General features: G+C 69.2%; 48 protein-coding genes. 29 read left to right on the top strand and 19 right to left on the bottom strand.

The genetic code is table 11. The annotated features are described in order from the left end of the window. Window positions 1–194 precede the first annotated feature (194 nt). Entirely contained in the window at window positions 195–2,066 is a 1,872-nt protein-coding gene (locus ACXJKB_RS12540) for an ABC-F family ATP-binding cassette domain-containing protein (RefSeq protein WP_457188792.1), read from the top strand. Window positions 2,067–2,077: 11 nt separating this feature from the next. Here ACXJKB_RS12540 and ACXJKB_RS12535 read toward each other — a convergent pair whose 3' ends face one another. Beyond that, complete coding sequence (locus ACXJKB_RS12535) at window positions 2,078–2,563, bottom strand: MarR family winged helix-turn-helix transcriptional regulator (RefSeq protein WP_457188790.1); 486 nt, start codon at window positions 2,561–2,563, stop codon at window positions 2,078–2,080. Between the two features lie 202 nt (window positions 2,564–2,765). Here ACXJKB_RS12535 and ACXJKB_RS12530 point away from each other — a divergent pair, with 202 nt between their 5' ends. The 3 genes from ACXJKB_RS12530 to ACXJKB_RS12520 all read left to right on the top strand — a co-directional run bounded on the left by ACXJKB_RS12530 (window position 2,766) and on the right by ACXJKB_RS12520 (window position 4,561). Next, a complete protein-coding gene (locus ACXJKB_RS12530) occupies window positions 2,766–3,569 on the top strand; it encodes a trans-aconitate 2-methyltransferase (protein ID WP_457188788.1) in 804 nt (267 codons plus the stop codon). Window positions 3,570–3,580: 11 nt separating this feature from the next. Then, window positions 3,581–3,943, top strand: coding sequence for a VOC family protein (locus ACXJKB_RS12525; protein ID WP_457188786.1), 363 nt, complete (start codon window positions 3,581–3,583; stop codon window positions 3,941–3,943). A 120-nt stretch (window positions 3,944–4,063) separates the two neighbouring features. Then, window positions 4,064–4,561, top strand: a complete 498-nt coding sequence (locus tag ACXJKB_RS12520) for a hotdog fold domain-containing protein (protein ID WP_457188784.1) — start codon at window positions 4,064–4,066, stop codon at window positions 4,559–4,561. Between the two features lie 52 nt (window positions 4,562–4,613). On the opposite strand, the gene ACXJKB_RS12515 is transcribed toward ACXJKB_RS12520, so the two are convergent. The 5 genes from ACXJKB_RS12515 to ACXJKB_RS12495 all read right to left on the bottom strand — a co-directional run bounded on the left by ACXJKB_RS12515 (window position 4,614) and on the right by ACXJKB_RS12495 (window position 8,550). Beyond that, window positions 4,614–5,474, bottom strand: coding sequence for an amino acid ABC transporter permease (locus tag ACXJKB_RS12515; RefSeq protein ID WP_457188782.1), 861 nt, complete (start codon window positions 5,472–5,474; stop codon window positions 4,614–4,616). Next, window positions 5,471–6,160, bottom strand: coding sequence for an amino acid ABC transporter permease (locus tag ACXJKB_RS12510; RefSeq protein WP_457188780.1), 690 nt, complete (start codon window positions 6,158–6,160; stop codon window positions 5,471–5,473). Before ACXJKB_RS12510 ends, ACXJKB_RS12515 begins: the two co-directional genes overlap by 4 nt. Window positions 6,161–6,274: 114 nt before the next feature. Beyond that, window positions 6,275–7,165 carry a glutamate ABC transporter substrate-binding protein gene (locus ACXJKB_RS12505; RefSeq protein ID WP_457188778.1) on the bottom strand — a complete coding sequence of 297 codons (891 nt, stop codon included), beginning with the start codon at window positions 7,163–7,165 and terminating at the stop codon, window positions 6,275–6,277. 51 nt (window positions 7,166–7,216) lie between these two features. Beyond that, on the bottom strand, window positions 7,217–7,993 hold the full coding sequence (locus tag ACXJKB_RS12500) for an amino acid ABC transporter ATP-binding protein (protein ID WP_457188776.1): 777 nt from the start codon (window positions 7,991–7,993) through the stop codon (window positions 7,217–7,219). 59 nt (window positions 7,994–8,052) lie between these two features. After that, a complete protein-coding gene (locus tag ACXJKB_RS12495; protein WP_457188774.1) occupies window positions 8,053–8,550 on the bottom strand; it encodes a 2'-5' RNA ligase family protein in 498 nt (165 codons plus the stop codon). Between the two features lie 68 nt (window positions 8,551–8,618). Here ACXJKB_RS12495 and miaB point away from each other — a divergent pair, with 68 nt between their 5' ends. After that, entirely contained in the window at window positions 8,619–10,124 is a 1,506-nt protein-coding gene (miaB, locus tag ACXJKB_RS12490) for a tRNA (N6-isopentenyl adenosine(37)-C2)-methylthiotransferase MiaB (protein ID WP_457188772.1), read from the top strand. Between the two features lie 51 nt (window positions 10,125–10,175). Here the strand turns inward: miaB and ACXJKB_RS12485 are convergent, their stop codons facing one another. From ACXJKB_RS12485 to ACXJKB_RS12475, 3 genes are read right to left on the bottom strand one after another with little or no spacing between them, the layout of a single operon-like run. Then, window positions 10,176–10,484 (bottom strand): hypothetical protein, encoded by a 309-nt coding sequence (locus ACXJKB_RS12485; protein ID WP_457188770.1) that lies wholly within the window; start codon window positions 10,482–10,484, stop codon window positions 10,176–10,178. Next, on the bottom strand, window positions 10,481–11,008 hold the full coding sequence (locus ACXJKB_RS12480) for an NUDIX domain-containing protein (protein WP_457188768.1): 528 nt from the start codon (window positions 11,006–11,008) through the stop codon (window positions 10,481–10,483). The genes ACXJKB_RS12485 and ACXJKB_RS12480 overlap by 4 nt, the downstream gene beginning before the upstream one ends. 20 nt (window positions 11,009–11,028) lie before the next feature. Further along, on the bottom strand, window positions 11,029–11,247 hold the full coding sequence (locus ACXJKB_RS12475; protein WP_300046964.1) for an antitoxin: 219 nt from the start codon (window positions 11,245–11,247) through the stop codon (window positions 11,029–11,031). An 85-nt stretch (window positions 11,248–11,332) separates the two neighbouring features. Here ACXJKB_RS12475 and miaA point away from each other — a divergent pair, with 85 nt between their 5' ends. Next, entirely contained in the window at window positions 11,333–12,247 is a 915-nt protein-coding gene (miaA, locus tag ACXJKB_RS12470) for a tRNA (adenosine(37)-N6)-dimethylallyltransferase MiaA (protein ID WP_457188766.1), read from the top strand. A 1-nt stretch (window position 12,248) separates the two neighbouring features. Here the strand turns inward: miaA and ACXJKB_RS12465 are convergent, their stop codons facing one another. Further along, window positions 12,249–12,878: an NAD(P)H-dependent oxidoreductase gene (locus ACXJKB_RS12465; RefSeq protein WP_457188764.1), complete on the bottom strand. Its 630-nt coding sequence runs from the start codon at window positions 12,876–12,878 to the stop codon at window positions 12,249–12,251. 66 nt (window positions 12,879–12,944) lie between these two features. Between ACXJKB_RS12465 and ACXJKB_RS12460 the strand changes: the two genes are divergently transcribed. The 7 genes from ACXJKB_RS12460 to hflX all read left to right on the top strand — a co-directional run bounded on the left by ACXJKB_RS12460 (window position 12,945) and on the right by hflX (window position 20,238). After that, window positions 12,945–13,520 (top strand): TetR/AcrR family transcriptional regulator, encoded by a 576-nt coding sequence (locus ACXJKB_RS12460; RefSeq protein WP_457188762.1) that lies wholly within the window; start codon window positions 12,945–12,947, stop codon window positions 13,518–13,520. A gap of 48 nt (window positions 13,521–13,568) precedes the next feature. After that, window positions 13,569–14,087 carry a dihydrofolate reductase family protein gene (locus ACXJKB_RS12455; protein ID WP_457188760.1) on the top strand — a complete coding sequence of 173 codons (519 nt, stop codon included), beginning with the start codon at window positions 13,569–13,571 and terminating at the stop codon, window positions 14,085–14,087. Window positions 14,088–14,165: 78 nt separating this feature from the next. Continuing rightward, the gene (gene ggt, locus ACXJKB_RS12450; protein WP_457188758.1) at window positions 14,166–16,034 is read left to right on the top strand and encodes a gamma-glutamyltransferase; all 1,869 of its coding nucleotides are present in this window, start codon (window positions 14,166–14,168) and stop codon (window positions 16,032–16,034) included. A 29-nt stretch (window positions 16,035–16,063) separates the two neighbouring features. After that, window positions 16,064–16,849 carry a diaminopimelate epimerase gene (gene dapF, locus ACXJKB_RS12445; RefSeq protein WP_457188756.1) on the top strand — a complete coding sequence of 262 codons (786 nt, stop codon included), beginning with the start codon at window positions 16,064–16,066 and terminating at the stop codon, window positions 16,847–16,849. 163 nt (window positions 16,850–17,012) lie between these two features. After that, window positions 17,013–17,789, top strand: a complete 777-nt coding sequence (locus ACXJKB_RS12440) for an SDR family oxidoreductase (RefSeq protein WP_191193199.1) — start codon at window positions 17,013–17,015, stop codon at window positions 17,787–17,789. A gap of 136 nt (window positions 17,790–17,925) precedes the next feature. Then, a complete protein-coding gene (locus ACXJKB_RS12435) occupies window positions 17,926–18,630 on the top strand; it encodes an NYN domain-containing protein (protein WP_457188754.1) in 705 nt (234 codons plus the stop codon). A 72-nt stretch (window positions 18,631–18,702) separates the two neighbouring features. Beyond that, window positions 18,703–20,238, top strand: coding sequence for a GTPase HflX (gene hflX / locus ACXJKB_RS12430; RefSeq protein ID WP_457188752.1), 1,536 nt, complete (start codon window positions 18,703–18,705; stop codon window positions 20,236–20,238). Between the two features lie 114 nt (window positions 20,239–20,352). On the opposite strand, the gene ACXJKB_RS12425 is transcribed toward hflX, so the two are convergent. Next, window positions 20,353–22,494, bottom strand: coding sequence for a M14 family zinc carboxypeptidase (locus tag ACXJKB_RS12425; protein WP_457188750.1), 2,142 nt, complete (start codon window positions 22,492–22,494; stop codon window positions 20,353–20,355). Window positions 22,495–22,704: 210 nt separating this feature from the next. Here ACXJKB_RS12425 and secD point away from each other — a divergent pair, with 210 nt between their 5' ends. The 3 genes from secD to ACXJKB_RS12410 all read left to right on the top strand — a co-directional run bounded on the left by secD (window position 22,705) and on the right by ACXJKB_RS12410 (window position 27,315). Further along, window positions 22,705–24,990: a protein translocase subunit SecD gene (gene secD, locus ACXJKB_RS12420; protein ID WP_457188749.1), complete on the top strand. Its 2,286-nt coding sequence runs from the start codon at window positions 22,705–22,707 to the stop codon at window positions 24,988–24,990. Between the two features lie 134 nt (window positions 24,991–25,124). Beyond that, the gene (locus ACXJKB_RS12415; protein ID WP_263575278.1) at window positions 25,125–25,256 is read left to right on the top strand and encodes a hypothetical protein; all 132 of its coding nucleotides are present in this window, start codon (window positions 25,125–25,127) and stop codon (window positions 25,254–25,256) included. Between the two features lie 64 nt (window positions 25,257–25,320). Further along, window positions 25,321–27,315: an ATP-dependent DNA helicase gene (locus tag ACXJKB_RS12410; RefSeq protein ID WP_457188876.1), complete on the top strand. Its 1,995-nt coding sequence runs from the start codon at window positions 25,321–25,323 to the stop codon at window positions 27,313–27,315. Between the two features lie 9 nt (window positions 27,316–27,324). On the opposite strand, the gene ACXJKB_RS12405 is transcribed toward ACXJKB_RS12410, so the two are convergent. Genes ACXJKB_RS12405 through lexA form a run of 3 tightly spaced genes read right to left on the bottom strand, consistent with a single transcriptional unit; the run spans window position 27,325 to window position 30,077 of the window. Next, window positions 27,325–28,056, bottom strand: a complete 732-nt coding sequence (locus tag ACXJKB_RS12405; protein WP_457188746.1) for a sulfotransferase family 2 domain-containing protein — start codon at window positions 28,054–28,056, stop codon at window positions 27,325–27,327. Window positions 28,057–28,089: 33 nt separating this feature from the next. After that, window positions 28,090–29,307 carry an NAD(P)/FAD-dependent oxidoreductase gene (locus tag ACXJKB_RS12400; protein ID WP_457188745.1) on the bottom strand — a complete coding sequence of 406 codons (1,218 nt, stop codon included), beginning with the start codon at window positions 29,305–29,307 and terminating at the stop codon, window positions 28,090–28,092. 47 nt (window positions 29,308–29,354) lie between these two features. Beyond that, entirely contained in the window at window positions 29,355–30,077 is a 723-nt protein-coding gene (gene lexA / locus ACXJKB_RS12395) for a transcriptional repressor LexA (RefSeq protein ID WP_457188743.1), read from the bottom strand. A 128-nt stretch (window positions 30,078–30,205) separates the two neighbouring features. On the opposite strand from lexA, the gene ACXJKB_RS12390 reads away from it, so the two are divergent. The 4 genes from ACXJKB_RS12390 (at window position 30,206) to ACXJKB_RS12375 (ending at window position 33,282) form a co-directional block, all read left to right on the top strand. Next, a complete protein-coding gene (locus tag ACXJKB_RS12390) occupies window positions 30,206–31,012 on the top strand; it encodes an SDR family NAD(P)-dependent oxidoreductase (RefSeq protein ID WP_457188741.1) in 807 nt (268 codons plus the stop codon). 188 nt (window positions 31,013–31,200) lie between these two features. Next, window positions 31,201–31,551, top strand: coding sequence for a LysM peptidoglycan-binding domain-containing protein (locus ACXJKB_RS12385; RefSeq protein WP_191193191.1), 351 nt, complete (start codon window positions 31,201–31,203; stop codon window positions 31,549–31,551). 442 nt (window positions 31,552–31,993) lie between these two features. Continuing rightward, window positions 31,994–32,506, top strand: coding sequence for a hypothetical protein (locus tag ACXJKB_RS12380; protein ID WP_457188738.1), 513 nt, complete (start codon window positions 31,994–31,996; stop codon window positions 32,504–32,506). Further along, on the top strand, window positions 32,506–33,282 hold the full coding sequence (locus ACXJKB_RS12375) for a hypothetical protein (protein ID WP_457188737.1): 777 nt from the start codon (window positions 32,506–32,508) through the stop codon (window positions 33,280–33,282). The genes ACXJKB_RS12380 and ACXJKB_RS12375 overlap by 1 nt, the downstream gene beginning before the upstream one ends. A 54-nt stretch (window positions 33,283–33,336) precedes the next feature. Here the strand turns inward: ACXJKB_RS12375 and ACXJKB_RS12370 are convergent, their stop codons facing one another. Then, entirely contained in the window at window positions 33,337–33,672 is a 336-nt protein-coding gene (locus tag ACXJKB_RS12370) for a hypothetical protein (RefSeq protein WP_457188735.1), read from the bottom strand. A gap of 336 nt (window positions 33,673–34,008) precedes the next feature. On the opposite strand from ACXJKB_RS12370, the gene nrdR reads away from it, so the two are divergent. Continuing rightward, window positions 34,009–34,485 (top strand): transcriptional regulator NrdR, encoded by a 477-nt coding sequence (gene nrdR, locus ACXJKB_RS12365; protein ID WP_457188733.1) that lies wholly within the window; start codon window positions 34,009–34,011, stop codon window positions 34,483–34,485. Window positions 34,486–34,589: 104 nt separating this feature from the next. Continuing rightward, entirely contained in the window at window positions 34,590–37,484 is a 2,895-nt protein-coding gene (locus tag ACXJKB_RS12360) for a vitamin B12-dependent ribonucleotide reductase (RefSeq protein ID WP_457188731.1), read from the top strand. A 348-nt stretch (window positions 37,485–37,832) separates the two neighbouring features. Here the strand turns inward: ACXJKB_RS12360 and ACXJKB_RS12355 are convergent, their stop codons facing one another. Together ACXJKB_RS12355 and ACXJKB_RS12350 are read right to left on the bottom strand one after the other, a co-directional pair. Then, the gene (locus tag ACXJKB_RS12355) at window positions 37,833–38,282 is read right to left on the bottom strand and encodes a very short patch repair endonuclease (RefSeq protein WP_457188729.1); all 450 of its coding nucleotides are present in this window, start codon (window positions 38,280–38,282) and stop codon (window positions 37,833–37,835) included. Window positions 38,283–38,429: 147 nt separating this feature from the next. After that, a complete protein-coding gene (locus tag ACXJKB_RS12350) occupies window positions 38,430–39,554 on the bottom strand; it encodes a DNA cytosine methyltransferase (RefSeq protein WP_457188727.1) in 1,125 nt (374 codons plus the stop codon). Between the two features lie 200 nt (window positions 39,555–39,754). Between ACXJKB_RS12350 and ACXJKB_RS12345 the strand changes: the two genes are divergently transcribed. The 4 genes from ACXJKB_RS12345 to ACXJKB_RS12330 all read left to right on the top strand — a co-directional run bounded on the left by ACXJKB_RS12345 (window position 39,755) and on the right by ACXJKB_RS12330 (window position 49,277). Next, the gene (locus tag ACXJKB_RS12345; protein ID WP_457188725.1) at window positions 39,755–41,506 is read left to right on the top strand and encodes a hypothetical protein; all 1,752 of its coding nucleotides are present in this window, start codon (window positions 39,755–39,757) and stop codon (window positions 41,504–41,506) included. Then, on the top strand, window positions 41,506–42,855 hold the full coding sequence (locus tag ACXJKB_RS12340; RefSeq protein ID WP_457188724.1) for a hypothetical protein: 1,350 nt from the start codon (window positions 41,506–41,508) through the stop codon (window positions 42,853–42,855). Before ACXJKB_RS12345 ends, ACXJKB_RS12340 begins: the two co-directional genes overlap by 1 nt. Further along, window positions 42,852–47,840 carry an FtsK/SpoIIIE domain-containing protein gene (locus ACXJKB_RS12335; protein ID WP_457188723.1) on the top strand — a complete coding sequence of 1,663 codons (4,989 nt, stop codon included), beginning with the start codon at window positions 42,852–42,854 and terminating at the stop codon, window positions 47,838–47,840. The genes ACXJKB_RS12340 and ACXJKB_RS12335 overlap by 4 nt, the downstream gene beginning before the upstream one ends. Before the next feature lie 603 nt (window positions 47,841–48,443). Next, window positions 48,444–49,277: a DUF3883 domain-containing protein gene (locus ACXJKB_RS12330; protein ID WP_457188721.1), complete on the top strand. Its 834-nt coding sequence runs from the start codon at window positions 48,444–48,446 to the stop codon at window positions 49,275–49,277. Window positions 49,278–49,457: 180 nt separating this feature from the next. On the opposite strand, the gene ACXJKB_RS12325 is transcribed toward ACXJKB_RS12330, so the two are convergent. Then, on the bottom strand, window positions 49,458–50,444 hold the full coding sequence (locus tag ACXJKB_RS12325) for a helix-turn-helix domain-containing protein (RefSeq protein WP_457188719.1): 987 nt from the start codon (window positions 50,442–50,444) through the stop codon (window positions 49,458–49,460). A gap of 135 nt (window positions 50,445–50,579) precedes the next feature. Between ACXJKB_RS12325 and ACXJKB_RS12320 the strand changes: the two genes are divergently transcribed. Then, the gene (locus tag ACXJKB_RS12320; protein ID WP_457188717.1) at window positions 50,580–54,263 is read left to right on the top strand and encodes a S8 family serine peptidase; all 3,684 of its coding nucleotides are present in this window, start codon (window positions 50,580–50,582) and stop codon (window positions 54,261–54,263) included. Between the two features lie 62 nt (window positions 54,264–54,325). On the opposite strand, the gene ACXJKB_RS12315 is transcribed toward ACXJKB_RS12320, so the two are convergent. Continuing rightward, the gene (locus ACXJKB_RS12315) at window positions 54,326–54,805 is read right to left on the bottom strand and encodes a hypothetical protein (protein ID WP_457188715.1); all 480 of its coding nucleotides are present in this window, start codon (window positions 54,803–54,805) and stop codon (window positions 54,326–54,328) included. Between the two features lie 160 nt (window positions 54,806–54,965). Between ACXJKB_RS12315 and ACXJKB_RS12310 the strand changes: the two genes are divergently transcribed. Beyond that, window positions 54,966–56,843 carry a BTAD domain-containing putative transcriptional regulator gene (locus tag ACXJKB_RS12310; RefSeq protein WP_457188713.1) on the top strand — a complete coding sequence of 626 codons (1,878 nt, stop codon included), beginning with the start codon at window positions 54,966–54,968 and terminating at the stop codon, window positions 56,841–56,843. A gap of 4 nt (window positions 56,844–56,847) precedes the next feature. Continuing rightward, a partial coding sequence (locus ACXJKB_RS12305) for an FAD-binding oxidoreductase (RefSeq protein WP_457188711.1) occupies window positions 56,848–57,193 on the top strand: 346 nt, incomplete at its 3' end.

Raw genomic sequence — 57,193 nt, 5'->3', positions numbered from 1 at the left:
GCGGTGTGCCAGCCACATTCCGGAGTCCGGGGACGTGGCTGGGGCACCGCCCGTCGGCGTGCCGCGCGGGACTCGCCGGGCGAGCGGTGAGCCAGCCAGGTCCGAGCGCGGCGAGATGTGGCTCACGCACCGCCCGTGAGGGTGCGTACGCCGATCCGTCGCCGCTGGGGCGCACCTGAGAGGATCGCCCGGACATGGCGAACCTGATCAACCTCGAGCGCGTCTCGAAGTCCTACGGCGTACGGCCCCTCCTCGACAACGTCTCGCTCGGCATCTCGCTGGGCGAGCGCGTCGGCGTCGTGGGCCGCAACGGCGACGGCAAGACGACCCTGCTCGAGGTGATGACGGGCATCGAGCAGCCCGACACCGGCCGGGTCTCCCGCACCCGCGGCGTCGAGATCGGCTACCTCCACCAGGGCGACGAGCTCGTCGACAGCCACAGCGTCCGCGAGGCGGTGCTCGGTGGGCGGCAGGACCACGAGTGGGCCGCCGACCCCACCACGCGGCAGGTCGTCGAGGAGCTGCTCGCCGGGGTGACCCTCGATCGCGCGGTCGTGGGCCTGTCCGGTGGCGAGCGGCGCCGCTGCGCGCTCGCTGCCCTGCTGCTGTCGCGCCACGACCTGATCGTGCTCGACGAGCCGACCAACCACCTCGACGTCGAGGCCGTGGCCTGGCTGGCCGGACACCTCGTCGGCCTGCCGAGCGCGCTCATCGTGGTGACCCATGACCGGTGGTTCCTCGACGCGGTCTGCCAGACGACGTGGGAGGTGCACGACGGCGCGGTCGACTCCTACGAAGGCGGCTACGCGGCGTACGTCCTCGCCAAGGCCGAGCGTCAGCGGCAGGCGGCCGCCACCGAGACGCGGCGGCAGAACCTGGCCCGCAAGGAGCTCGCCTGGCTGCGGCGCGGTGCCCCCGCGCGTACGTCGAAGCCGAAGTTCCGCATCGACGCGGCCAACGCCCTGATCGACGACGTGCCCGACCCGCGTGACCGGCTGGAGCTCCAGCGGTTCGCCAGCCAGTGGCTCGGCAAGGACGTCATCGACATCGAGGACGTCGACCTCAAGCGCGGCGAGCGGGTGCTGCTCGAGCATGCGACCTGGCGCATCGGCCCGGGCGACCGGATCGGGATCGTGGGCGTCAACGGCGCCGGCAAGACGTCGCTGCTGTCGCTGATCGCCGGGACGCTGACGCCCGACGTCGGCCGGGTGAAGCAGGGCCGGACGGTCGAGATGCAGCACCTCACGCAGGCGCTCGACGAGATCGACCCCGAGGCGCGGGTGCTGCCGACGGTCGAGTCGATCCGGCGGGTCAGCAAGACCCTCGACGGCCAGGAGGTCACCGCCACGTCGCTGCTGGAGCGCTTCGGCTTCACCGGCGACCGGCTCACCGCGCGGCTCGGCGACCTGTCCGGCGGCGAGCGGCGGCGCTTCCAGCTGCTCAAGCTGCTGTTGATCGAGCCCAACGTGCTGCTCCTCGACGAGCCGACCAACGACCTCGACATCGACACGCTCAACGTCCTCGAGGACTTCCTCGACTCCTGGCCCGGCACGCTCATCGTGGTCTCCCACGACCGCTACTTCCTCGAGCGGGTCACCGATTCCGTCTGGGCGCTCCTCGGCGACGGGCAGGTCTCGATGCTGCCGCGCGGGGTGGACGAGTACCTCGAGCGCCGGGCCGCATCCGCCTCGTCCGCCTCCCTCGGCGCCGGTGGTGGCGGCACCTCGCAGCCGGCGGGCTCTTCCGGGCGCGATCTGCCGCCACCCCCGCCCGGTGGTGGCGGCACCTCGCAGCCGTCAGGCGACGAACCGGGCGATCTGCCGCCACCCTCGCCCAAGGCGCGGGCCGGCAGCGCGGAGGACCGCGCGGCCCGCAAGGTGCTCGCCCGGGTGGAGAAGCAGCTCGAGCGCATCGCCGTACGCGAGGCGGAGCTGCACGCGGAGATGGAGGCCAACCTCACCGACTACGACCTGCTCGCGCGGGTCGGCGGGCAGCTCGGCGAGCTCGCCGCGGAGAAGGACGAGCTGGAGATGGAGTGGCTCGAGGCGTCCGAGGTCGTCGACTAGACGCCTGCGCGTCAGCTGAAGGGCGCGAGCAGCGACCGCAGCAGGCCGGCGAGCTGGGTGCGGTCGCGGTCCGAGAGGTCGGCGAGCAGGTCGGCCTCCGCCGCCAGCAGCGCCTCGAAGGCACCGTCGACCGAGGCCTTGCCGTCGGCGGTCAGCCGCACCAGCACGCCGCGGCGGTCGTGGGGGTCGGGGAGTCGCTCGACGAGACCCCGTGCGGTCAGCCGGTCCACCCGGTTGGTCATCGTGCCGCTGGTCACGAGCGTCTCGCGGAGCAGCCGGCCGGGGGAGAGCTCGTACGGCTGTCCGGCCCGGCGCAGCGCCGCGAGGACGTCGAACTCCCACGACTCGATGCTGTGGGCGGTGAAGGCGACGCGCCGCGCGAGGTCGAGGTGGCGGGCCAGGCGACTGATGCGGGAGAACACCGCGACAGGCGCGAGGTCGAGGTCGCCGCGCTCGCGGCCCCACGCCTCGACCAGGTCGTCCACCTCGTCACGCATGACGACATCGTGCCAGATCGGTCGAGAATCTTGACATCGAGACTGTTTCGAGCGAGGCTGGAAGTATCTCGATGTCAAGACATCTTCGCTCCTCCACCCGGGTGCCTGAGGCCGTCCGGGTAGGCGGATCGACCGGTTGACCTACCAGGACGTCGCCAGATATCTGGTGGGGTACCGCGACCGAACACCTGTGGAGGACGCCATGAGCCACACCTGGGACCCCGACCGCTACCTCGCGTACGCCGACGAGCGCGGCAGGCCGTTCGTCGACCTGCTCGCGCGGGTGCCCGCCGAGAACCCGCGCGTGGTCGTCGACCTCGGCTGCGGCCCCGGCAACCTCACCGCCCTGCTGGCCGACCGCTGGCGCGGCGCCGAGGTGACGGGGGTGGACAGCGGCCCCGAGATGATCGAGGCGGCCCGTGCCGTCGACGGCGTCCACTGGGAGGTCGGCGACCTGCGTGAGTGGGCGCGCCCCGACCCGCTGGCCATGCGAGCGCCGATCGACGTGCTGGTCTCCAACGCCACCCTCCAGTGGATCCCGGAGCACCTCGACCTGCTGCCGGGCCTGGTCGACCGGCTGCAGCCCGGTGGCTGGTTCGCCTTCCAGGTGCCCGGCAACTTCGACGAGCCCAGCCACACCACCCGCACCGACCTCGCCGCGCGTGAGCCGTACGCCGAGCACGTGCGCGACGCCCGCGTCCCGACGAGCCACGACCCGGCGGACTACGCCCGGGTCCTGCTCGACCTCGGCTGCGAGGTCGACGCGTGGGAGACGACGTACCTCCACGTCCTCACCGGTGCGGACCCCGTCTTCGAATGGGTCTCCGGGACCGGGGCCCGCCCGACGCTGCAGGCGTTGCCCGACGACCTGCGCCCGCTGTTCGAGGACGAGTTCAAGTCGCTGCTGCGCGAGGCCTACCCGGCCGACGCCGCCGGCCGCGTGGTCCTGCCCTTCCGGCGCATCTTCGTGGTGGCGCGCAAGCCGCAGGGCGTGCCGGTCCCGTGAGGCTCCACCACGTGCAGGTCGCCTGCCCGCGCGGGGGAGAGGACGAGGCCCGCCGCTTCTACGCCGAGGCGCTCGGCATGACCGAGGTCGACAAGCCGGCCGACCTGGTCGCGCGCGGCGGATGCTGGTTCCGGGCGTACGACGACGGGGGCTCCGTGGCGGCCGAGCTGCACGTCGGCGTCGAGGCCCCGTTCGCACCGGCGCGCAAGGCGCACCCGGCCTTCGTCGTCGACGACCTGGCCGCGGTGGCCGGTCGGCTGCGCAGCCTCGGCTTCGAGGTCGACGAGAGCCAGCGGGACTCGTTCCCCGGCCACGTCCGGCTCCACGCCTTCGACGGCCACGGCAACCGGGTCGAGGTGCTGCAGCCGGTCTGACGGGCCGTCCCCAGAATGGGGGCACCTCGGCTGGATCCGGTGCRATCCCTACGGTGGCCGGGTCTGGGCCGCCCGCCGGAGCTGACGCACCCCGAAGTTACCCGCTGGTAGCATCGCGGCATGGCTACCGTCCTCGACCTCTGGAAGAAGACCTCCGCGCTCCCGCTGGGCACCCGGGTCTTCTCGATCGCCTTCGCCCAGAAGGCGCCGTACTTCGCCTCCATCCGGCCGCGGTTCACCGTGGTCGGACCGGACCACGTCGAGCTCGTCATCCCGAAGCGTCGCGGGGTGCACAACCACATCGGGACGGTGCACGCGATCGCGCTGTGCAACGGCCTCGAGGCCGCCATGGGGGCGCTGGCCGAGTCGACGATCCCGCGCGACCGGCGCTGGATCCCGAAGGGCATGGAGGTGGCCTACACCGCCAAGGCCACGACCGACATCACGTGCATCGCCGAGACCGACCCCGGGCAGTGGACGGCAGAGGTGGGGGAGGGGTACGACCTGCCGGTGCGCGTGCGGGGCGTACGCACCGACGGCACCGTCGTCGTCGAGGGCGAGATCCGGCTCTGGGTGACCGAGAGGACCGGAGCGCAGCGACGGACGTCGACGTCTTGAGTGCGCCCGAGCCTGCGAGGGCGCATCCGTTCGAGAAGACCCGACCCCAGCGCTAGACGACGGGTGCGCCGGGTCCTGTCGGGGCGCCCACCATCGGCACGTCGAGCACCTTCTTCTCCCCGACCAGGCGCTTCTGCACGAGGGTCGCGATCCACGTGAGGACCAGGTTGACCGCCACGTAGATGCCGGTGATGACGATGGCCGTCGGCACCTGGTTGCCGAACTCGAGGTAGATCGGCTTGGCCACCGCCGTCAGGCCGGGCGCGAGGATGTAGTAGCCGAGGCTGGTGTCCTTCAGCGCGACGACCATCTGGCTGATGATGGCCGGGAGCATGATCTTGATCGCCTGCGGGAGCAGCACCGTGGTCATCACCTGCGACTTGCGCATGCCGATGGCGTACGCCGCCTCGGCCTGGCCACGCGGCACGGCGTTGATGCCGGCACGGAACACCTCGGCGAGCACCGACCCGTTGTAGAGGGTCAGGGCGATGACCACGCACCAGAACGACGACAGCGGCCCGTTGCCGATGGCGAGCAGGAAGAACGCGAAGACCATCAGGAGCAGGACGGGGACGGCGCGGAAGAACTCCACGACCAGCCACGCCGGCCAGCGGATCCAGCCGCGGTCGGACAGCTTGGCGACACCGAAGACGAGGCCGAAGACCACCGCGAAGATGATCGAGAAGAACGCCATCTTGAGGGTCTCGAGGAGGCCGTCCACGAGGATGTACTGGACGTACTCGGGGGTGACGAACGGCTCCCAGAGCGCGTACTCGAGCTGCCCGGCGTCGTAGAGCTTCCAGATCGCGAAGGCGACCATCGCGACCAGCGCGGCGATGCTGATGACGGTGTAGACGCGGTGCCGGGCGACCGTCCTGGGACCGGGCGCGTCGAAGAGGACTGAGGCGCTCATCGGACCACCCTCACCTTTCGCTCGACGAGGTAGGACGACAGCGAGATGACCTCGACGACGACGATGTAGCCGATCGCGAACGCGAGGAAGATCCCGATCCGCTCGTCGGCGTTGTTGTTGGTGAAGCCGCGCATCGTGGCCGTCGCCTCGGCGAGGCCGAAGGCCGCCGCCACGGAGGTGTTCTTGGCCAGGGCGATCATCACGCTGGTCATCGGGGGGATCACCGCGCGCGTGGCCTGGGGAAGGATGACGAGGGTCATCGACTGGGAGAAGGTGAGGCCGATCGCGCGGCCCGCCTCGGCCTGTCCGAGCGGGACGGCGTTGACGCCGGAGCGCAGCGCCTCGCAGACGAAGGCGGAGGTGTAGAGGGTGAGCGCGAGGCAGGCGCGGAAGAAGAAGGCCGAGACGTTGTAGCCCGCGATCTCGATGTTCTCGACGATCTTGAAGTTGTAGCCCAGCACCGGCATCGCGATGAAGATGAAGACGAAGATCATCAGCAGCGGGGTGTTGCGGAACAGCGTGACGTAGAGCGACGCTGCCTTGTTGAGGATCGACACCGGGCCGACCCGGAGGACGGCGAGGATGGTGCCGAGCACCAGCGAGGCGATGCCGGAGACGACGAACAGCCCGATCGTCAGGCCGAACGCCTTGAGGTACTCGTCGAAGTTCGAGATCACCGCGTCCATGGGCTGCGGGCTCCTCTCTGCGGGACGCCGGCGGGCCTCGCGGCCCGCCGGCGTCCGATCAGTGGTGGTTCAATGGTGATTCGTCGGTGATGCAGGTGGTGCGGTGGTGCTGCGTCAGGCGGCCGGGCACTCGTCCATGGCCGGCGGCTCGGGCGTGTCGACGCCCGACTGGCCCAGGGTGGCCTCGAAGGCCGTGGCCCAGTCGCCGTCGTCCTCGGCCTTCGTGAGGGTGTCGACGATCCACTGGCACATCTCGGGCTTGTCCAGGCTGTAGCCGACGCCGTAGCGCTCCTCGGAGAACGGGTCGACGACGACCTTGAGGTCGTCGGGGTGCTCAGCGGCGTAGCCGAGCAGGATCGCACCGTCGGTCGTCATCGCGTCGACGGTGCCGCTGAGGACCTGGTCGACGCACTCGGAGTAGGTGTCGAAGCCGCGCGGCTTCGCACCCTCGGCCTTGATGTTGTCCAAGGAGGTGGAKCCCGTCACCGAGCACACCTCCTTGCCCTTGACGTCGTCGAGGGTCTCGATGTCGCTGTCCGAGCCCACGAGCAGCTGCTGGCCGGTGACGTAGTAGGGGCCGGCCTGGCCGACGACCTGGCGACGCTCGTCGGTGATGGAGTAGGACGCGATGACGAGGTCGACCTCGCCCTCCTCGAGGAACGGCTCACGGTTGTCGGAGATGGTCTCCTTCCAGGTGATGTCCTCGGGGGCGATGCCGAGCGACCCGGCGAGGATCTTGCCGATCTCGGGGTCGAAGCCGACCGGCATGTCGTCGGTGGCGCCCTTGAAGCCGATACCGGGCTGGTCGTACTTCACGCCGATGGTGATCTCGCCCGAGTCGGCGAACTCCTTCATCGCCGTCCCGTCGTCGAACTCGTCGCCGGCGTTCTCCTGGACCTCGACGTCGGTGGTCTCGCCGCCGTCGTCACCTGCGTCGCCGCAGGCAGCGAGCGAGAGGGCGAGCCCGACCGTCGCGATGACGGCCTTGGTACGGATGAATCGCATCTGCTTCTCCCTATGTCTGTGGTGCGGGAACTCGTGGTCGGACGCGATGCCTCAGTGCTTGAGGATCTTGCCGAGGAAGTCCTTGGCGCGGTCCGAGCGGGGGTGGGTGAAGAACTCCTCCGGGGTGTTCTCCTCGATGATCGCGCCGTCGGCCATGAAGACGACGCGGTCCGCAGCCGTGCGGGCGAAGCCCATCTCGTGGGTGACGACGACCATCGTCATGCCCTGCTCGGCGAGGTCGACCATGACGTCGAGGACCTCCTTGATCATCTCCGGGTCGAGCGCGGAGGTCGGCTCGTCGAAGAGCATCACCTTCGGCTCCATCGCCAGCGCACGGGCGATGGCCACGCGCTGCTGCTGGCCGCCGGAGAGCATGGCGGGGTACTTCTCGGCCTGGTGGCCGACGCCGACGCGGTCGAGGAGCTCGCGCGCCTTCTTCTCGGCCTCGGCCTTGCCCATGCCGCGGACCTTGATCGGGCCGAGCGTGACGTTCTCGAGGATCGTCTTGTGGGCGAAGAGGTTGAAGCTCTGGAAGACCATGCCGACCTCGGCGCGCAGGGCGGCGAGCGCCTTGCCCTCCTGCGGGAGGTCCTTGCCGTCGAGGGTGATCGTGCCCTCGTCGATCGTCTCCAACCGGTTGATCGTGCGGCAGAGCGTGGACTTGCCCGAGCCGGACGGCCCGATCACGACCACGACCTCGCCGCGCTTGACGGTGAGCTCGATGTCCTTGAGTGCGTGGAGCTGCCCGAAGTGCTTCTGGACGCCGTCCAGCACGACGAGGGGCTCACCCCGGCCGGCGCTGACGGTGCCCGATTCCTGCGCGGTCATAGGCGCAACCTATCGGCACGTGGACCGCAAGGGCCATCACGCATGGCCCGTTCGGACTATTACAGAGTGGTGACGATTCCCGCGTCGGGGTCCCAGCGGCGCAGCGACGTGAGCGTCAGGACCACGTCCTCGTGCCCCAGCGCCTCCACGGCGCGGCCCACGTCGGCGCGGTCCATCCGCCGGGCCAGGGTGACGTGCGGCAGCCACCCCAGGTGCTGCGCGTCGCGCACCTGCGACCGGAGCTTGAGCACGGCGCGCGCCAGCTCGTCCGGGACGTCGAGCACCCGCACGACCGAGACGCGATGACCGCCGAGGATCGCGATCCCCGACGCCCGAACCTCCACCGGCAGCAGCCTCGCCACCAGCTCGGCGGCGCGTTGCTCGTCGTCCGCGCCGAGCGCCGGCGCGGCCAGCGCCGTGACGTGCGGGCTGTTGGTGGCGCCGCGGTGGTCGAGCTGGGAGGGCAGGCCCACGTCGCGCAGCGCCTGCCAGTCACGGCGTACGACGTCGCAGCCGGCGTCGTCGGGCAGCAGCTCGAGCGCGTGCATGCGGGGCATGCCGCGAGCCTAGGTCGCGGCCTCGCGATTCCCGGGCCCCCGCCGGCCGCCGTACCCTTGACCCCGAGATGAGCGCCGTCGCAGAGACCCCCGCACGCACCTACGAGGTCAAGACCCACGGGTGCCAGATGAACGTCCACGACTCCGAACGGCTCAGCGGCCTGCTGGAGGACGCGGGCTACGTCCGCGCCGGCTCGGACGAGCAGGCCGACGTCGTCGTCTTCAACACCTGCGCGGTGCGGGAGAACGCCGACAACAAGCTCTACGGCAACCTGAGCCACCTCGCGCCGGTGAAGGCCGCCCGCCCGGGTATGCAGATCGCCGTCGGCGGCTGCCTCGCGCAGAAGGACCGCGCGACGATCACCGAGAAGGCGCCCTACGTCGACGTCGTCTTCGGCACCCACAACATCGGCTCGCTGCCGGTGCTGCTCGAGCGGGCACGGGTCGCCGAGGAGGCGCAGGTCGAGATCCTCGAGTCGCTGTCGGTCTTCCCCTCGACACTGCCCACCAAGCGCGAGTCGGCGTACGCCGCCTGGGTGTCCATCTCGGTCGGGTGCAACAACACCTGCACGTTCTGCATCGTGCCGGCGCTGCGCGGCAAGGAGAAGGACCGTCGGCCCGGCGAGATCCTCGCCGAGGTCGAGGCGCTGGTCGCCGAGGGCGTCACCGAGATCACCCTGCTGGGCCAGAACGTCAACGCCTACGGCGTCGAGTTCGGCGACCGCCAGGCCTTCTCCAAGCTGCTGCGCGCCTGCGGTTCGATCGAGGGGCTGGAGCGGGTGCGCTTCACCTCCCCGCACCCCGCGGAGTTCACCGACGACGTCATCGAGGCGATGGCCGAGACGCCCAACGTGATGCCGTCGCTCCACATGCCGCTGCAGTCGGGATCGGACGCGGTCCTGCGAGCGATGCGCCGGTCCTACCGCCAGTCGAAGTACCTCGGGATCATCGAGCGGGTGCGGGCCGCGATCCCCGACGCGGCGATCACCACCGACATCATCGTGGGCTTCCCCGGCGAGACCGAGGAGGACTTCCAGGCGACGCTCGACGTCGTGCGGGCCGCCCGCTTCTCCTCGGCCTTCACCTTCCAGTACTCCAAGCGCCCCGGCACCCCGGCCGCGGTCCTCGAGGACCAGGTCCCGCCTGAGGTGGTCAAGGACCGCTACCTGCGCCTGGCCGAGGTCGTCGACGAGATCGCCTGGTCGGAGAACACGGCGCTCGTCGGTCGCACCGTCGAGCTGATGGTCGCCGAGGGCGAGGGCCGCAAGAACGCCGAGACGAAGCGCCTCTCCGGCCGTGCGCGTGACAACCGCCTCGTCCACTTCGCCGCCGACTTCTCGGCGGTGCCGGAGGACTCGGTGCGACCCGGCGACATGGTGACCGTCGAGATCACCTACGCCGCCCCGCACCACCTCGTCGCCGACAGCGCGATCCAGTCGGTCCGCCGCACCCGCGCCGGCGACGCCTGGGAGCGTCGTACGTCCGCCCCGCCGGCCGCGTCCGCCGTCGGGCTCKGCATGCCGTCGGTCGGCGTGCCCGCACCCCTCCCGCCCGCGGCCAACGCCTGCGGCTGACGGCCTCTGCCCGGCCGCGCGATCCCCGGATATCCGGGCGGCCGGCAGCGCTCAGGCCGGAGGCTCGGGCGAGCCGTCCTCGGCCTCCTGGCCGGCGCTGGGTCCGTCCTCGGAGTCGGAGCCCCGGGGGGTGTCGGACTCCTTGTCCTCCGCCTCGCCCTCGGGCGCCTGCGGCTTCTCGTCCGGCTCGGCGATCTCGTCGGGCAGGACGTCGTCGACGGCGGGGTTGTCGTCGGGGTTCAGGTCACGCGCAAGACCCGCGTCGGCCGGGTCCTCGTTCAATGCGTCGACGCCACCGGGCACCAGCTGGGGCTCCTCGGCGTACGGCTCGGGCATCGGGCTCAGTTCTTCGTCGTTCATCGATTCCCTCCCTGGGTCTCAGTGGATCCTGTCGCGGCCGTCGCGCTCGGGCCACCCCCGCTCGGGCGAGCGTCCCACCCGAAGGTGAGGTAGCCGACCCCGGAGAAGAGGTGCGCGAGGGCATGGGCCTCGTGCGGCACCATCGGCTCGGGGAGGGCGTCCAGCGCGAACCACCCCAGCGACGCCGCCTTGTCAGGCTCGACGATCCGCGGCTCGCCGGTCCACGAGCGCGCGGTGAAGAACCAGTCGACCCGCTCCTCGACGGCGGGGCCGAACTGGCTGCGCTGCATGGTGAGCACGAAGTCGAGGTCGAGGTCGGTGATGCCGAGCTCCTCGAACGCCTCGCGGCTCGCGGCGTCGTACGCCGTCTCGCCGGGCTCGACGTGCCCGGCGGCTGCGGCCGCCCAGTGGCCGGCCATGTAGGGGACCGGCCCTCGTTGCTGGAGGAGCACCTCCGTGCCGTCGGCCCGGTCGCGCAGCAGGTAGACGTAGGACGCCGGGACGAGGGCGAAGCGGTCGGTCACGCGCTCACCGTAGGCGTCGGTCAGCGGGTGGTGCCGGGCGGGATGTCGTCGTTCTTGCCGTCGAGGGAGTCGAGGGCGTCGCGCGCCTTGCCGGTGGCCTGGTCGATCTTGTCGGCGTGCTTGCCGCCGGTCTTCTCGTTGACGACACTGCCCGCCTTGTCGATGCCCTGCGCGATCTTGTCGCCGTGCTGGTCGACGGCCTCGGTGAGCTTGGCCTTCGCCTTGTCCATGAAGCTCATGGGTCCTCCTCGGGACATCTCCGGCCACCCTGGCGGATGAGGACACCGGCGCTGCCGAGACTAGCCACGCTGCGACAATCGGGGCATGCCTCGTCCGGTCGTCGCCCTCGTCGGTGCCACGGCGTCGGGCAAGACGGGCCTGAGCCTCGACCTGGCGGAGCGCCTCGGGGGAGAGGTCGTCAACACCGACGCGATGCAGGTCTACCGCGGGATGGACGTCGGCACGGCCAAGCTGCCGGAGTCGGAGCGCCGCGGGATCCCGCACCACCTGCTCGACCTCTACGAGCTCACCGCGCCGGCGACCGTCGCGCTCTTCCAGGGCTGGGCGCGCGACGCGATCGCCGACATCCGCGGCCGCGACGCCACCCCCGTGCTGGTCGGCGGCTCGGCCCTCTACACCCGCGCGATCGTCGACCGCTTCGAGTTCCCCGGCACCGACGAGTCGCTGCGCCGCGAGCTCGAGGTCGAGCTCGAGCGGGTCGGCAGCCACGCACTGCACCGGCGGCTGGCGGGGGTCGACCCCGACGCAGCCACGCAGATCCTGCCTGACAACGGGCGCCGCGTCGTCCGCGCCCTGGAGGTCGTCGCGCTCACCGGAAGGCCCTACAGCGCGAGCCTCCCGCGGCTGGAGTACGTCGACCCGCTGACCGTGCAGGTCGGCGTCGACATCGACCGGCCGACGCTCGACGTGCGGATCGCCCGGCGGGTCGAGGACATGTTCGCGGGCGGGTTCGTCGAGGAGGTCGAGGCGCTGCTCGCCCGCGGCCTCGCCGACGCGCGCACCGCCTCGCGGGCCATCGGCTACCGGGAGGTGATGGGCTACCTCGCCGGCGACCGCACCCTCACCGAGGCGATCGAGCAGACGACCGTCGCCACCCGCCGCTTCGCGCGCCGCCAGGACTCGTGGTTCCGCAAGGACCCGCGCATCGTGTGGGTCGCGCACGACGACCCCGACCGCGTGGAGAAGGCGGTCGGGGCGGTCGAGCGGCTCGGCGGCTGAGTCAGGCCGCGGCCGGCTCCGGTCGTACGACGTCGGGGTGGCCCGGTCGGTCGGGGCGACCCGGGCGAGCGGCGTCGGCGGCCCCGAGGTCGGCCGCCTCCCGGATCCAGGTGGCGAGCTGCTCCTCCGTGCGGCCGCGGACGTCGGCGTACCGCGTCAGCCTGGTCGGCTTGATGCCGCAGAACTCCATCGTGCGGCCGCGGACCTGCTTGACGGTGCTGTCGCCGACGAACGGGAGGTACCACCGCGGCGAGTCGGAGGTGACCCCGAGCCGGCCGGTGCGACCGGCGAGGAGGCCCTCGGGCATGCCGTTGTCCTTGTAGCGGAAGGCCCAGCCGCGCTCGAGCGTGCGGTCGAAGAAGCCCTTGAGGAGGGCAGGCACCGAGCCCCACCACAGCGGGGTGAAGACAGCGACGTGGTCGGCCCACTCGAGCAGCGCCTGGGCACGGGCGAGGTCGGGCTCGAGCACCTGCGGGCTGCGGTAGCCCGTGCGGAGGGTGAGGTCGAAGTCGAGGTCGCGCAGCACGAGCGAGGTGGCGGAGGCGCCGGCACCGGCGGCGTACGACGTGGCGAGGTGCGCGGTGAGCGAGGCGGGGTCGGGGTGGCCGTCGATGACGAGGACGTTGCCCATGGCGGGCTCCTATCTGGACAGTGACAAGAATCTGGACAACGTCCACATTGGAGTAGGATGTTGCTCATGTCAAGATCTGCGAGCGGATACCACCACGGCAATCTCCAGGCCGCGCTCGAGGACGCCGCGCTCGACCTGCTCGAGACCACGTCCGCGGCGAAGATCAGCCTGCGTGAGGTCGCCCGCCGCGCCGGGGTGAGCCACAACGCGCCCTACCACCACTTCGGCGACCGGGCCGCGCTCCTCAGCGCGCTCGGCGTACGCGGCATGGCGGCGCTGCTGGCCGCGCAGGAGGAGGCGGTGGCCGCGGCGGACGGGACGGTCGAGAAGGTGCGGGCGCTCGGGCTGGCCTACGTCAGCTACGCCGCCGCCCACCCGCAGGCGTTCGCGCTGGTCTTCGACCCCGACTACTGCGCCGCCGGCGCGCCGAGCGCGGAGATGGCGCCGTTGATCGCCCGCAACGAGGAGCTGCTCGGTTCCCTGGTCGGGCAGCTGGTGCAGGAGCCCGGCTACTCGGGCCGCGACCCGATGGCCCTCTCGGCGGCGCTGTGGTCGACCGTGCACGGGATGGCGCAGCTGATCACCCTCGGGCACCTGCCCGTCGAGGCGGCCCAGCCGGCGCTCGACGCCCTCGTCCGGTAGGCACGATCGATCAAGCGCGGTGTCGGTGGTCGGTGCCATGGTGGTCCGATGGCGACGATCTACTACACCGGTTCCACGCTCGACGGCTTCATCGCGACCGACGACCACTCGCTCGACTGGCTGACCTCGCGCGACATCGACATGGAGGGCCCGATGGCCTACCCGGGGTTCCGTGAGCGGCTCGGGGCGTGCGCGATGGGCGCCACCACGTGGCAGTGGATCCTCGACCACGACGACGACCCGTGGGGTCCGCTGCCGACGTGGGTGCTGACCCACCGCACCTTCCCGGAGGCGCCGCCGAGCGTGCGGTTCGACCGCGACGACGTCCCGCGCATCCACGCCGAGATGACCGAGGCCGCCGACGGCAAGGACCTGTGGGTGGTCGGCGGTGGCGAGCTGGTCGGGCAGTTCCACGACGCGGGCCTGCTCGACGAGGTGTGGATCCAGTACGCGCCGGTGACCATCGGCAGGGGCGCTCCCGTGCTGCCGCGTCACGTCGAGCTGCGCCTCGAGGAGGTCGCCCGCAACCGCGACTTCATGTGTGGCCGATACTCGGTCGTCCGCTGACCGACGCACCCCCGGGGGTGTTGGACAACCCGTGGGGGCCGCGGCAGGGTGGTGCCATCGACTCTCGGGAGGATCCCCATGCCCTACCTCGCCCGCCGCGTCACCGCCGGCGTCTCGGCTGCCAGTGGACTGGCCGTCGCCGCAGCGCTGGTCGCCACGCCGGTCCCCGCCCAGTCGGCCGCGCAGGCAGCGCCAGCGCCGTCGACCACCTCTGACCGCCCGACCGTCAAGGACCCGACCGCGGTCGGCAAGGGCGGCGCGATCAGCACGGTCGACCCCGAGGCGAGCGCGGCCGGGCTCAAGGTGCTCAAGGCGGGCGGCAACGCCGTCGACGCCGCGGTGGCGGCAGCGGCGACGCTCGGCGTCACCGAGCCCTACAGCGCGGGCATCGGCGGTGGCGGCTACTTCGTCTACTACAACGCGAAGTCCGGCAAGGTCCGCACCCTCGACGGCCGCGAGACCGCACCGATGAAGATGCCGCAGGACGCGTTCATCGACCCCGCGACGGGCAAGCCCTACACGTTCACCCCCGACCTCGTGACCAGCGGTGCGAGCGTCGGCACGCCCGGCTCCCTCGCCACCTGGGACAAGGCGCTCGACAACTGGGGCACGTGGTCGCTCGGCGAGGCGCTCGCGCCGGCCACCAAGGTCGCGCGTCGTGGGTTCAAGGTCGACGAGACCTTCCGCCAGCAGACCCTCGACAACGAGGTGCGCTTCGCGGCGTTCAAGGACTCCAAGAAGCTCTTCCTGCCCAAGGGCGACGCACCGAAGATCGGCTCGATCTTCCGCAACCCCGAGCTGGCCGACACCTACGACCTGATCGCCCAGCGCGGCACCAAGGCGTTCTACCGCGGCAAGCTGGCGCGGCTCATGTCGGAGGTGGTTCGCAAGCCGCGCACGACCAAGAACACCGACCTCCCCGTGCCCGCCGGCTGGCTCACCGCCCGCGACCTGCGCGACTACAAGGTCCGCTCGCAGCGCGCCGCGAAGACGGGCTACCGCGGCCACGACGTCTACGGCATGGCGCCGTCGTCGTCGGGCGGCACGACCGTCGGTGAGGCGCTCAACATCCTCGAGCGCTACGACCTCTCGGCGATGACGCCCGAGCAGGCGCTCCACCACTACCTCGAGGCCAGCGCCCTGGCCTACGCCGACCGCGGCAAGTACGTCGGCGACCCGGCCTTCGTCGACGTCCCGACCAAGCGGCTCCTCGACGACCGGTTCGCCGTGGAGCGCGCCTGCTCGCTCAACCCGACGAAGGCAGCGACCAAGCCGGTCCCGGCCGGCGACGTGACGTCCTACGACGGCGTGTGCACCGCCGCGTCGTCGGCGAAGGGCACGACCGACGCCGACACCGAGAACATCTCGACCACCAACCTCACGGTCGCCGACCAGTGGGGCAACGTCGTCGAGTACACCCTCACCATCGAGCAGACCGGCGGCTCGGGCATGGTCGTCCCGGGCTACGGCTTCCTGCTCAACAACGAGCTCACCGACTTCTCGACGGTGTACGACGCCGCCGACCCCAACCGCATCCAGCCGGGCAAGCGTCCGCGCAGCTCGATGTCGCCGACGATCGTGCTCAAGGACGGCAAGCCGTTCCTGGCGCTCGGCTCGCCCGGCGGCTCGACGATCATCACGACCGTGCTGCAGATGCTGGTCAACCGCATCGACCTCGGCATGACGATCGAGGAGGCGATCGCGGCACCGCGCGCCACCCAGCGCAACACCGCCAACGTGACCGCCGAGCCGGCGTTCATCGCGACCTACGGACCGGCGCTCACCGCCCTCGGTCACACCCTCGTCCCGGCGGGCGACGCGTTCACCAGCGCCGCCGAGATCGGCGCGGCGACGGCGATCGAGCTCGGTCCGCGCAACCGGATGACCGCGGTGGCCGAGCCGAGCCGACGGGGCAAGGGCTCGGCGAAGGTGGTCGACGCCCGCTAGCTGCCCGTCGAGGTGGGACACTTCCTCGCGTGAGCTACCCCTTCCTCAAGGGCCACGGCACGGAGAACGACTTCGTGGTGCTGCCCGACGCCGACGGCACCCTCCACGGCGACCTGTCCGAGGAGCGCGTGCGCGCGCTGTGCGACCGGCGCTCGGGCATCGGCGGCGACGGGGTGCTGCGGGCGGTCCGTGAGGGCGACGGGTGGTTCATGGACTACCGCAACGCTGACGGGTCTGTCAGCGAGATGTGCGGCAACGGCATCCGGGTCTTCGCGCGCTACCTCCACGAGCGCGAGGGCGAGGCCTTCCCGATGAGCATCCGGACCCGCGCCGGGGTGAAGGTCCTCGACCGGTCCGGCGACGAGTACACCGCCGACATGGGCACGCCCGAGGTGCTGGGCGAGACCGAGGTGTCGGTGATGGGCCGGTCGTGGCCGGCGCTCCACGTCTCGATGGGCAACCCGCACGCCGTGGCCTACGTCGACAACCTGGCCGAGCCGGGCCCGCTCATCGAGCCGCCGGAGCACGACGACGCGATCTACCCCGAGGGTGTCAACGTCGAGTTCGTGGTGCGCCGCGGTGAGCGCCACGTCGCGATGCGCGTCCACGAGCGCGGGTCGGGCGAGACCCGCTCGTGCGGCACCGGCGCATGTGCGGTGGCCGTCGCCACGGCGCTGGCCGACGACGCCCCTCGCGGGACGACGTACCGCGTGGACGTCCCCGGCGGCACCCTGCACATCGTGTGGACCGAGGACGACCGGGTGCTGATGACCGGCCCCGCCGTGCTCGTCGCCGAGGGCGTCACCGACCTGTGAGGAGAGCAGCGTCGACCGAGGAACGAGGTCGACGGGTGGGCTCGACCACGTCGAGTGGCCGCGCGGCTGAGGAACGAAGGCGCGCACGGCTGTACCGAGACCCCGGACCCACTCGCCGACCTCCTGCGTCGGTCGTCGATGCCCGTCTCATAGCATCCGGATCATGGACATCACCGGATCCACCGCCATCGTCACCGGCGGCGCGAGCGGCATCGGTGCCGCCGTCGCCCGCGCCCTCGCTGCGAAGGGTGCGGTCGTCGTCGTCGCCGACCTCAACGCCGAGAAGGGCGAGGCGCTGGCCGCCGAGATCGGCGGCGTCTTCGCCTCCGTCGACGTGACGAAGACCGACCAGGTCGCGGCCGCCGTCGAGGCAGCCGCCGAGATCGCGCCGCTGCGCGCGTGCGTGAACTCCGCGGGCATCGGCTGGGCGCAGCGCACCATCGGTCGCGACGGGCTGCTGGAGCAGGCGCACGACCTCGACGCCTTCCGCAAGGTCGTCGAGATCAACCTCATCGGCACCTTCGACATGACGCGCCAGGCCGCGACCGTGATGAGCCGCAACGAGCCCGACGCCGACGGCCAGCGCGGCGCGATCGTCAACCTCGCCTCGGTCGCCGCCTTCGACGGCCAGATCGGCCAGGCGTCGTACTCCGCCTCCAAGGGCGGCGTCGTCGGCATGACCCTCCCCGTCGCGCGCGACCTGTCCGCGGCCGGCATCCGTCTCAACACCGTGGCGCCCGGGCTGATCGACACCCCGATCTACGACGCGTTCCCCAACCCCGACGAGTTCAAGGCCAACCTCGGCCAGAACGTGCTGTTCCCCAAGCGCCTCGGTCACGCCGAGGAGCTCGCCAGCATGGTCGTGGAGTGCCTGACGAACTCCTACATGAACGGCGAGACGATCCGCGTCGACGGCGGCATCCGGATGCCACCCAAGTGAGGTCTGCCCCCTCCACGACGGCTGCCTGACTGGTCCAGACCGTCGTCCACGATTCGGGAGATCCCACGCGCGGGTCGCCCGAAAGGGTGGATGGTGCCCGAGGGAAGCATGCATCTACAGCCTGTGGGGGGCGTCGATGACCAACGTGGTGGAGCCGCGCGCAGCGGCTGACAGCGACGACAACGAGCTGGCATCGCTCGTACGACGGTGGATGGGGGTACGCCGCGGCGGGACGCAGCGCGCCGAGCCGCAGCCGCCTGGCCCGGCCGCGTCCGACGGTACGACCGCCCGAGCCGAGCGGCCTGTCGTCGTGCCTGACGCACCGAGCGGCCCCGCCGTGGTCCGCACCCTTCCGCGCCGACCCGCCGGGGGCGAGCCGGACCACGCGAGGCGCGTCGCCGTGCTCATCGACGCCCGCCGTATCTCCGCGGACGCCGCCGCCGGGCTGCTGGAGCGGCTGCCCGGACGCGGCTCGATCACGGTGTGCCGCGCCTACGCCGACTGGACCTCCTCGGACCTCGGGTCGTGGGTCGAGCACCTGCGCCGCCAGGGGCTGCACTCCTTCCACCAGTTCGCCGACGACGACGAGCAGGCGCGCGTGGCGTTGGCCATCGACGCCGTCGACATCGCCCGTGAGGCCTCCGTCGACGAGGTCGTCCTGGCCGGCGACATGACCTCGATGCTCCCGCTGCTGCACCGCCTGCACGCGGCCGGCGTACGCGTCGTGGTGGTCGGTCCCGGGCACACGCCGCACGACGTACGGGCGGCGTGCGACGAGTTCGTGGACGAGGGCTCGCTCGTGGGGGAGCCCTCGGTCGCGGCCGGGCGGCACCGCGCCTGAGACCGGGCGCGCGTCAGCCCTGCGCGAAACCGTTCGCGCAGGTGAGCCCGGGCGACCTACCCTTGTCGGCATATGACGAACGCACCTGACTTCAACCTCCGTGACGCCCTCGACGCCACCCGCGCCTGGGACGACGACACGATCCAGCTCGACGACGAGCTGCTCGAGGACGCCCCCTTCGATGAGTTCGGCGAGTCCGGCTACGCCGACGACGGCGGCTACGACGACGCCGACCCCGAGGAGCTCACGGTCGGCGCCCAGGAGCTGGCCGAGCGGCACGCCCTGCGACGCGTGGCGAGCCTGCGCACCGAGCTCGAGGACATCACCGAGGTCGAGTACCGCCAGCTCCGTCTGGAGAAGGTCGTGCTCGTCGGCGTGTGGACCGGCGGCACCGTGACCGACGCCGAGAACTCGATGGCCGAGCTCGCGCTGCTCGMCGAGACCGCCGGCTCCGAGGTGCTGGAGGCCGTCTTCCAGCGCCGCCAGTCGCCCGACCCGGCGACCTTCATCGGTCGCGGCAAGGTCGAGGCGATCCGCGAGATCGTCCAGGCGACCGGCGCCGACACCGTGATCTGCGACGGCGAGCTCGCGCCCAGCCAGCTGCGCAACCTCGAGGACAAGATCAAGGTCAAGGTCGTCGACCGGACCGCGCTGATCCTCGACATCTTCGCGCAGCACGCGAAGTCCAAGGAGGGCCAGGCGCAGGTCGAGCTGGCGCAGCTGCAGTACATGAAGCAGCGCCTCCGCGGCTGGGGTGGCAACCTCTCCCGCCAGGCCGGTGGCCGTGCCGCCGGCGGTGACGGCATCGGTGGCCGCGGCCCCGGCGAGACCAAGATCGAGACCGACCGGCGCCGCATCAACACCAAGATCGCCAAGCTGCGCCGCGAGCTCAAGGAGATGCGCGGCACCCGCGACGTCAAGCGCCAGTCGCGGCGTCGCAACCACATCCCCAGCGTCGCGATCGCCGGCTACACCAACGCGGGCAAGTCCTCGCTCCTCAACCGGTTGACCGACGCGGGCGTCCTCGTGGAGGACTCCCTGTTCGCGACCCTCGACCCCACCACGCGGCGTACGACGACCAGTGACGGCCGCGTCTACACGATGTCCGACACGGTCGGGTTCGTGCGCCACCTGCCCCACGGCCTGGTCGAGGCGTTCCGCTCGACGCTGGAGGAGGTCGCCGACTCCGACCTGCTCCTGCACGTCGTCGACGGGTCGCACCCCGACCCCGAGGGCCAGATCGCCGCGGTGCGCGAGGTGCTCGCCGAGATCGGTGCGGACAAGGTCCCCGAGATCATCGTGATCAACAAGGCCGACGCCGCCGACCCGATGGTGATCAGCCGGCTGCGGGCGCGCGAGCCGCACAGCGTGGTCGTGAGCGCCAAGACCGGCGAGGGCGTCGACGACGCGCTGCGGACCATCGAGTCCGAGCTGCCCCGGCCGCAGGTCGAGTTCGACGTGCTGCTGCCCTACGAGCGCGGCGACCTGGTCAACCGGATCCACCAGGAGGCCGAGATCGGCTCGATGGAGCACACCGGCGACGGAACGCTCGTGGTCGGTCGGGCCAACGCCGACCTCGCCGGCGAGCTCGAGGCGTACGCACGCTGAAACGCCTTCAGCGATCCCCGGCTGACCGGGGATCGCTGACGTTGTCAGGCCTTGCACGGGCCGACGAGCTCAGGGATCCCCGGCTGACCGGGGATCCCTGAACAGGTCGATGACTCAGCCCTTGACCCTCTTGCAGGCGTTGCCGACGTCGATGGTCTCGCCGCGGTCGACGACCACCTCGCGCGTCGCCAGCACGTTGCCGCGCTTGTCGGCGCAGCTCAGCAGCCAGGCCTCCTTGGTGCCGGTCGGGCTGGGCGGGGTCGGTCCCTCGAAGGTGACCGCCCCGGACCAGTCGTACTGCGCCGAGCCGCCGGCGTAGTTGTTGGCCTCGAGGGTGTACGTCCCCGGCTGCGGGTCGGGGATCCGGATCACCTCGGGGTTGGCCAGCGTGGCGCCCGACCCGACGGGCTCGCCGTCAGGACCGGTGAGGAAGAAGTCCCAGTCCTGGGCCTCCGGGTCGGCGGTCGCCGGCCAGTTGACGGACACCACGAGGAAGCCGTTGTCCACTGCCGGCATGCCCTGCACGTCGAACGTCACGAACTCGCTGCTCCCGACCGGCGGGACGTTGGCCGGGTTGGTCAGCGTGATCGGCGCCTGCGGCGGCGCCTGGGCCTCACGGCCGTAGCGGCCCATCACGAGCGGCCGGGTCGACGGGTTGACGTCGAAGTCGAACCTGCCGCCCTTGGACGTGTAGTCGGTGCGCAGGTTGTCGGTGTAGAGCAGCGGTGCTCCGGTCGTGCCGTTGAGCTGGATGACCGGCGAGGTCTCCGACGTCACGGTCTTCGACACGCTGATCGTGTGCTTGGCCGGGGCCGTGCCGCTGATGACCGAGTGCAGGTCGCGGTCGGCGGCCGCCTGCAGCGCGAGCCAGTACGCCTCGCGGTTGCCGCCGAGCCCGGCGCCGGCAGCGGGTGCCAGGCCGAGGTACTCGCCGACCACCGCGTTCTCGTAGGCCGGGTGGAAGCCCTCGTCACCGATCTCGAAGGTGTAGCCGAAGCCACCGGTGATCCAGTAGCTCCAGTCCTCGGTCGAGCCCGACGTGTCGTAGAGCTGGTACGACGCCTGGCTGACGTAGTCGTTCTTCGACGCCATCGCGTCGCCGAGGGCCTTCAGCTCGGGCTCGTCGATCGCCAGGCCGGTGGCGGCGATGGCCGGGGGACGCAGCACCAGGTTGCTGAAGGTGTGGTTGGAGATCATCACCGTCACCGCACGCTCGGAGATGAGCTTGCGGACCGCGTCGCTCTCGGGCTCGCTGCCGGGTCCGTCGCCGCGGAAGGTGTCGCTCGACCAGACGGGGCTCGCGCCGCCGCCGCCCCAGAAGCCGGGGTAGTTGCGGTTGAGGTCGGTGCCGCGCAGGCGTCCGGCGAGGTTGTTGTCGCACGACCCGGTCGTGTACTGGGCCGGGGTGGCGACCGAGATCGAGCAGTTCTTGCGCTTCATCTCGTAGTCGAAGGTGGAGAAGTCACCGAGCGGCGCTGCAGCGCGCGAGATCTTGAAGCCGTCGACGTTCACGACCGGCACCAGGATGACCCGCGAGCGGGACAGCAGGTCGCGCGCCCGCGCGTCCCCGGCCTTGTAGGACTGCAGGAGGTCGAAGGCGAACTCCATGGTGTGCTCGGCGCTGGGCCACTCGCGGGCGTGGTGGGCGCCCATGAGCAGGAAGGTCGGCTTGCCGTCCTTGACGTTGTCGGCGTCGACGGTGACCTCGATGCCGCGGATGTCCTCACCGAGGACGGTCTTGTTGGGCAGCGTCAGCGGGCGGGTCATGGACGGGTAGTCGCGAGCGAGCTTGTCCATGTCGCTGAGGTAGTCGGCGTAGGTGCGGTAGGACGTCCGGCCGCTGGGCAGCCCCGACGCGGCCACCGAGGCGGCGTACACCTTGTCGGCCTTGCGGTTCTTCTTCGTCAGCGCCTCGAGGTCCTTGACGGTGACCCGCCAGGTGAAGCCCGCGTCGCGCAGGGTCTGGGCGTCCTGCGCGTCGTGGAGGACGACCTCGATGCCGCGCTGGTTGGCGTGCTCGGTCACGTCGAGACCGAGGGCGATCACCTCGTTGCGGTCGTCGACCGTCGGTGCCTTCACCATGACGATCTGGGTCGCGTCGCTGTCAGCGGTGCGGGCCAGGTCGCGTGGTGCGTCGTCGCGCCCAGCGCTGCCCGTGGCGCCCGCCGCGGTGGCGGCGAGTCCTGCGGCGACGAGGGCGGTGACGGTGGCCAGCCTGGTGGCGCCGGCGCGTGGAAGTGGAATGCGTGGTGACATGTGTGCTCCCGGAAGGTTGTCCCGCGAGGGGGGATCGCGAGTGTGATCCACACAACACTGCGGGCTGCTGCCGTGTCGATACCCACGACGGCGTACAGTCGCTGGCGTTTTGTGTCACGGAACCTTCCGGAACCTTCCGCTGCGGCCACCCGTTGACCCGTCCGTGCCCGGATTCGGGCGTTCGAAGTCTTGTCATGGAGGATGTCGCGCATGTCACGTGGTGTCTGGGTCCGCTTCTTCCTCGTCGTCGGACTCCTGGTCGGGTGTCTCGCGCTCGCCGTCAACGTCAAGCCCAACCTCGGACTCGACCTCCGCGGTGGAGCGCAGTTCATCTTCGAGGCGGAGGGCACCGAGCAGACCCCCGCCAGCGCGGAGAACGTCGACAAGACCCTCGAGGTGCTCCGCGGCCGCGTCGACGCCCTCGGTGTCGCCGAGTCCACGCTGGCACGCCAGGGCGAGAACCGGATCCTCGTCGAGCTGCCCGGCGTCACCAACGACGAGGAGGCCCAGCAGGCCGAGGAGCGCATCGGCAGCACCGCCAAGCTGACCATCCACGAGGTGATCGGCACCGCCCAGCCGGACGCCAAGCCCGCCAAGAAGGACAACCAGGTCCTGCCGTCCGACCAGGGCGACACGATCGAGGTCGGCCCCACGGTCATCCAGGGCGAGGAGATCAGCGGCGCGAGCGCCGTGCAGCGCGACCAGAGCGTCGAGTGGGTCGTGTCGATCGACTTCAACGGCGCCGGCGGGAAGACCTGGGCCGACATCACCGGCAAGGCCGCCTGCAACCCGTCCGGCGACCCCAAGCGCCGCATCGCGATCGTCCTCGACGGCGAGGTCATCTCCTCGCCCGAGGTCAACGAGACGGTGGGCTGCGACGTCGGCATCCGCGGCGGCTCCACCGACATCACCGGCAACTTCACCACGACCGAGGCCAAGGACCTGGCCGCGCTGATCGAGGGCGGCGCGCTGCCGCTCGAGCTGAAGGCGATCTCGGACCGCCTCGTCGGCCCCTCGCTGGGTGCCGCGGCCATCGATGCGTCCATCGAGGCCGGCATCATCGGTATCGCGCTGACCGGCCTCTTCATCATCTTCGTCTACCGCCTCGTCGGCTTCGCGGCCACGCTCGCGCTGGCGTCGTACGCCCTGCTCGCCTACGCCATGCTGGTCGGGCTGGGCTCGACGCTGACGCTGCCCGGACTCGCGGGATTCGTGCTCGCCATCGGCATGGCGATCGACGCGAACGTGCTCGTCTTCGAGAGAGCGAGGGAGGAGTACGTCGCCTACCCGTCTGCGGGACTCAGACGCGCCCTCTCGGTCGGCTTCAACAAGGCGTGGAGCGCGATCATCGACTCCAACGTCACCACCCTGCTGGCCGCCGGCCTGCTGTTCTTCCTCGGCTCCGGGCCGATCAAGGGCTTCGGTGTCACGCTGTCGATCGGTGTCATCGCCTCGATGGTCTCGGCGCTGATCGTCGCCCGTGTGCTGTGCGACCTCGCCGTGTCCAACAAGCCGGTCGCCAACCATCCCGCCATCAGCGGCCTCAGCCACCACGGCAAGGTGCGCCTCTGGCTGGACCGCAAGGACCCCCAGCTGATGAAGCGTCGCAAGACGTGGCTGGGCATCTCTGCCGCGGCGCTCGTCGTCGCCATCGCCGGCATCGCCACCCAGGGCCTCCAGCTCGGCGTCGAGTTCACCGGTGGCCGCCAGCTCGACTACTCGCTCAGCAAGGACATCACGGTCGACCAGGCGCGCGAGGCCGTCGCCGCCGCCGGCTTCCCCGAGGCCGTGGTGCAGACCGCCGACACCGCCGACTTCACCGTCCGCACCGGCGAGATCTCCAACGACGAGGAGCAGCGGATCGAGCAGGAGCTCGCCGCCGTCGGTGGCACGGTCGACAAGGTCGACGACCAGACGATCGGCGCCTCGCTCGGTGACCAGCTGCGCAACAACGCGCTCATCGCCTTCGGTGTCGCGTTCCTGGCCCAGCTGCTCTACCTCGCCATCCGCTTCAAGTGGACCTTCGGTGTCGCCGCCGTGCTGGCGATGGCGCACGACGTGATCCTGGTCGTCGGTCTCTTCGCGTGGCTGCATAAGCCGATCGACGGCATCTTCCTGGCAGCGGCGATGACGATCGTCGGTCTGTCGGTCAACGACACCGTCGTCGTCTTCGACCGCATCCGCGAACGCTGGTGGGGCTCGAAGCCCGACGACGACTTCATGGAGATCTCCAACCGGGCCGCCGTCGAGACCATCCCGCGCACGGTCAACACCGGCCTCGGGTCGATGTTCATCCTGGCCGCGCTCGTCGTCCTCGGCGGCGACTCGCTCCAGGACTTCGCGATCGCGCTGCTCGTCGGCCTCGTGGTCGGCACGTTCTCCTCGGTCGTGGTCGCCACCCCGCTCCTCACCTACTTCCACCAGAAGTGGCCGATGAGCCGGGTGAAGAAGGAGAAGGTCGAGCGGACGCCCGAGGACTCCGGCGCGGTCGTCTGACCCGTCTGTCCGTCTGTCCGTGTCGAAGTCCCCGCTCGTGCGGGGACTTCGTCGCGTGGAGGGGGTTGCAACCCCCTCCAGGTGTCGGACTTCGCGTGCAGGTCGACGTTGTCGGTGCCGCGTAGGATCGGCGCATGTTGTGGATCCTGCTGATCGTCGTCCTGGGCGTGGTCGCCTACCGCTACCGGGTCAAGATCCTTGCCCGCGTGCTCGGCCAGCCCGAGCGGCGCATCGAGCGCCAGATCGGCCGCAAGAAGAACTACTGACCGACTTCTGACGGCCTCTGTGGACGGCGTACGACGGAGCGTCGGCGCCGCCACGTAGGGTGCTCTGGTGCCCGAGACCGCCACTGCCCCCGCGCCCGTCAGCGAGGTTCTGAGCACGGCGGTCGCCGCCCTCGGCGGGCAGCAGCGCGACGGCCAGGTGGAGATGGCGACCGAGGTCGCCGAGGCGATGCAGGAGGGCCGCCACCTCCTCGTGCAGGCCGGCACCGGCACCGGCAAGTCGCTGGGCTACCTCGTCCCGGCGATGCTCCACGACAAGCGCGTCGTGGTCGCCACCGCGACCCTCGCCCTGCAGCACCAGCTCGTCGAGCGTGACCTCCCCAGGCTGGTCGAGGCGGTCAAGGACGTGCCCGGCCTCGACACGTCGTACGCCGTCCTCAAGGGCCGCTCCAACTACGCCTGCCTCCACCGGGTCCGCGCCGGCGTCCCCGACGACCAGGGCACGCTCGTCGACGTTCCTCTCGGGGCGATGGCCGAGAAGGTCCTCGAGCTGCGGGCGTGGGCCGAGGAGGAGACCGAGCAGGGCGGCAGCGGTGAGCGCGACAACGCCCCGCGCCACACCGACCGTGAGTGGCGGCAGGTCTCGGTCAACCACCGCGAGTGCCTCGGTGCGAGCAAGTGCCCCTTCGGGGCGGAGTGCTTCGCCGAGCTCGCGCGCGAGAAGGCGCACCGCAGCCACCTGATCGTCACCAACCACTCCCTCCTCGCGATCGACGCGATCGAGGACGTGCCGATGATCCCCGACTACGACACGGTCGTCATCGACGAGGCCCACGAGCTGACCGCGCGCGTCACCCAGGCGGCGACCGACGAGCTCGGGGTGTCCGACATCGAGCGGGCCGCTCGCCGCGCCATGCGCTGGACCGACGGTGACGGCGACCCGGCGGGCGACCTCGAGGACGCTGCGCAGCAGCTCGCCGAGGCGATCGAGGCGACCCCTCCCGGCCGCATCGACCAGGTGTCGGTCCAGCTCTCCGACGCCCTCGTGCTCGTGCGGGACGCGGCGCGCGGGTGCCTGTCGGCGTTCCCGCGCGAGTCCGGGGGCGAGGGAGAGGCCGACGCCGGCCGCACCCAGGCCAAGGGCATGGTGCAGGAGGTCTTCGTCAACGCCGAGCGGATGGCGGCCGGCTCCCAGGCTGACGTGCTGTGGTTGGGCGAGGCCCGCGACCGCTTCCCGGCCCGCCTCCACGTCGCGCCCCTGCAGGTGTGGGGCCCGATGCGCGACAAGCTGCTCACCGACAAGACCGTCGTGTTCACCAGCGCGACGCTGATGCTCGGCGGCGAGTTCGGCGCCGTCGCCACCTCGCTCGGCCTCAAGCCCACCGAGCGGGTCGGCCACCAGGTGGCCACCACCGATGCCGACGACGCGCTGCCGTGGAAGGGCATCGACGTCGGCTCGCCCTTCGACTACGGCCAGCAGTCGATCCTCTACGTCGCCCGCCACCTCCCGCAGCCCGGCCGCGACGGCCTCGGCCCTGCGCAGCTCGACGAGATCTGCGACCTCGTCGACGCCCTCGACGGCCGCACGCTCGGACTGTTCTCGTCCCGGCGCGCCGCGGAGACCGCGGCCGAGGCCGTGCGGACGCGCCTGCCCCACCTGACCACGCTCGCGCAGGGCGACGCCCAGCTGCCCGAGCTCGCCAAGCAGTTCGTCGAGGACCCCCACACCTGTCTCTTCGGCACGCTCTCGCTGTGGCAGGGCCTCGACGTCCCGGGCGACACCTGCCAGCTGGTGATCATCGACCGGATCCCGTTCCCGCGGCCCGACGACCCGCTGATGTCCGCGCGCCAGAAGGCCGCCGACCAGGCGGGCGGCAACGGCTTCATGCAGGTCGCCGCCACCCACGCCGCGCTCCTGCTCGCGCAGGGTGCGGGCCGCCTCATCCGCACGACCTCCGACCGCGGCATCGTCGCCGTGCTCGACCCGCGCCTCGAGACCGCGCGCTACGGCCGCTTCCTCAAGGCGTCACTGCCGCCGATGTGGTCGACCACCGACCCGGCGCTCGCGCGGCAGGCGCTCAAGCGGTTGGGGCAGTCCTAGCCAGCCGACTCAGGCCAGCGGCTCGTAGCCGAAGACCTGGTAGTCGCGTCGGTACATCGTGGCCACCAGCGCCCGGAGCTCGTCGGAGGCCTGCCGGTCGCGGCCGCCGGGGGCGGTCTGGTTCTTCGGCGCCGACGGCACGGCGGGCGCGCCGATGCGCTCGCACACCTCGGCGAAGTCGCGGTCGAACGTCTCCAGCCGGCCGACGAAGTCGACCCGGTTGAGGTCGATCATCCGGCTCTGCAGGGTCAGGTGCTGGTCGGTGCCCGGCACGGCGGACAGGTCCTGCACGGCGGTCCAGCGGGCGAACTCCTCGACCACCTGCATCCGCTCGTGGGTTGCGGGGTCGAAGTCGTAGTAGTTGTTGTCGACGACCTTGTCGTGCCACGCGGAGACGAAGCGGTCCAGCGGGTCGCGCACGAAGGCGAAGGTGAAGTAGTCGGCGAAGCTGGCCACGGGGTAGCGGACCCGCATCGCGTGGTCGACGTCCATGCTCACGCCGTGCGTCTCGCAGTGGTGGCGGATGGTGCGCGTCGCGACCTTGGCCACGCGGTACCAGACGAACCGGTGGCTGTGGCTGATGGTGAGGTTGTACGCCAACGGGCTGAGCCACGCGGACGCCTCGCCTGCAGCGGCCAGACGGTCCACCTCGGCCTGTGCGTCCGGGGTCAGCCGGCGCCGGTTGCCCGGACGGGTGCGGAAGAGCTCCGGTGAGGGAGCGTCGGGGCCGGCGGCAGACATCGCCGCGAGGCTACACGGACCGCGCCCTCCCACTCACCCGAACGGGATGCGCCCCCGCAACGACTCCGGGTCGGGCACGGGGGTCTCGGTGGTCTCCTCGATCAGCGCGCGTGCCTTGTCGACGCTGTCCCACACGTTCCACAGCAGCACGCCGCGGACCTGCCCCGACTTCAGGTAGTAGACGACGCCGGTGCCGACCTCGCCGTCCTTCCAGTCCTCCACCATGTCGAGCCGGCTGCTGGTCTCGCCGACCGCCTCGTAGCCGTAGTCGAGGATGTCGGACCAGAAGAAGGGCGTGTAGTCGTACGTCTCGTCGGCGCCGGCCATCACCTTGCCGGCGTGCTCGCCCGACTTCTCGGCGTGGTCGACGTGCTCGACGCGACGGCGCCCGAGGAGGGCGTCGGGGTAGGACGCGACGTCGCCCGCGGCGTACACGTCCGCGTCGCTCGTGCGCAGGTGCTCGTCCACGACGACGCCGTTGTCGACCTCGAGGCCGGCGGCCTCGGCGAGCCCGGTGCGCGGGAGGACGCCGACGCCGATGACGGCTGCGTCGGCGGTGATGGAGGTGCCGTCGCCGAGGCGGATCCGGACGCCGCCGTCGTCCTCCTCGCCACCCTCGACCGAGCCGTGCACGACGGTCACGCCGCGGTCGGCAAAGGCCTTGGTCAGGGTGGCGGCGAGGGCGCGGGGGAACATCTGCTCCTGCACGTCCTCGAGGTCCAGCACGAGGGTGACCTGGACACCGTTCTGCACGAGGGCGGAGGTGATCTCCGAGCCGATGTAGCCACCGCCGATGACCGCGACGTGGCTGCCCTCGGTCGCGACGGCGCGCAGCCGCTGGTAGTCGGCGGCGGTGCGGTAGTAGATGACCCGCGGGCCGGGGTCGACGGAGAGCACGCGGGGCTCGGCGCCGGTGGCGAGCAGCAGCTTGCCGTAGCCGACGCTGCTGCCGTCGGCGAGGCGTACGACGTGGGCGCCGGGGTCGATCCCGGTCACCGTGGTGTCGGTGACCAGGTCGACAGCGTCGTCCTCGTCGAGGTCGCCGGCGAGGGAGGATCCCTCGAGGGTCTCGTCGTCCTTGAGCCAGAGGTCCTTGGTCAGGACGGGCCGGTAGACCGGCTTGTCGGGCTCGGAGCCCAGGACCGCGATGCGCCCGGCCCCGTCCTGCGAACGGATGCCCTTCACGGCGCTCGCCGCAGCGACCCCCGCACCGACGATGACGTAGTCATAGGACTGCTCCACGTTGCTCATGCCGCCATCGTGCACCCTCGCTGGTCGGGGTGTCCCTCGCCGGTCGATCAGAGGCTGCGGAGCACCGCCGTCACGACACCGAGGATCGTCGCGTTGTCGCCCGGGATCGGGTCGTAGGCGTCGTTGTGGGGGAGCAGCCACACGTGGCCGTCCTTGCGCTGGAACGTCTTGACGGTCGCCTCGCCCTCGATCATCGCCGCGACGATCTGGCCGTTGGTGGCGGTCTGCTCCTGACGGATGACGACGTAGTCGCCGTTGCAGATCGCCGCGTCGACCATCGAGTCACCGGAGACCTCGAGGAGGAAGAGGGTGCCCTCGCCGACGAGCTGCTTGGGCAGCGGGAACACGTCGGTGACCTGCTCCTCGGCGAGGATCGGGCCACCGGCGGCGATGCGGCCGACGACCGGGACGTTGGTGGCGACGGGGTTGGCGTCGCCGATGCCGGTCTCGTCGTACGACGGCTCCTCCGAGCTCGACATGCTGCGCCGCGCAGCCATCACCTCGGGCAGGAACACCTCGAGGGCGCGCGGGCGGTTGGGGTCGCGCTTGAGGAAGCCCTTGCCCTCGAGCACGCGGAGCTGGTGGGCGACGCTGGACGACGAGGTGAGGCCGACGGCCTGGCCGATCTCACGCATCGAGGGCGGGTAGCCCTTGGTCTCGATCGAGTCCTTGATCGTGGCGAGCACCCGCTGCTGGCGCGGGGTCAGACCGGTGGCGTCCGGGGGGCCGTCGGGCATCTCGATGACGTTCTTGTCGTCCTGCTTGGCCATGCGTCCTCCACTAGCGTCGACCCCTCCGTCCGCGGCTGGACAGGGAGGATCAGGTGCGCCCACCGTAGACCTCGGAACGCCGCAGGATCAAACACCTGTTCGAAGCCGCGTGTCGCTAGTGTCCGGGCATGTCGACCAGCCAGCTGACCGGCCCGCCGTCCTCCTGCGTCGTGACGGGTGGAGCCCGTGGGATCGGGCGCGGGATCGCGGAGCTCCTGGTCGCTCGCGGGCACCACGTCGTCATCGGCGACGTCGACGGCTGGGCGGCGGCCGCGACGGCGGCGGAGATCGGCGCCGTCGCCGGCCTCGCCCAGGACGTACGCGATCCTGACGCCCACCGCCTCGTGGCGGAGGAGGCCGCGCGACACGGCGTGCTGACCGCGTGGTTCAACAACGCGGGGGTCGGTGACGACGGCTCCCTCGTCGATCTGTCGGAGGAACAGGTGCGCCGGCTCGTCGAGGTCAACCTGCTCGGTACGACGTGGGGCACCCGCGCGGCGCTCGCGGCGTTCGGCTCGGCAGGCGGCGACGTCGTCAACATCGCCTCGCTCGCCGGCCTCGGGCCGGTTCCGGGCTACAGCATGTACGCCGCCACGAAGGCCGCCGTCGTCTCCCTCTCCACCTCCGTCAACGCCGAGGCGCCGCGCGGGGTGGGGGTCCACGCCCTGTGCCCCGACGGGGTCGACACGGCGATGCTCGCCGCCCAGGACCCGGCGGGCCTCGGGTCGCAGCTGGTCCACTCGGGTGGCCCGATCCTCGACGTCTCCGACGTCGCTGCTGCGGCTGTCGCGCTGATCGGATCCCGACGCGTCGTGCGGGCCGTGCCGGGCTGGCGCGGGGGAGTCGTCCGCGGCTCGGCGCTCGCGCCCGGGCTGATGCAGCACGCGGCCGGGCTCTTCGCGGCCCAGGGTCGGCGGGCGATGAGGCGCCGCTGAGGTCCGTTCGAACACGCCGAACATTTGTTCGACAAGGTGCTTGAACTGTTCGAACACGTGCTCTAACGTCGTACACACGTTCGATCGAACGTCTGATCGACACCCGGTGGTCACAGCCACTGTCGGTGGGTCCGACTAGACATTCGCTCGACAGAACACGACCGGCTGATCTTCCCCAGGAGGCCACCATGAGCACCCTCAGCCTTGCACCTGCTTTCACCGCCATCCCGCGTGCCCGCTCGACGGTTCGTCTGACCCGTCGCGGCCGGCTGGCGGTCTTCCTGACGTCGCTGTTCCTCGTCCTCGGCGTGGCGTTCATGCTCGCCGGCGGCGCGGTCGGCACCGGCGAGGCCGGCCAGCCGGCCCCGACCGAGATCGTCCAGGTCGCGCCGGGCGACACCCTGTGGGGGATCGCCAGCGAGATCGCCACCGACGGCGACGTCCGCTCCATGATGAGCGAGATCGAGCGGCTCAACGCCCTCGAGTCCGCCGGCCTCGCGGCCGGCCAGAAGCTCCGCGTCCCAGTCGTCTCCGACTGACGCAGAGGCCTCCATCAGCCGCTTCGACCCCGGCTGGTGGAACCAAGGGGAAGACCGAGGGGCGGGCCCAGTGGCCCGCCCCTCGGCGCATTTCCGACCACCTCGTCGATCGAGGAGGTCGCGCAGCGACCGTCACGAGATCCAGGTGCCCGGTGTGGTCGTCGGGGTGGCGCTCGGGAGGGTGGCGGCACATCGCACGCTCGTGCGCTGCCGCTCGCCGGGGTGGCGGCACATCGCGCCGATGGCGGTCGGATTCATGCCATCTGCCGCCACCATCCGCCGCCCAGCTCGTGTGGTGGCGGCACATCGCACCGGCGGCGATTGGATTCATGCCATCTGCCGCCACCATCGGCCGTTCTCCACAGTTTTGCCGTCGGGCTGGTTCCGCGGTCGCCCGGATGGGTAGTTTCAGCGTGCTGACGTTGTTCTCGGGAGGCACCTCATGCACGTACGCCGCGCACTCGCGCTGACCCTCGCGGTCCCCGTCCTGCTGGCCGGGTGCTCCGACGACCCCGAGCCGGAGCCGAAGATCCCGGAGACCACGAGCTCGTCGCCGACGCCGACTCCCACCGAGTCGGAGACGCCGCAGGCGGAGAGTCCGGAGGACTTCATCCGGCGGTGGCAGGAGGCGGCCGATGAAATGGCACGCACTGGGGAGACGGCCGCTTTTATGCGCTTGTCGAAGGGATGCCAAGCGTGCGCGACCTACGCCGACCAGGTCTCGGACGTCTATGACCAAGGCGGCAAGGTGGCATTCGGGGGGTCCGAAGTCCTTGCCGTCGAGGAAGACGCGGCCAAGCCCCCCACGTTCGTCGTCGACGTGAAGGCGACCAAGCTCCGGATCGAGGTTCCTGGCGACGCCCCGCAAGTCTTTCCGGCGGCCACGCAGCGGTATCGAATGATCCTGAAGCGCGACGCCAGCTCGTTCATGATGGCCAACTATTCGGTGATCTGATGAGAGCGCTGGCGGTGATCGTCGCCATTGCATGCTCCGTGCTGGGGGTGGCGCCCGCGCCGGCAGGTGCCTCCGCGGCGGACCCTTCGTGCGTTCAGGTCACGTGGCAAGCGATCGCATCGGACTGTGCCTGGACGTATGCCGAGTACACGGATGCATCCGGGTCGCAGGACGAGCACACCTGGGTCGTCACGATCCAGTGCGGCAACGGCGGCATCTGCGTCGAGCACGTCGAGTGCACCGAAGGCGGCCAGGAGGGCTACGTCCACGACGTCTACATGGACGGGACCGACGTGGGTGACGTCTGCGTGCCGCAGGACGCGGTCCAGCAGGTCGACCTGGCGAAGCTGATCATCCGGCAGTTCAAGCGGATCGCCTGGCCGTCGTCCAAGCTCGTGGTGCAACCGCGCGGTGGGCGCACCCTGGTGAACTTCGAGACCAACTTCTACACACCCGACCACCGGTCGATCGACCAGTCCGTCACCGTCGCCGGACAGCCGGTGGTGATCCGAGCCGTCCCCGTCTCGTACGCCTACCTGTTCGGCGACGGCGACAGCACGACGACCGCCAGCCCCGGCAGCCCGCACCCCGATCTCGAGATCACCCACGCCTACGCGCGGACCGGTGGCGTCGTCGTACGGGTCGACACGACGTATGCGGGTGAGTACCGGATCGGGCAGGGGGAGTGGACGTCGATCCCGGACACCCTGACGGTCGAGGGTGCCGGGCAGGACCTCGAGATCGTCGAGGCGCTGCCGCAGCTGGTCCTCGAGTAACCCGGGCGACAACGCGGAGCGCCAGAGTCACCAGGTGACACTGAGGCTCCGCGATCAGCGAGCGGCGCGCTTCCCGCCGACGGGGCGCGGGGGAGCGTCGTCCGAGGGCGGGGGTTGGGAGATTCCCAGCGCCCGCATCAGGCGGGCGACGAGCAGCAGGCCCGCGAAGAGGCAGGCGATCGCGCCGAGGCAGGCCAGCGCCATGAAGCTCCAGGCCGACCCGCCGGACCCGCTGCGCGCCGCCGTACCGAAGTCGATGGCGGCGTAGACGAGGTAGCCCCAGGCGACCATGCAGAGCGTGATCGCCGCGCCGAGGGCGAGGGCAGCCTTGTTGAACTTACGAGGCGACGGAGCCGCCCGGCGCGACCCTGCTCTCTTCCCCGTGGACACGGAGATCATTGTGGCCGATGTGGCCTGAGTGGGGCAGTCGAACCGGCCAAGAGAAGCTGTCGACACGCCGTCCCGAAGCTGGTGAAACGGCACTGACCTGCGGTTTTGGGGGACCCGGCAAAAACCTCGAGGGATCTCTTCCGTTCGCTTGTCAGACCTAGTGGTCGGGGCGTACGGTTACCACTACATCTAGTAGTTACACCGCTGTAGTTATCCACATCTGGTGCACAGGCCAGAGGGCGAATCCCACAGCTACAGGCTAGTTGTCCACAGGAACATCCCCAACCCACACCCTGTTGTACGGGTGTGTGAAGCGCGCCCGAGAGGAGGACCGCCATGCACTGTCCCAACTGCAAGAACGAGGACACCAAGGTCCTCGACTCCCGGGTCGCCGACGACGGCGGTTCGATCCGTCGGCGCCGTACGTGCGCTGCCTGCGACCGCCGCTTCACCACGGTCGAGAAGATGCAGCTCACGGTGCTCAAGCGCTCCGGCGCCACCGAGCCGTTCAACCGCGACAAGGCGATCGCCGGCGTCCGCAAGGCCTGCAAGGGCCGCCCGGTCACCGACGCCCAGCTCGCGTGCCTCGGCCAGGACGTCGAGGACGCCCTGCGGCTCAGCGGCCAGGCCGAGTTCGACGCCAACGAGGTCGGGCTCGCGATCCTGGCCCCGCTGCGCGCGCTCGACGAGGTGGCCTACCTCCGGTTCGCGAGCGTCTACCGCGCGTTCGAGTCGGCTGACGACTTCGACGCCGAGATCAAGATGCTGCGGCTCGAACGAGCCGCCACTGTTCAGCCCGTCCAGACGGGCTGACCCACATACGGCCCGGCAGACCGTGGGGAAGCGGTCTGCCGGGCTCACCAAGCACCCGCGAGAAGACTCGCGATGTTGAACCAACCACCACCACAGGAGATGGCATGACCGAGACGGTGAGCACCCGCGCCAAGGCGAGGGGCAAGGGCCTGAAGCTGGAGCGCGTCTTCAGCACCGAGGGCACCCACCCCTACGACGCCATCACGTGGGAGCGTCGCGACGTCGTCCAGCAGAACTGGAAGACCGGCGAGACCGTCTTCGAGCAGCGCGGCGTGGAGTTCCCCGACTTCTGGTCGGTCAACGCCTCCACCATCGTCACCACCAAGTACTTCCGCGGCGCGGTCGGCACCGACGTACGCGAGTGGAGCCTCAAGCAGCTCATCGACCGGGTCGTGAAGACCTACACCAAGGCCGGCATCGACAACGGCTACTTCGCCGGTGACGCTGACGCCGAGGTCTTCGAGCACGAGCTGACCTGGCTGCTGGTCAACCAGTACTTCTCCTTCAACTCCCCGGTGTGGTTCAACGTCGGCACCCCGTCGCCGCAGCAGGTCTCGGCCTGCTTCATCCTGAGCGTCGACGACTCGATGGACTCGATCCTCAACTGGTACAAGGAGGAGGGCTTCATCTTCAAGGGCGGCTCCGGCGCCGGCCTCAACCTCTCCCGCATCCGCTCCTCCAAGGAGCTCCTCTCCTCCGGCGGTACGGCCTCGGGTCCCGTCTCCTTCATGCGCGGTGCCGACGCGTCCGCGGGCACCATCAAGTCGGGCGGCGCCACGCGTCGTGCGGCCAAGATGGTCGTCCTCGACGTCGACCACCCGGACATCGAGGAGTTCGTGATGACGAAGGCGCGCGAGGAGGACAAGATCCGCGCCCTCCGCGACGCCGGCTTCGACATGGACCTCGGCGGCGCCGACATCACCTCCGTCCAGTACCAGAACGCCAACAACTCGGTCCGCGTCAGCGACGAGTTCATGCGTGCGGTCGAGGACGGCACCGAGTTCGGCCTGCGCTCGCGCGGCACCGGCGAGGTCATCGAGACCGTCGACGCCCGCGACCTGTTCCGCAAGATCAGCACCGCCGCGTGGGAGTGCGCCGACCCGGGCCTGCAGTACGACGACACGATCAACGACTGGCACACCAACCCCGAGACCGGCCGCATCACCGCGTCCAACCCGTGCTCGGAGTACATGTCGCTCGACAACTCCTCGTGCAACCTGGCGTCGCTCAACCTGCTGAAGTTCCTCAAGGACGACGACACCTTCGACGCCGCGCTCTTCGCGAAGGCCGTCGAGTTCATCATCACCGCGATGGACATCTCGATCTGCTTCGCCGACTTCCCGACCGAGGCGATCGGCAAGACCACCGTCGACTACCGCCAGCTCGGCATCGGCTACGCCAACCTCGGCGCGCTGCTGATGGCGATGGGCTTGGGCTACGACTCCGAGGGTGGCCGCTCGATGGCTGCCGCGCTCACGTCGCTCATGACCGGTACGTCCTACAAGCGCAGCGCCGAGCTCGCCGGGATCGTCGGCCCCTACGCCGGCTACGCCCGCAACGCCGACGCCCACAAGCGCGTGATGCGCAAGCACCAGGCGGCCAACGACGTCGTCCGCGTGCTGCACACCGAGGACGGCCGCGTGCACAAGCTGGCCTCCAAGGCCTGGGCCGACGTGATCAAGACCGGCGAGAAGAACGGCTTCCGCAACGCGCAGGCCTCGGTCCTCGCGCCCACCGGCACCATCGGCTTCATGATGGACTGCGACACCACCGGCATCGAGCCCGACTTCTCGCTGGTGAAGTTCAAGAAGCTCGTCGGCGGCGGCTCGATGCAGATCGTCAACCAGACGATCCCGCGCGCGCTGAAGAAGATGGGCTACCAGCCCGAGCAGATCGAGGCGATCGTCGCCTACATCTCCGAGCACGGCCACGTGGTCGACGCCCCGGGCCTCAAGACCGAGCACTACGAGATCTTCGACACCGCGATGGGCGCCCGCTCGCTCAAGCCGATGGGCCACGTGCGGATGATGGCGGCCGCGCAGCCGTTCCTCTCCGGCGCGATCTCCAAGACGGTCAACCTGCCCGAGGACGCCACGGTCGAGGAGATCGAGGACGTCTACCTGCAGTCCTGGAAGCTCGGCCTCAAGGCGACCGCGGTCTACCGCGACAACTGCAAGGTCGGCCAGCCGCTGTCCGACGGCGGCGGCAAGGCCAAGAAGGACGAGGCCGACAAGGCTGCCGCCTCGGCCGCGGTCGAGACCAAGGTCGTGGAGAAGGTCGTCTACGCCCCGGTCCGCAAGCGCCTGCCGAAGTCGCGCGTCTCCCGTACGACGTCGTTCACCGTCGGCGGTGCCGAGGGCTACATGACCTCCGGCGCCCACGACGACGGCCAGCTCGGCGAGGTCTTCCTCAAGCTCGGCAAGCAGGGCTCGACCCTCGCCGGCGTGATGGACGCCTTCTCGATCGCCGTGTCGATCGGCCTGCAGTACGGCGTCCCGCTGGAGACCTACGTCTCGAAGTTCACCAACCTGCGCTTCGAGCCCGCCGGCCTCACCGACGACCCCGACGTGCGGATGTCGCAGTCGATCATGGACTACATCTTCCGCCGCCTGGCCCTGGACTACCTGACCTTCGAGGACCGCTCGATGCTCGGCATCTACTCCGCCGAGGAGCGCCAGCGCCACCTCGAGACCGGCTCCTACGAGCCGCTCGTGGAGGAGACCGGCTCGGCTGCCGAGCTCGTCGAGCCCACCGCCCCGGCATCCGCCGAGGTCGTCGAGGTCGCGGACGTCGAGACCAAGGACACCCACGGCTCCGAGGCCCGCGAGGTCCCGGCCCGGGTGTCCACCGGCGAGGCGAAGACCACCGCCGAGCTCTTCGAGAAGCTCACCGGCACCGCCGTCGACTCGCCGCTCTGCATGACCTGCGGCACGAAGATGCGGCCGGCTGGCTCGTGCTACGTGTGCGAGGGCTGCGGGTCTACCAGCGGCTGTAGCTGATCACCGAGTACGTCGAGGGCGGGCCGCGGGACGCGGTCCGCCCTCGACGTCTATGCCGCTCCATCGGAATTCGCTGCGGAGACTTGGAATGTCGTGATGAGCTCTGCTCATGCTCACGAAACAAGATCTGCCAAAGCTCGTTTTGGACGCCCTGCACCAACTCGGCGGATCAGGGACGGTGGTTGAGGTTGCGCGGCAGGTTTGGCAGGACTACGAGATGGAACTCCGTGGGAGCGAAGACCTCTTCTACACATGGCAGTACGACCTCAGGTGGGCAGCGCAACATCTCCGGAACCAAGGACAGCTTGCGCCGACGTCTCGCGGTGCCGCCTCACGTTGGGCGTTAGCTCACTGATCTTCGGCTGGTGCGAGACTGGCCTCTCGCACGAGCAGCTCGATCGAGTCTGCGATCTCGATCGGGTCCTCGTGCTCCCACACCCGCACCACGCGCCAGGACAGTGCCTCGAGGGTGGTATTCGTGTGGGCATCACGGGCGACGTTCGCCGCAAGTTTCTCGGACCACCATCCGGCGTTTGTCTTGGCAGGAACTGAGTGGACCGGACAACGGTGCCAGAAGCAGCCGTCCACAAAGATAGCGATCCGCCTCCCAGGGAAGGCGATGTCGATCGTTCGCCGCGCGTTGCCGGGGACCTTTATGCCTACCCGGAACCGCAGGCCCCGGCGATGCAGTTCTCGACGGAGGGCCACCTCGGGGGCCGTGTCGGCGCGCGGTTGTGCGCTCATCCTGCGACGCACCTCATCCGTCGGAGGAGTTCGCCTACTGTCCTTGGTTGACACCTGCCCAAGGTACGTCGACCCCGCCACGGCTGCATCATCCTCCTTCGGGACCAATGCGTCGCAACTCGACTGTCGTCCTGTAAGGGATGCATAAGGACTCAAGTGCGCCGCGCACGCCTTGAATCGGTCGGATAGATGCCGTTGGCGCTAGTTGCCCAGGATGCCGTTGTCGATCAGGCGGCCGATCACTGCCTCAGCCAACTGCGGGGGAACGGCGTTGCCGATGATCGTGGCAAGCTCGGTACGCGTGACGGCACCGTCGAAGGCAAAGTAGTCCGGAAAGCCCTGCAAGCGCGCCGCTTCGTGGGGCGTTAGGGTCCGTGCCTCGGCGGGATGCATGAACCGCCCTTGCCCCATGCTGCCGAATCCACTGGTGATTGTTTGAGCAGGCTCATCCCAGTGAAGGCGGCCATACATCGATACGTACGAGTGCTGGCCCTGATGGCAGGGGGGCCTCAGGACGTTCGGAAGATCGTGGGCATCGTTCGCGAGCAGCCACTCCATCCGCCCACGATTCTGAGCGCTAGGAGTCGACGGCTGGTCGATCCAAGAGGTCCGTGCGGCCCGCGCCAGGTCACCGATTGCCCATCGAAGCGTCCGCGGGCGAGTCGTTGGGACCCTCAGCACCGACTCGACTTCAAATTCGTCGGTAACAACGTCCCGCCTGACCGCGATGAGAATGTGCCGTTTCCGGCGCTGCGCAACTCCGATACGAACGAGCTCAACGACACTGTCGGCGACTATGTATCCCAGTTCGCGCAGGTGGGACGCCGCTGTCGCAGCAACCTGTTCTGAGTCATTCAAGACGGCCGGGACGTTCTCAATCAGCACCACTGTCGGCTGGAGAACCTCTGCTGCGCGGGCCATGCGCAGATAGAGCCGATTCTTCGGGTCCGCCCGTCGCGTGTGGTTGTTCAAATTGCTATGACCTTGGCAAGGCGGGCCGCCGACCAGTATCTCCACTGGACCTGCGGCTGCCTTCGTCTGCCGCTCGGTGCGGGTCAATCCCTGGCCGAGGTCACCGTCGAAGAAGGACTCGACCGCGGCGACATTGGTCTTGGCCGCTGGAAAGTTCTGCTCAAGCACCCTAAGGGGTGCCTCCTCGAAGTCGACTGCGAGCCTGACGTCGGTCGCTAGGCCACGCTGGATGGCGGCCTGTGCTACGCCAAGCGTGAGGCCACCGCAACCGGCGAAGAGGTCGACCAGGCCGATGCGACTCTCGCCGATCTCGAACCGCGGACGTGAGCGCCCTCTAAGTGGATGCGTGGCCACGTGCACTACCTTCGGCTGTATCTGCGTCAACTGTCGTTGCGCACTCTACTTGAGGGGAGGGGGCTGGGGCCGCCCGTCCTGGGCTGTTGTGGACGGCCTCGTCACTACCGGGCACCGGTTCGGCTGACTTGGTTACGGCGACTCAACCATCCCGGTAGATTCATGGGGTCTTCAAGCCAACTTGGGAGGGCGCTGCCGAAATGGCACTCGAGATCAATCAGCACGTTGCACGTCTGCGTCGCTTCCAACCCTTCCAGACCGACAGTGCCGAACTCGTTTACGAGCACACTGACCCGAACGAACCACATTTTGAGACTGCGACGCTCCAGTTCTTAGCGGACCTGATTGAGCAGTCGACCGTTCGCCTTGTCGTGCTCACGGGCGATGCCGGCCATGGCAAGACAAGCTTGTGTGCACGTCTGCTCGAACGGCTTGGACATGAGCCGCAACAAGCATTGACGATGATCCGGGAACTCGGCACCGCCACTGAGCCGATCGCCACGACACGGAGCGGCCGAGAGTTGCGACTCCTCACGGACCTGAGCGAGTTGTCGCCCAAGGACGCAGGCAAACTTTTGGCTGACCTCGTGTATCCAGCAGATAACGCTGTAGCGATTGTGTGTGCGAACGAGGGACACCTGCGGAGTTCGGTCGGCGCCGATCCCACCGGGAACTCACGCGTCGTGATCGACACTTTGGAGAGCGGAATCACTCGCGGCGTTGTCGCTGGCCCCGATCTCGGTGTGCAGGTCATCAACATGAACTTCCAATCCACCGCGCCGGACGGGAGAGACGGCCTTATCGATTGGGCGACGAGTGCGTGGGTGGACGGCCGTCGGTGGCGCTCGTGCCAGAAATGCGACGCCCAGGCCATCTGCCCGATCTTCGACAACTTCCGCAGTCTTGGAGACAGCGAGAAGGGCGCGCCAAGGCGCCGAGGAATCCGAGCTCTGTTCGCTACTGCTGAGCGGATGGGCGCGGTAATCACAACGCGCCAAGCCCTTGCTGTGGTGGCATTCGCGCTGACCGGCGGTCTCGTTTGCGAGGACGTTCACCGCAGGTATAGCCGTGATCGCGCAGGCACCGGTTGGCAGTATCAGTACCTCTACCACCAGGCGATCTTCGCCGATCGAATCCTTCCCGCCAAACGAAGGCAGGTAAGCGCATTCGAAGCCCTGCGGAAGCTCGATCCAGGCATGGTCTCGCTCAGACAGGTCGATGACGTACTTGACCCCGATCTCGTCAAGTCCCGGTTCTCACCGCCGGCGTTGAGCAGCGAACGTGCTGCTCGTTCAAGACGGGAAGCGCAGCGCGATTCGGAAGTCATGCGGGCACTAATGACGTTTCTGCGTCGAGTCGACTACTTTGACGTGGACACTGCCCGTCTTCGCCGCATGGGACTTGCGGCCGGGACGGAATTTACAGATGTGGCAGAAGGGACGAGAGTCCCGGTCGAGGTGCGAGACAAGTTGCTACGCGGCCTTGAGGCCGTGCAGGGCGTTCGACGCCTCGGCGAGCCGCCGGACTTCTTGGTCCTTGATCCCGCGTTCTTCTCACATCGCAACCGCGCTGCCGTCATAGCTACGCGCGTTCAGGGGCGCAACGTAGAGGTGATGTCCCAAGTTGACCATTGGGAACAAGTGAACGTTGAGCCGCCGACGCTGCCAGCTGCCGTTGACTGGTCAAGCCGCGAGATCTATGTCCGCGTCGCGGGTTCGACAGGGGTCGTCACGATCCCGCTTGACCTGATGCGGTTTGAGCTACTGCAGCGATGGGCGGCCGGCCTTACCACGCGGGGGCAATATGAGGCCGAGATGCGGAGCCTCACCCGCATACTCGCGGGACTGGCGCGAGGTGAGTCGCCTGACGAAGACATCGAAGTCCTCGTGAACGGAGAGCGCCGGTCACTGATGATCGATGTCGGCGAGCGAATCCGGTCGGGAGGCGCCTGATGCCTGCTCATGACCGCGGCGGCGCCCAGCTCGTGAAGGACGTTTTCGGTGTCAATCTCCAAGAGCAAGGCCGCGGGTTCTACGTGTCGCTCGAGCTTCTCGCAATCTCACGAGGAGTGTTTGCGCTGACACCGTCGGACCTACTCAGCCCAGCAACCACACCCATCAGGTATGAGCGGGCCTCGCATGACTTGGCGCGTAGAATCGCGGCCGGGGATTCCATCGCGGCCAATGTTCTTGAGCTTGCTGTTTACGGCGATCGTGCACTCCAGACACTTGAGGCGTTGCTGTCGTCCCTTCGGGTCGAGATACCAGGGCGCCGGAAGGCGCCTCGCTGGTTCGCGTCGCATCTCTACCCATTCATTGGCGAGTTGGTCCATTACGATGCCGTGGAACGAAGAGGTCAGCCTGCGATCGAGCAGTACGTATTCCGCGGTGGCGGTGGATGGGCGTATCACGTGCTCCGTACCGACCCGGAGGAGATGCGCCGCGCTGCCACGCAGGACTTCTTGGCGGACCTTGTCGGCGACAGTGGAACCTCACTCGGCCGTATCGCATCCGCGCTTCAGTCACACGACGCTGCAGCCGCCACTCCGTTCGTCGATGAGTCTGAGGGCGAGATTGAAGCATTCGGAGCGGTCAGTCCTTGGCCCGAACTTCTCAGACGAGGCATCCACGCGATTGTCAGTCGTCGTGACCTGCCGAAGGCCAAACGGATCGAAGCCGTCATGCATTGGACTCCGTATTGTCTTGCGCGGCATGCCCTTCACCTTGCACGTGCCACCGCCGGCCTCGACCGCGAGGCGATTTTGGTCGACTTCACGCGTGACGCGAACCCCGTGCGGCGGGGCTCTCAGGAGTTGCTCGACGAGTTTCGGGGCCAAATCGCTGGGGCGTTGGTTGCGCGGGCACAGGAAAGGCACGCCGAGGCAATCGCAACCCAGGACCTCCAGGCCGCGGAGCGTTGGTCGAAATACACGGTCGCGAACGCGAACTTCACTCGATCTCCACGTGCGTTCTTTTCTGAGACATTAGCGGCCGTTGGCGCGCTCAATTCGACGGTCGGCCGTCGGCATTTCACGTTCAAAGCCCCACTGCTTGAGGCGGTGGTGAGTGCGCTACTTCCCGGAGGGCATGAGGAGGAGTTCGAAGCGTTCTGTCGGCGCCTTCATGATGAGCTCGGGTTGATAGTAGACGATCGCACTGCGGCGGCTGCGGGCTACACCGTTGACATCGATGCCGCTGTTTTCGCGGCAAACGCCGAGGCATTCAAGACGAGATTGAGCGCCATCGGGATGCTCACTCACTACTCAGATGCCACAAGCATCGTCCACGGAGACCAGCGATGACGACGTCGATCCACGAGCTTGTTGGGACGGTCGTCGGGATGGCGGCACAGCGGATGCTATCGGCCGGCCGCGGYGGTCCCCGGCCGGCCCTTCGCGTTGCAGGATTCTCCCACGACGAAGTCGTAGCGGCAGTGACTTGGCTGATCGCCTCCGAGTCAGCCGCGAGTTCGGGGTTGGTGATCAAGGTTGGTGCTCGCGGGCCTATCGATGGATTGCCACACGCGGTGCTGCTGGCGGGAAACGAGACACTTACCTTTTGGCGGAACCGTGATGTTCCGGCGATAGTTCTCTTCGATTGGGATGTGCAGAGCGACCAGCAGGGGCTCGCGGCAATCACGAGCCTGGATGATTACGGCCTACTAAACTCAACTGAATCTGAGGATGTCGACCACGTCTTGTCCGATGTGACGAGAACGGCGTGGGTGGCGAGTGGAGGCGATGGCGAACCGCCCTCTCGCCTGACCACGGTGCTGCGGGAGGTGCGCGACGCCGTTGAACCTACGGGGCTTCTCTCGCTGAGACGGTGGGCCGACTTCGTTCAGCGGACCTGCACCAAAATCAACGCCGCCGATCTCCGGACACCGGACGAAGTAAACAGAGCTACCGGGGCTAGCCTGGGCGCCCTCGGCCTCTTCCCTGATTCGCTGCTGTTTGAGAGCGGGGCAGCTGCGCGGGCGCGCCTAACGAAGAACGTGAACGTCAGCGGGCTCAAGCAGCCCAGTGGCGCGCCGATCACCGACGATGATCTGCAGGAACGCATTGAGGGAGTTGAACTACCGGCGGAACTCCTTTCACGTTTAGGTCTTGCAGTCGACGAGGCTCGAGAGCGATTGCGGAAGGTGCTGCCCGGTGGCCCCGCCGCAAGGGGCATTGTGGAGCTGCAACTCTGGCTATTGCTGTTCGAGAGAACAGCCGCCGAGCAGGCTGGTCTTGGAGCTCGGGTCCGTGCTGACCTTGAGACACGAGACCCAGGTCGGATCTCCGAGTACGATGAGCTCGAAGTTGAGCCAGGTCTGAACGACAGCGACCAGGTGGCCGCTGAGCGATTGATCCGAACTGAGCCCCTCGGCGGAGCTACCGCTCTAATCGACGTGATCGCGCCGGGGCTTCGGCGTCGGATCCAGAAGGTCGCCTTTCCTGATGCTCAACTTGCGGCCGACCCCTTGCGAGCACTGCTTCATGAGATACACGTGCTTGACGACGGCGGCGAGCACGTCGTCGAACTTAGACTGGAGGGCGTCGAGGAGTCTGCCGCGTGGTCCCGCTGGCTCTTCGCGATGTTGTACGGCCGAACGCTGTCGCGCGTGCGAGAGTTGAGTGAGGATTCGCGCCTGCGGCTCGCAGTTGCAGCGGATCTTGTCGGCATCAGCCGTCCGGAGAGCGACGGATCTGAAGACGACTTCGACGTCGCAGAGGCGTGGGGCCCCCTGCGCCTTGCGGTCTCGATGGAGAGCGCGGGCAAGCGCCGGTTTCGGTGGGAACCACTCGGCACCCCGGGCCTGATCGGCATGGGAGCACTGTTGAGCGGCGTTCAGGTCTCGCCGGGCCAGAGACACCAGCTCGGTTTTGACGAGTTCTTCGAGCGCTTCCAACTGCCGCGTGACTGGGATGCCGAACGATCCGACGAGGCGAGATCGCTCGGTACATACGCAACGAAGCTCGCCAATCTTCGAGCTGAGCACCTCAACCACTGGCAAGCTGGCGTCGATGGCGATGTGCTGGATGAGTACGTAGCAGCGTGGGAGCCGGTGATTAGCGAAGCTCGCAGTGCACTCGTACCCATGAACTCGCCGAACGCGGACTTGGCTGACGTCGTTCTTTCCGATGTCGTGCAGCTGAGTGGCGATCGACTGGTAATGCTTGGAACACATCCGTTGCGCCTGCGATGGCTGAGTCGTCACCTCAAGAGAATGACGGAACTGCTCAGCCGTGCTCTCTCCGGTGGTTTGAGTCTCAACGACGAGAACCCCGAGCTCTTCTTTGAGTGGCTTCAGAGAATCTCGCCGCACGGCACGCCACCGCTCGTAGTGGGCGAGGACGAGACTGTCGCAATCGCGGTCCGCGAGTCCGCCTTCCACGAGGAGTACACGCCGATCAAGGGACGAGCCGCGCACGGCCGCGACTGGTTGGCCGCTGTCGATGATGCAGCCGTGGAGGAACTGGTCAAGGTGGTCACCTCCTACGTCGACACGTATCCGCACAAGCGGGATGGACTCGTTCTGCTGCTGCTGGACCGGGACGGAACCACCCAACTGCCCGTGAGGCTGACCAGACGCCTGCGCAGCCGACTTCCGGGTGTTCGGCTTGAGCTCGTGGTGCTGACTGATAGAACCAATCACCACGACGTTGTTCAGGCATTTGATCGCGAGTTCGGCGATGACGAGATGCCGAGCGGGCGCTTGTTTCCCGACGTCCAGTTGGTGCTTCACCACTGGAGCGCAGACTCGAACGTCGATCTCAGCAGCTACGTGGATCGCATCGATCTCGCGCTTGCGCCAGCCCTATTTGGCACGCGAACCACGCTGAACGCGAAGACGCGAGATGCGAATGCAGGCCTGGCCGGTGCCTTCAACCCTTGGCTCCACCGCTCGACGCATGACCTGCAGGAGTCCAGCCAAAACGTCGTGCGCGCGATGCTTCCCGCCCAACGCGACCCGCTCCTTGAGACGTGGTCGACACTCTGTGTTAGGCACGACGCGCACTCCGCTGTTGCGCCGCAGCAAGAATCGAACATCGACTACTTCGAGATGCAGGTTCGATTCGACCAGCGTCAGAAGCTCTTCGTGGATCTTCACGGCGCCGCGCATTGGGTGGTGACCCTGGATGCGTTCATTGGCCGCGACCAGATCGACGCATTGGAAGAGAAGCCGGACGTCATCATGGTGCGCCCGGGGGTTGGCAAGAACGAGGCCTACACCCTGATCGTCAGCTCGGGCACAGGCCGCCGGTTCGTGGCGAGCAGATTGAGTCGCAAGCTCATCGAAATGGGAGTCGTCGAAGCGACCGAGGCAACGGACGTAGCCCAAAGACTCTATGACGTGGGCCGCAATGTCGTTCCGGGAGCGGTGCTTCGAGCCCTTGGGCTTGGAAGCGCAGCCAACGAGATCGTCGGCGTGGTTGCAAGTCGCTTCGCTATCGAGCAACGCTTTCCTATCGCAAGCGACGTGCCGAGTCTGGCTGTGTGGCTGAGCTTCGACGAGCTCCAGGATTGGTTTGGACGAGTCCAACGGACCCGGGCCGATCTGGGCAGATTCGTATTCACCGTTCAGCCTGATGACACCGTTAGGCTTGACGTGCTTGTCGTCGAGTCCAAGTTCCGACAAAATTTCGATGTCGGAGCCGCTGAACAGCAACTCGATAGGACTCTTGCGTTGTGTCGTTCGGCCTTCGCGTCGGGTGACACCCAGTCCGACGACCGGGACTTTTGGCTTCAGGAGCTCGCCGCAGCAATAGATCGGACCAGCGCGATCCGCCTTGCGGCATCAGAACTCCCAGCCCGAGCCGTCCGGGACCTTGGCAGGCAGTCACTTGAGGAGACGATCTTGAGTGCGGTGCGAGCTGGCGACGTGATGCTGGGTGACGTCGATGGCGTGGCCGTGGCCATTGCAGCATCGGCAGAGGGTCCCGCCCCATCAGAAGCCGCGTTCGGAGCGCATCGCCTGGTACGGCTGCACCGCCCAGAGCTGATGGAGATCATCAGCAGCATTGTGGACGAGCGCGATCCTGCAGCCCTCCCCCTTTATTCGGCCGAGTCCGCCGCATCACGAGAGTCGTCGACCGCCAGAATGAACCAGCTCCCGCCAGCCGATGTGGAGCCGCGTTCGGTCAGTGATGTCAGCGAACCGCCGCGCCCCGACGATCGCCCGGTTCACGATCAACGGACTTCAAATGGTGCGAACGATGTCCAGCCCACTGGTCTTGGAGATGACCTGCTCAGAGCACGCTATGAGCGGCTCCTTGATGTACTCGATCAGCACAATGTCGGCGTAGTTCCTGCGGCAAGTGAACCCTGGATCGAGGGACCTGGCTTCTATGTGCTTCGAGTCGCTCCGAAGACGGGTGTTACCGTCGACCGTGTCGTCAACCGCGTGAATGAGATCGCCCTGGCGTTGCAGTTGCCCACGGGGCTGAGCATCCGAACGTCACTCGATCGAGGCAACATCGTCTTTGAGGTCCCGAAGTCTCCGGAGGAGCGGTACTCAATCACGGCGTCAAGCCTCTGGGAGGGCAACCCTCTAGAGCCGAATCGGCTGGTCGTGCCCATCGGGACAGACATCGCAGGCGAGACGGTGTCCATTGAGTTCTCGTCTCCCGACTCGCCGCACCTCCTGGTCGCTGGCACCACTGGAAGTGGCAAGTCCGTCGCTCTTGAGACCGTATTGCGAGGCCTCTGCCGGTACCCAGACGATTCCGTCCGTCTTCGCCTCGTGGATCCGAAGGGGACGGAGTTGTTGGACTTTGAGGGCGATGCCCACCTCGATGGAGACATTGGGGTCTACCCCCAAGACGCCATCGACATCCTGGAGTCGGCGGTCGACGAGATGGAAAGTCGGTACCAGGCGATGCGCCCGGTTCGAGCTCGGAGCCTGATCGACTACAACGCCTCGGTCGATTCGGAACTCCGCCGTCCCTGGATCGTGATCGTGCTCGATGAGTACGCAGATCTAACGAGCGATCCTTCGGACAAGGCGACTATCGAGGGGCTTCTCAAGCGCCTCGCCGCGAAGGCCCGCGCGGCGGGCATTCATATCATCGCTGCGACGCAGCGCCCGAGTGCAGACGTCGTGTCGACGACTATTCGATCCAACCTTCCCGCTCAACTGGCGCTGCGAGTGAAGACCGCGACCGACAGCCGGATCATCATGGATGAGGGCGGGGCTGAGGCGCTGGCAGGACAGGGCGATGCGTTCCTCCGAACCGCGCGCGGCACTCGACGGCTACAGGTCGCTTGGTCGGAGAGCGGGCGTGACTCAACGCCGGTCTAGCCTCGCGGGTCAGCTGCGACCCGCTGGCGTGCCTTACCCGTTAAGACGTTCCCGGAATTTGGGCGACCGGGTTCGTCGCCGTTGTCGGCGCATTGGATCGAGGATTTTGACGGTCGAGGTCGAGACCTGGGTGGTCGAGTGCAGATCTCAAGATGCACGCCCAGGATCTGTGGCCCAGGGTTACAAGGCAGAGACGGCCCCGACCGCAGCAGCAGAGAAGCTCAAGCGCCCCGTCTCATCGGAGAGCGGGGGCTGGCGTCCGTGCCTCCAAGATCGACGCACTTCTATGACGGCCTCGCTATAGGCGGTTAAGTTCGCGCCTGACGCGCCGCATCGAATAGCGCCGACTACCCGCGACACCGTAGGACCTCGCGAACCTTGACACTGGTCACTCAGTGATGCTGATGCCGGTCGCTTACCGGACGGCCTCGTCCGGGCATACGACAAGACCTGCGCGCACCTCTCTGCCATCTGCGTGTCCGACCGGCTCAAGCTGCCGTTCCGCGCGTACCGCCCGTCGGGCCGGGAGCTGGTTCCTTTGGCAAATGAGCAGATTCGCAGAATTGGCCGTCGCTACTCGCGACGATGGTGGACGATCGTCGCGTGGCCAAGGGACATTGGAGTGACGACGAGATTGGCGTGACCGTCGACGTCTACTTCAGGATGCTGGCGCTTGAGCTCGCTGGCGAGACCTACACCAAGACCGAGTTCCGCCGTGAGGTCGAGCGAGACGTCGATCGCTCGTCCGGGGCGATCGAGTACAAGTTCAATAACGTCTCGGCGGTCCTCGACGAGCTGGGCGCAGTATGGATCTCCGGGTTCAAGCCGCTCCGCAACGTCCAAGACCGGCTGCGGACGCTCGTTCGCGAGCGCTTCGAGGCGGACAGCGATCTGCGAGCCTTCATGCTAAAGGCGGTCGCGGATGATGACGTCGGCCCCTTCGAGCTCGGTGCCGAAGTCGAGCCCCCGGATGTCGACTGGCCCGCGGGTCGGGCGTCACGTGTCCCTGTCGTAGTCAACTTCACGGCGATCGAATCGTCCAACAAAGCACTCGGCCGTGCCGGCGAGGAGTCGGTGGTTGCTGCCGAGCGGGAGCGCTTGACGGGCGCAGGACGGGAAGACCTGGCGGCAGACGTGCGGCACGTCTCGGCGGTCGACGGCGATGGCCTCGGTTACGACGTCCAGTCTTTCCACAGCCTCACCGACGAACCGGTCTTTATTGAGGTCAAGACCACGCGGTACGGCAAGGAAGTGCCGTTCTACGTATCAGGTAACGAGGTCGATGCATCCATCGAACTTGGACCGGCGTATCGGCTGTGGCGGTTGTATCGCTACGGCAAGCCGGACGCGGGCTACTACCGGGTGCCGGGCCCTCTGACCCAGCACGCTCGGCTCAGGCCGGACACATATCGCGGGTTGCCTTTTGCCGGGTCCTGATTCCGCTGCGGCGGCGGGTTCGAGATCCCCGGCTTAGCGATCCGCGAGCCAGACAAAACCCCTCTTCGGTTTGAGTAGATTCAATCCCCAAATCGAACCGGTTGCGTAGGACGCAAGCCCCCAGCCATGCCTACGAACCCGGCGCCCGCAGCAGGGCAAGGAACTGAAGCAGCAGACTGATCACACCCCCACCCACCCCCGCCGCGCAGCCTCGTGCCCGAGCTGGAACCGCGTGACGACAGAAGCCCGGTCCATCAACCCCGACACCCGCCGTTGGACCGTACGGAGCGACATCCCGAGCTGACCTCCGATCGCCTGGTCGGTGAGGCCGGCGAGCAGCAGCGTGAGGATCCGCGCGTCCACGTCCTCGATGCGGTCGGCGTCCAGCACAGAGACGCCAGAAGCAGACGGCACGACCTCGTTGGAGGACGCCCAGACCAGGTCGAAGAGGTGCAGCAGCGCGTCCAGCAGCCCGGACTCGTGGACGAGCAACGCGCCGCCACCGGAGTCGGAGGCCGTCGGCGCCAGTGGCAACAACGCCAGGGACCGGTCGGCGATGACCAGGCGCAGGGGGAGTGAGTCGATCACTCGCACCTTCTCTCCGGCAGAGATCGAGTCGACCACCCGGCCCATGAAGCCCGGCTGCTCGAAGGCTGACCGCTCGAGCACCACGCGGTAGGCGACCCCGCGCGCGACGGCTACGTCCTCGGAGGCGGTGTTCTCCTCCGCGGTCACCACCGCGACCGAGGTCTTCACCAGGGCCACGACTTCGGACGACGCGCCGCGCTGCATCTGGGCGAACCGGTCGGCCACGGCGCGGGAGCCGCGTACGACGTCGACGACATCGGTGCCGGTGCGGTCGGCGACGGAGCCGCGGTACTGCTCGGTGAGCCGGCCCAGCTCGAGCTGTGCGCGGCGGATCTCCTCCTCGCGCTGCACGATCAGCGACCCGAGCGCCAGCGACGGGGGAGAGGCGACGAAGTGGCCGGGCTGGCTCGTCGATCTGGCGACCAGTCCCTTGTCCTCCAGCGCGGAGAGTGCGGTGGCCAAGGCGGAGACCGGGGACGTCATCACCTCGGCCAGGTCCTCCGCGGACGCCGACGGCAGCGCCACGAGACGCCGGTAGGCGCCCTCCTCCGTCGCATCCAGTCCGAGCACGTCGAGCATGCTGCCTTCCTTCTGAAGCCGAGGTGGGGGCCGAGCGCGGCGGAGATGTGTCATGGCGTATCCCCGCCATTGAGGAGCGTACTCATCGGTGGCAGGTTCATGCCTGCTCACCTTCTCGGAAAGGACCTCATCCACATGGCCCCCTCACTTCCCGGCACCGTCGCCGGGCTCGCGACGCTCGCGGTCACCGCCGCTGCGTTGACCGTGCCCAGCGCTGCAGCCGGCCCCGACGCGAAGGCCACCGCCGCGCCGGCCGTCGCCAAGCCCACCACGGTCACCCTGCTCACCGGCGACGTCGTCACCCTCACCGACACCGGTGCGGGCCCCGACACGGTGAGCGTCGACCGCGCGCCCGGCAGCGCCGGCGGCTACCAGACCTACACCGTCGGCGACGACCTCCACGTCGTCCCCGACGCCGCGCTCCCGTTCCTCGCCAACGGTCGCGTCGACGCAGACCTCTTCAACGTCACCGGCCTGGTCGAGCAGGGGTACGACGACGCGTCGGTGTCGTCGATCCCGCTGATCGTCCAGTACGGACCCGGCGTCCGCGCCGCCGCCGTCGACGCGCCGGCCCACAGCACCCAAGGGGTGGTCCTGCCGAGCATCGGCGGCGCCGCGGTCGCCGCGAGCAAGGACCAGGCCGCCGACTTCTGGGCCGAGATCGCCCATCAGGGCCGCGCCCGCTTCGCCGGTGGCATCGCCAAGATCCACCTCGACGGCAAGGTCGAGGCCTCGCTCGCCGACTCCGTCGCGCAGGTCGGCGCCCCCGAGGCGTGGGCCCAGGGCCTCGACGGCACCGGCGTCACCGTCGCCGTGCTCGACACCGGCGTCGACCAGACCCACCCCGACCTCGCCGAGCAGGTGGCCGAGACCCGCAGCTTCGTGCCCGGGGAGACGGTCACCGACGTCAACGGCCACGGCACCCACGTCGCCTCGACGGTGGCCGGCACCGGCGCCGCCTCGGACGGGAAGGAGAAGGGCGTCGCGCCCGGCGCGGACCTCGCGATCGGCAAGGTCCTCAACGACGCGGGCTCCGGCGCGGAGTCCTGGATCATCGAGGGGATGGAGTGGGGCGCCGGCCGCGCCGACGTCGTCTCGATGAGCCTGGGCAGCCCGGAGGCCAGCGACGGCACCGACCCGATGGCCCTCGCCGTCGACTCGCTCAGCGAGTCGACGGGCGCGCTCTTCGTCATCGCTGCCGGCAACTACGGCCGGGTCAGCGGCATCGGCTCGCCCGGCGCGGCGCAGTCCGCGCTCACCGTCGGAGCAGTCGACGGCGCGGACGAGCGGGCGTACTTCCAGGACATGGGTCCGCGCCTCGGTGACGCCGTGGTCAAGCCCGAGATCGTCGCCCCCGGCGTCGACGTCCTCGCCGCGCGCTCCTCCGCCTCCGACGGCGAGGGTCCCTACGTCTCGCTGTCGGGCACGTCGATGGCCACCCCGCACGTCGCCGGCGCAGCCGCCATCATCGCGCAGCAGCACCCTGACTGGATCGGCGCACAGATCCGCGACGCGCTGGTCAGCACGGCCAAGCCGCTGGCCGGCCAGACGGCGTACCAGGTCGGCGGCGGCCGGCTCGACGTCCCGTCCGCGACCTTCGGCGACGTCGTCGCCACCGCGAGCGTCGAGCTCGGGTACCACGCGTGGCCGTCCGACGACGATGCCCCGGTCGACAAGACGATCACCTACACCAACCTCACCGACGCCGACGTCACGCTCGACCTCTCCGAGGCCGTCACCGCTGACGACCTCTCGCCGGCACCCGACGGCCTGGTGACCCTGTCCGACGACCAGGTCACGGTTCCTGCGGGCGGCACGGCCGACGTGACGGTCACCGGTACGCCGACCGCCGGCGCAGCGGGGACGACGTACTCCGGCACCATCGTCGCCTCCGCAGGAGGTGAGCAGGTCGCCCAGACCGCGGTCGGCCTGGTCAAGGAGCAGGAGCGCTACGACCTCCAGATCCGTGCGCTCGACCGGAAGGGCAAGCCGACCGGCGGCTTCGTCACGCTCTACCGCTACGGCGACCAGTACGTCAGCACCCTCGAGCTCGACCCCGCCACCGGCACCGCGCCGGCCCAGCGGCTGCAGCCCGGCGTCTACAACGTCACCAGCTGGCTGCCCGTCGACGCCGACGGCAGCGGTGTCGCCCTCGTGGGCAACCCCCACCTCGTGGTGGGCGAGGCCGACCAGACGGTGACGCTCGACGCCCGCAAGGCGAAGGAGATCTCGGTCAGCACCCCGCGACCGAGCATCGACGGTGCACGCCGGCCGGGCTACGTCCACGACTCCGGGATCGGCGGGCCGTTCGCCAGCTTCGTCAACCAGTACGCGGTCTCCCCGGCGATCGACCACGTCTACACAGCCCCCACCGGCAAGGTCGGCGGCGGTCGCTTCGAGTTCGCGATGCGCTGGCGGCGTACCGCCCCGCTGCTCTCCGTGACTACCGGTGGCCAGGAGCTCGACGCCCGCAACATGCCCTCCGCGCGTCGCTGGGACGGCACAGCACGCCTGCCGGCCGCCGTAGCCGGGACCGGTGCGGCGGGCGACTTCGCTGGGAAGGATGTCCGAGGCAAGGCCGTGCTTGTCAGGCGCTCGGACGACATCGCGGCGTACGAGGTCGCCGAGAACGCGGCCCGCGCCGGCGCCCGGGTCGTCGCGATCGTCAACGACCGCCCCGGAAGGTTCATCGACTACGCCGGCGGCACCGACCTGCCGATCCTGGCGATGACCCAGGCCGAGGGGCAGCCCCTGATCGACAAGCTGGGACGCGGCGGCAAGGTCACGCTGACGCTCGACGGCACCGAGCAGGCGCCCTACGTCTACGACCTGGTCCGTTCGTTCGACGGCGAGATCCCGGCCGGCCTGGCGTGGGCTCCCGTGAAGAAGGACCTGGCCACGATCACCCACCGCTTCGTCGGCGAGGCTGGGCAGCTCGCGATCGAGAGCCGGGCCGACTGCTCGGACTGGAACTGGCCGCCGTGCATGGAGTACTACGAGCCGGTCCACCTCGGCACGGAGCGCACCGACTACGTCAGCACGCAGGCGGGCTCCGCCTGGTACGAGGGCGTGCAGGACGTGCGCGGCTGGGAGCTGCGTGGCGACCAGCGGTCCTACCGCCGTGGCGAGGTCCTCACGCACAGCTGGTTCGACCCGGTGGCCCGCCCGCGCACCGGCCCGGGCTACTGGCAGCCGCGCCGGAGCGGCAACTTCTTCGCCGTGAACGTGCCGTTCGCGAGCGCCGGCTCCGACGGTGTGACGGGAGGGATGTCCGACGAGTCGACGGTGGTGACGCGGCTCTACGCCGGTGACGAGCTCATCGACGAGAGCCCCTTCCAGGCCGTGCAGCGGGAGGTGCCCGCGACCGACGGCTGGGCGGACTACCGCTTCGAGATGGACACGACGCGCCCCGACCGCTGGCGCCTCGCGACGCGCACGTCGACGGCGTGGGACTTCCGGGCGCAGACGAGTGAGTCGGACGACTGGTGGGTCAACCTGCCGCTGCTGCAGCTCGACTACGACCTCGACACCGACCTCGGTGGCCGTCTCACCGGTCGTACGCAGGAGATCGGCCTGAGTGCCTTCCACCCGCCGGCGGTCGAGGGCGCCGGCAAGGTCTCGGACGCGACGCTCGAGGTGTCGTACGACGACGGGGCCACCTGGAAGCGAGCTGACCTGGCTCGCGAGGGGACCGGATCCTGGTCGGCGACGGTGCGGATCCCGGCGAGGGTCACCCACCTCTCGCTGCGCGCCACGGCCTCGGACGACGCGGGCAACCGCGTCACGCAGGAGGTGGTCCGCGCCGCTGGGGTGCGCTGATCGCCGCCTGAGGACGCCCGCCGGGGACCCCACCTCCGGCGGGCGTCCCTGCACCCGTCAGCTCAGGAGTCGAACACCTCCACGTTGGCCCGCCCCTCGGTGGCCAGGATCAGCGAGATCCATCCGTCGGTGCCGCGCAGCTTCCGGTGCGTGGCGTCGGTGACGACGTAGTGGCCGACGAACCGGTGGGTGACGACGTACGTGGCATCCACGTACTCGCCGCACACCTCGCCGACGGCGTCGAGACGCAGCGTCCGCTTGGGGGAGGTCACGTCGAGGGTGCCGGTGGCGGGCTCGCACGATCCGGGTGCCGGCAGCGAGCCGTCGTCGGCGGCCAGCGTCGCGACGTACGTCCCGTCGAAGGGGTCGCCGATGACGGACCCGGCGAGGTGGGCGGTGCCCGCCGCGTCGAGCGAGTACGTGCCGACGTCGGCGCCACGAAGGTCCACGAGCGGCTTGGGCGCGGCGACGGCGGGGGAGGCGATGGCCGGCACGGCGAGTGCGGCGACGGCGAGGGCGGTGAGTCGGGTGATGCGGTTCATCGGTGTGCTCCTGTGGTGTTGGTCGAGGAGACGACCGTGCCCCGGAGGGCTTGACGGCGACTTGGGGGTGACTTGAGCGGCGGGCCACGTGCCCAATTTCAGGGCAGCCAGCAGCCCTCGGGCCGCCGTACGCTCGACGGAGCCGAGGCGAGGAAGTGGGGTGGACGGGCAGCCGGAACTCAACCTGCACCTGCTCGGCGAGCTCACGGCCACGCGCGATGGCGCGGTCGTGGACCTCGGCGGGCGACGTCAGCGCGCCGTGCTGGCGGCGCTGGCGATGCAGCGCGACCAGGTCGTGACCGCGGACCACCTCGTCGAGTGTGTCTGGGGCGACCACGCGCCCGCCAACGCGAACGGCGCGCTGCAGGCGTACGTCAGCCACCTCCGCCGGCGGCTCGAGCCCGATGCGACCGCCCGCCAGCGCGACGGGGTCATTGCCCGCGCCGGGCCGGGCTACGTGCTACGCCTAGCACCGGACGCCGTGGACGCATGGGCCTTCGAGGCCGCCGTCGAGTCGGCCGCCGGGCAGGCGCCGGGGGACGCGGTGTGCACGCTCGAGACTGCGTTGCGGATGTGGCGCGGACCGGCGTACGTCGACTACGCGGGGGAGGCGTGGGCCGAGGCGGAGATCGCCCGGCTCACCGAGCTGCGCGGGGTCGCCCGCGAACGCCTCCTCGGCACCCGGCTCGAGCTCGGCGAGGCACAGCTCGTCATCGGCGACCTCGAGGCGCTGGTCAAGGAGGACCCGCTCCGCGAGGAGCGCTGGCGGCTGCTGACGCTCGCGTTCTACCGCTCCCACCGCCAGGCAGCCGCGCTCGAGGCGCTGCGCCGGGCACGGACGGTGCTCGCCGAGGAGCTCGGCGTCGACCCGGGTCCCGCCCTGCGCGCGCTCGAGGCGGAGGTCCTCGCCCAGTCCCCCGACCTCGACGGGCCGAGGCCCGCAGCCTCCACGGCACCGGCGACGTTGATCCCACGACCCCGCACCCCCGACGGGCTCGTGGACCGGGACGACGAGCTGGCCCTCCTGAGGGCGAGGCTCGACGACCTGGCAGACGGGACGTCCGGCTGCCTGCTGGTCGAGGGCCCCGCCGGCATCGGCAAGACGCGTCTGCTCGACGAGCTGCGAAGGCTGGCGGTCAGCAACGGCGTGTTCGTTCGGTCCGCGCGGAGCAGCGCGCTGGAGCAGGACTTCGAGTGGGGAGTGGTCCGGCAGCTGTTCGGGTCCGGTGTGGACCGCGTGGTGGAGAGCGATGACCGGTTCGTCGCACTTCGCGGGCTCTGCGAGCTGACGACCCAGCTCGCCGAGGAGGCTCCGTTCGTGCTCTGCGTCGACGACGTCCAGCGCTGCGACGAGGCGTCGCTGCAGTTCGTCGCCTACCTCGTCCGCCGCCTCGAGGGACTTCCCGTGCTGGTGGTCCTGGCGATGCGCACCGGCGAGCAGCAGCAGGCCGACGACCTCGCCGAGCTGGTCGCCGACGAGACGGTGGCCGTCGTACGCCCTGCGCCGCTCACCGAGCAGGGGACCGCCGCGCTGGTGACCGACCGGCTCGGTCGCGGTGCCGACGCGTTCGTCGCGACCTGCCACCGGATGACGTCCGGCAACCCGCTGCTCCTGCGTCAGCTGCTGCGCGCGCTCGCCGACCAGGGCGTCCCGCCCGACGCGGCGCACGTCGACACCGTCCGGGCCGTGGGCTCGCGCGCGATCACGTCGCTCGTCACCCTCCGCCTGCGTCGCATGCCCAAAGCGGCCACGACCGTCGCGCGAGCGGTCGCGATGCTCGGGCCGATGGCCGACCTGCGGAGCGTCGCCGACCTCTCGCAGCACTCCGAGGAGGAGGTCGCGAGCGCCCTCGACCTGCTCGCCCGCAGCGAGATCCTCCGCGACGGGCACCCGCTGGACTTCGTGAACCCGCTGGTCCGCGACGCGATCCACGCCGACGTACCGACGGGCGAGCGCGCCCTGCTCGTCGAGCGGCTGAACCGGCGGCTCAAGTCATCCTCAAGTACCGCTGACCATGCTGAAGCGCCGAGATCGTGAGGTGGTGACGGTGCAGCAGGCCGAGGGTCTACGCCCGCTGGCGGGTGGTGCTGTCCACCTGCCCGGCGACCCCCTCTACGACGAGGCGCGGATGCCGTGGAACCTCCAGGTCGACGAGCACCCGGCCGCGGTCGCCTACCCGGCCGACCCCCACGAGGTCGCCCGCATCGTCCGCGCCGCCGCAGAGGCGGGCCTCCGGGTCGCGCCGCAGGGCACCGGCCACGGGGCACCGCCCCTCGCGGGCCGGCTCGGCGACGCCGTGCTGCTGCGCACCTCCGCCATGACCGGGCTGCGCGTCGACGGCGCCAGCCGGACGGCCCGCGCCGAGGCCGGCGTGCTGTGGGGCGACG

The sequence above is a fragment of the Nocardioides sp. P5_E3 genome (assembly GCF_054049275.1).
The sequence above is the reverse complement of the archived record's forward strand: the minus strand, read 5'-3'. Positions and strand labels throughout refer to the sequence as shown.

What these genes read in the sequence shown, in the direction of transcription:
- ACXJKB_RS12540 (WP_457188792.1), top strand. Translation starts at nt 195, where the DNA reads ATGGCGAACCTGATCAACCTCGAGCGCGTCTCGAAGTCCTACGGCGTA.
- ACXJKB_RS12535 (WP_457188790.1), bottom strand. Translation starts at nt 2,563, where the DNA reads ATGCGTGACGAGGTGGACGACCTGGTCGAGGCGTGGGGCCGCGAGCGC.
- ACXJKB_RS12530 (WP_457188788.1), top strand. Translation starts at nt 2,766, where the DNA reads ATGAGCCACACCTGGGACCCCGACCGCTACCTCGCGTACGCCGACGAG.
- ACXJKB_RS12520 (WP_457188784.1), top strand. Translation starts at nt 4,064, where the DNA reads ATGGCTACCGTCCTCGACCTCTGGAAGAAGACCTCCGCGCTCCCGCTG.
- ACXJKB_RS12515 (WP_457188782.1), bottom strand. Translation starts at nt 5,474, where the DNA reads ATGAGCGCCTCAGTCCTCTTCGACGCGCCCGGTCCCAGGACGGTCGCC.
- ACXJKB_RS12510 (WP_457188780.1), bottom strand. Translation starts at nt 6,160, where the DNA reads ATGGACGCGGTGATCTCGAACTTCGACGAGTACCTCAAGGCGTTCGGC.
- ACXJKB_RS12500 (WP_457188776.1), bottom strand. Translation starts at nt 7,993, where the DNA reads ATGACCGCGCAGGAATCGGGCACCGTCAGCGCCGGCCGGGGTGAGCCC.
- ACXJKB_RS12495 (WP_457188774.1), bottom strand. Translation starts at nt 8,550, where the DNA reads ATGCCCCGCATGCACGCGCTCGAGCTGCTGCCCGACGACGCCGGCTGC.
- ACXJKB_RS12485 (WP_457188770.1), bottom strand. Translation starts at nt 10,484, where the DNA reads ATGAACGACGAAGAACTGAGCCCGATGCCCGAGCCGTACGCCGAGGAG.
- ACXJKB_RS12475 (WP_300046964.1), bottom strand. Translation starts at nt 11,247, where the DNA reads ATGAGCTTCATGGACAAGGCGAAGGCCAAGCTCACCGAGGCCGTCGAC.
- miaA (WP_457188766.1), top strand. Translation starts at nt 11,333, where the DNA reads ATGCCTCGTCCGGTCGTCGCCCTCGTCGGTGCCACGGCGTCGGGCAAG.
- ACXJKB_RS12465 (WP_457188764.1), bottom strand. Translation starts at nt 12,878, where the DNA reads ATGGGCAACGTCCTCGTCATCGACGGCCACCCCGACCCCGCCTCGCTC.
- ACXJKB_RS12460 (WP_457188762.1), top strand. Translation starts at nt 12,945, where the DNA reads ATGTCAAGATCTGCGAGCGGATACCACCACGGCAATCTCCAGGCCGCG.
- ACXJKB_RS12455 (WP_457188760.1), top strand. Translation starts at nt 13,569, where the DNA reads ATGGCGACGATCTACTACACCGGTTCCACGCTCGACGGCTTCATCGCG.
- ggt (WP_457188758.1), top strand. Translation starts at nt 14,166, where the DNA reads ATGCCCTACCTCGCCCGCCGCGTCACCGCCGGCGTCTCGGCTGCCAGT.
- ACXJKB_RS12440 (WP_191193199.1), top strand. Translation starts at nt 17,013, where the DNA reads ATGGACATCACCGGATCCACCGCCATCGTCACCGGCGGCGCGAGCGGC.
- ACXJKB_RS12435 (WP_457188754.1), top strand. Translation starts at nt 17,926, where the DNA reads ATGACCAACGTGGTGGAGCCGCGCGCAGCGGCTGACAGCGACGACAAC.
- ACXJKB_RS12425 (WP_457188750.1), bottom strand. Translation starts at nt 22,494, where the DNA reads ATGTCACCACGCATTCCACTTCCACGCGCCGGCGCCACCAGGCTGGCC.
- secD (WP_457188749.1), top strand. Translation starts at nt 22,705, where the DNA reads ATGTCACGTGGTGTCTGGGTCCGCTTCTTCCTCGTCGTCGGACTCCTG.
- ACXJKB_RS12415 (WP_263575278.1), top strand. Translation starts at nt 25,125, where the DNA reads ATGTTGTGGATCCTGCTGATCGTCGTCCTGGGCGTGGTCGCCTACCGC.
- ACXJKB_RS12405 (WP_457188746.1), bottom strand. Translation starts at nt 28,056, where the DNA reads ATGTCTGCCGCCGGCCCCGACGCTCCCTCACCGGAGCTCTTCCGCACC.
- ACXJKB_RS12400 (WP_457188745.1), bottom strand. Translation starts at nt 29,307, where the DNA reads ATGAGCAACGTGGAGCAGTCCTATGACTACGTCATCGTCGGTGCGGGG.
- lexA (WP_457188743.1), bottom strand. Translation starts at nt 30,077, where the DNA reads ATGGCCAAGCAGGACGACAAGAACGTCATCGAGATGCCCGACGGCCCC.
- ACXJKB_RS12390 (WP_457188741.1), top strand. Translation starts at nt 30,206, where the DNA reads ATGTCGACCAGCCAGCTGACCGGCCCGCCGTCCTCCTGCGTCGTGACG.
- ACXJKB_RS12385 (WP_191193191.1), top strand. Translation starts at nt 31,201, where the DNA reads ATGAGCACCCTCAGCCTTGCACCTGCTTTCACCGCCATCCCGCGTGCC.
- ACXJKB_RS12380 (WP_457188738.1), top strand. Translation starts at nt 31,994, where the DNA reads ATGCACGTACGCCGCGCACTCGCGCTGACCCTCGCGGTCCCCGTCCTG.
- ACXJKB_RS12375 (WP_457188737.1), top strand. Translation starts at nt 32,506, where the DNA reads ATGAGAGCGCTGGCGGTGATCGTCGCCATTGCATGCTCCGTGCTGGGG.
- nrdR (WP_457188733.1), top strand. Translation starts at nt 34,009, where the DNA reads ATGCACTGTCCCAACTGCAAGAACGAGGACACCAAGGTCCTCGACTCC.
- ACXJKB_RS12360 (WP_457188731.1), top strand. Translation starts at nt 34,590, where the DNA reads ATGACCGAGACGGTGAGCACCCGCGCCAAGGCGAGGGGCAAGGGCCTG.
- ACXJKB_RS12345 (WP_457188725.1), top strand. Translation starts at nt 39,755, where the DNA reads ATGGCACTCGAGATCAATCAGCACGTTGCACGTCTGCGTCGCTTCCAA.
- ACXJKB_RS12340 (WP_457188724.1), top strand. Translation starts at nt 41,506, where the DNA reads ATGCCTGCTCATGACCGCGGCGGCGCCCAGCTCGTGAAGGACGTTTTC.
- ACXJKB_RS12325 (WP_457188719.1), bottom strand. Translation starts at nt 50,444, where the DNA reads ATGCTCGACGTGCTCGGACTGGATGCGACGGAGGAGGGCGCCTACCGG.
- ACXJKB_RS12320 (WP_457188717.1), top strand. Translation starts at nt 50,580, where the DNA reads ATGGCCCCCTCACTTCCCGGCACCGTCGCCGGGCTCGCGACGCTCGCG.
- ACXJKB_RS12315 (WP_457188715.1), bottom strand. Translation starts at nt 54,805, where the DNA reads ATGAACCGCATCACCCGACTCACCGCCCTCGCCGTCGCCGCACTCGCC.